Annotated in this window: 48 protein-coding genes and 11 pseudogenes (1 of these 59 cut by a window edge); 7 read left to right on the top strand and 52 right to left on the bottom strand. The window is 40.8% G+C overall.

Features of this window, described 5'->3' with window-relative positions:
* Positions 1-1,087: pseudogene (locus HSISS3_RS04440) on the top strand (MATE family efflux transporter) (it extends 253 nt beyond the left edge of the window).
* A gap of 50 nt (positions 1,088-1,137) precedes the next feature.
* On the opposite strand, the gene HSISS3_RS04435 reads toward HSISS3_RS04440, so the two are convergent.
* Positions 1,138-2,106 (bottom strand): ABC transporter substrate-binding protein, encoded by a 969-nt coding sequence (locus HSISS3_RS04435; protein ID WP_021151851.1) that lies wholly within the window; start codon positions 2,104-2,106, stop codon positions 1,138-1,140.
* A gap of 216 nt (positions 2,107-2,322) precedes the next feature.
* Between HSISS3_RS04435 and HSISS3_RS04430 the strand changes: the two genes are divergently transcribed.
* The gene (locus HSISS3_RS04430) at positions 2,323-5,037 is read left to right on the top strand and encodes a DEAD/DEAH box helicase family protein (RefSeq protein WP_021151850.1); all 2,715 of its coding nucleotides are present in this window, start codon (positions 2,323-2,325) and stop codon (positions 5,035-5,037) included.
* A 72-nt stretch (positions 5,038-5,109) separates the two neighbouring features.
* Positions 5,110-5,745 carry an HAD hydrolase-like protein gene (locus tag HSISS3_RS04425; RefSeq protein WP_021151849.1) on the top strand — a complete coding sequence of 212 codons (636 nt, stop codon included), beginning with the start codon at positions 5,110-5,112 and terminating at the stop codon, positions 5,743-5,745.
* A gap of 63 nt (positions 5,746-5,808) precedes the next feature.
* Here HSISS3_RS04425 and HSISS3_RS04420 read toward each other — a convergent pair whose 3' ends face one another.
* The 12 genes and pseudogenes from HSISS3_RS04420 to HSISS3_RS04370 all read right to left on the bottom strand — a co-directional run bounded on the left by HSISS3_RS04420 (position 5,809) and on the right by HSISS3_RS04370 (position 18,388).
* On the bottom strand, positions 5,809-6,573 hold the full coding sequence (locus HSISS3_RS04420) for a nucleoside phosphorylase (RefSeq protein ID WP_021151848.1): 765 nt from the start codon (positions 6,571-6,573) through the stop codon (positions 5,809-5,811).
* 201 nt (positions 6,574-6,774) lie between these two features.
* Positions 6,775-7,398, bottom strand: a complete 624-nt coding sequence (locus HSISS3_RS04415) for a TetR/AcrR family transcriptional regulator (RefSeq protein ID WP_021151847.1) — start codon at positions 7,396-7,398, stop codon at positions 6,775-6,777.
* Positions 7,399-7,421: 23 nt separating this feature from the next.
* Positions 7,422-8,504, bottom strand: coding sequence for an ABC transporter permease (locus tag HSISS3_RS04410; RefSeq protein ID WP_008534689.1), 1,083 nt, complete (start codon positions 8,502-8,504; stop codon positions 7,422-7,424).
* Between the two features lies 1 nt (position 8,505).
* Positions 8,506-9,222 (bottom strand): ABC transporter ATP-binding protein, encoded by a 717-nt coding sequence (locus HSISS3_RS04405; protein ID WP_021151846.1) that lies wholly within the window; start codon positions 9,220-9,222, stop codon positions 8,506-8,508.
* Between the two features lie 312 nt (positions 9,223-9,534).
* Positions 9,535-11,310, bottom strand: a complete 1,776-nt coding sequence (spxB, locus tag HSISS3_RS04400; protein ID WP_021151845.1) for a pyruvate oxidase — start codon at positions 11,308-11,310, stop codon at positions 9,535-9,537.
* Between the two features lie 360 nt (positions 11,311-11,670).
* Positions 11,671-13,893 (bottom strand): heavy metal translocating P-type ATPase, encoded by a 2,223-nt coding sequence (locus HSISS3_RS04395; RefSeq protein WP_008534694.1) that lies wholly within the window; start codon positions 13,891-13,893, stop codon positions 11,671-11,673.
* Between the two features lie 10 nt (positions 13,894-13,903).
* On the bottom strand, positions 13,904-14,275 hold the full coding sequence (locus HSISS3_RS04390; protein ID WP_021151844.1) for a cupredoxin domain-containing protein: 372 nt from the start codon (positions 14,273-14,275) through the stop codon (positions 13,904-13,906).
* Between the two features lie 18 nt (positions 14,276-14,293).
* Complete coding sequence (locus HSISS3_RS04385) at positions 14,294-14,689, bottom strand: CopY/TcrY family copper transport repressor (RefSeq protein ID WP_021151843.1); 396 nt, start codon at positions 14,687-14,689, stop codon at positions 14,294-14,296.
* Between the two features lie 162 nt (positions 14,690-14,851).
* Positions 14,852-15,145: pseudogene (locus HSISS3_RS11590) on the bottom strand (IS30 family transposase); the annotation flags it as partial.
* 6 nt (positions 15,146-15,151) lie between these two features.
* Entirely contained in the window at positions 15,152-16,189 is a 1,038-nt protein-coding gene (locus HSISS3_RS04380) for an alcohol dehydrogenase catalytic domain-containing protein (protein ID WP_021151842.1), read from the bottom strand.
* Between the two features lie 96 nt (positions 16,190-16,285).
* Complete coding sequence (hemH, locus tag HSISS3_RS04375) at positions 16,286-17,380, bottom strand: ferrochelatase (RefSeq protein WP_021151841.1); 1,095 nt, start codon at positions 17,378-17,380, stop codon at positions 16,286-16,288.
* 111 nt (positions 17,381-17,491) lie between these two features.
* Complete coding sequence (locus HSISS3_RS04370; protein ID WP_021151840.1) at positions 17,492-18,388, bottom strand: cation diffusion facilitator family transporter; 897 nt, start codon at positions 18,386-18,388, stop codon at positions 17,492-17,494.
* Positions 18,389-18,668: 280 nt separating this feature from the next.
* Here HSISS3_RS04370 and HSISS3_RS04365 point away from each other — a divergent pair, with 280 nt between their 5' ends.
* From HSISS3_RS04365 to HSISS3_RS12575, 3 genes and pseudogenes are all read left to right on the top strand, one after another.
* Positions 18,669-19,208 carry a TetR/AcrR family transcriptional regulator gene (locus tag HSISS3_RS04365; protein WP_231087381.1) on the top strand — a complete coding sequence of 180 codons (540 nt, stop codon included), beginning with the start codon at positions 18,669-18,671 and terminating at the stop codon, positions 19,206-19,208.
* 14 nt (positions 19,209-19,222) lie between these two features.
* Positions 19,223-19,693, top strand: a complete 471-nt coding sequence (locus HSISS3_RS04360) for an HXXEE domain-containing protein (protein WP_042771825.1) — start codon at positions 19,223-19,225, stop codon at positions 19,691-19,693.
* 35 nt (positions 19,694-19,728) lie between these two features.
* Positions 19,729-20,060 (top strand): annotated as a pseudogene (locus HSISS3_RS12575) (glucuronide permease).
* A gap of 63 nt (positions 20,061-20,123) precedes the next feature.
* On the opposite strand, the pseudogene HSISS3_RS04350 reads toward HSISS3_RS12575, so the two are convergent.
* The 38 genes and pseudogenes from HSISS3_RS04350 to HSISS3_RS04170 form a co-directional block, all read right to left on the bottom strand.
* Positions 20,124-20,995 (bottom strand): annotated as a pseudogene (locus tag HSISS3_RS04350) (SDR family NAD(P)-dependent oxidoreductase).
* A 1-nt stretch (position 20,996) separates the two neighbouring features.
* On the bottom strand, positions 20,997-21,833 hold the full coding sequence (locus HSISS3_RS04345; RefSeq protein WP_021151835.1) for an alpha/beta fold hydrolase: 837 nt from the start codon (positions 21,831-21,833) through the stop codon (positions 20,997-20,999).
* A 13-nt stretch (positions 21,834-21,846) separates the two neighbouring features.
* Positions 21,847-22,851 (bottom strand): NADP-dependent oxidoreductase, encoded by a 1,005-nt coding sequence (locus HSISS3_RS04340; protein WP_021151834.1) that lies wholly within the window; start codon positions 22,849-22,851, stop codon positions 21,847-21,849.
* A 76-nt stretch (positions 22,852-22,927) separates the two neighbouring features.
* Positions 22,928-23,359 carry an Rrf2 family transcriptional regulator gene (locus HSISS3_RS04335; protein WP_021151833.1) on the bottom strand — a complete coding sequence of 144 codons (432 nt, stop codon included), beginning with the start codon at positions 23,357-23,359 and terminating at the stop codon, positions 22,928-22,930.
* Positions 23,360-23,498: 139 nt separating this feature from the next.
* A pseudogene (gene pnuC, locus HSISS3_RS04330) lies at positions 23,499-23,861 on the bottom strand (nicotinamide riboside transporter PnuC); the annotation flags it as partial.
* 166 nt (positions 23,862-24,027) lie between these two features.
* Positions 24,028-24,828 (bottom strand): energy-coupling factor ABC transporter ATP-binding protein, encoded by an 801-nt coding sequence (locus tag HSISS3_RS04325; RefSeq protein WP_021151831.1) that lies wholly within the window; start codon positions 24,826-24,828, stop codon positions 24,028-24,030.
* The gene (locus HSISS3_RS04320) at positions 24,815-25,651 is read right to left on the bottom strand and encodes an ABC transporter ATP-binding protein (RefSeq protein WP_021151830.1); all 837 of its coding nucleotides are present in this window, start codon (positions 25,649-25,651) and stop codon (positions 24,815-24,817) included. The genes HSISS3_RS04325 and HSISS3_RS04320 overlap by 14 nt, the downstream gene beginning before the upstream one ends.
* Complete coding sequence (locus HSISS3_RS04315) at positions 25,627-26,418, bottom strand: energy-coupling factor transporter transmembrane component T (protein ID WP_021151829.1); 792 nt, start codon at positions 26,416-26,418, stop codon at positions 25,627-25,629. The genes HSISS3_RS04320 and HSISS3_RS04315 overlap by 25 nt, the downstream gene beginning before the upstream one ends.
* Positions 26,418-27,020 (bottom strand): annotated as a pseudogene (locus HSISS3_RS04310) (ECF transporter S component). Before HSISS3_RS04310 ends, HSISS3_RS04315 begins: the two are co-directional and overlap by 1 nt.
* Positions 27,021-27,332: 312 nt before the next feature.
* Entirely contained in the window at positions 27,333-28,133 is an 801-nt protein-coding gene (locus HSISS3_RS04305; protein WP_021151826.1) for a PhzF family phenazine biosynthesis protein, read from the bottom strand.
* A 111-nt stretch (positions 28,134-28,244) separates the two neighbouring features.
* Positions 28,245-29,765 (bottom strand): ABC transporter permease/substrate-binding protein, encoded by a 1,521-nt coding sequence (locus HSISS3_RS04300; RefSeq protein WP_021151825.1) that lies wholly within the window; start codon positions 29,763-29,765, stop codon positions 28,245-28,247.
* Positions 29,758-30,486, bottom strand: coding sequence for an ABC transporter ATP-binding protein (locus tag HSISS3_RS04295; RefSeq protein WP_021151824.1), 729 nt, complete (start codon positions 30,484-30,486; stop codon positions 29,758-29,760). The genes HSISS3_RS04300 and HSISS3_RS04295 overlap by 8 nt, the downstream gene beginning before the upstream one ends.
* Positions 30,483-31,445, bottom strand: a complete 963-nt coding sequence (locus tag HSISS3_RS04290) for a zinc-binding dehydrogenase (protein ID WP_021151823.1) — start codon at positions 31,443-31,445, stop codon at positions 30,483-30,485. Before HSISS3_RS04290 ends, HSISS3_RS04295 begins: the two co-directional genes overlap by 4 nt.
* 17 nt (positions 31,446-31,462) lie before the next feature.
* Positions 31,463-31,911, bottom strand: a pseudogene (locus HSISS3_RS04285) (MarR family transcriptional regulator).
* 161 nt (positions 31,912-32,072) lie between these two features.
* Entirely contained in the window at positions 32,073-32,792 is a 720-nt protein-coding gene (gene budA / locus HSISS3_RS04280; protein WP_008534730.1) for an acetolactate decarboxylase, read from the bottom strand.
* A gap of 15 nt (positions 32,793-32,807) precedes the next feature.
* Positions 32,808-34,484, bottom strand: a complete 1,677-nt coding sequence (gene alsS / locus HSISS3_RS04275; protein ID WP_021151821.1) for an acetolactate synthase AlsS — start codon at positions 34,482-34,484, stop codon at positions 32,808-32,810.
* Between the two features lie 212 nt (positions 34,485-34,696).
* Entirely contained in the window at positions 34,697-35,038 is a 342-nt protein-coding gene (locus HSISS3_RS04270; RefSeq protein ID WP_021151820.1) for a hypothetical protein, read from the bottom strand.
* Positions 35,039-35,136: 98 nt separating this feature from the next.
* Positions 35,137-36,462 (bottom strand): hypothetical protein, encoded by a 1,326-nt coding sequence (locus HSISS3_RS04265; RefSeq protein ID WP_021151819.1) that lies wholly within the window; start codon positions 36,460-36,462, stop codon positions 35,137-35,139.
* A gap of 101 nt (positions 36,463-36,563) precedes the next feature.
* Entirely contained in the window at positions 36,564-38,396 is a 1,833-nt protein-coding gene (gene lepA, locus HSISS3_RS04260) for a translation elongation factor 4 (RefSeq protein WP_021151818.1), read from the bottom strand.
* Between the two features lie 121 nt (positions 38,397-38,517).
* Positions 38,518-38,682 (bottom strand): hypothetical protein, encoded by a 165-nt coding sequence (locus tag HSISS3_RS11950; RefSeq protein ID WP_008534734.1) that lies wholly within the window; start codon positions 38,680-38,682, stop codon positions 38,518-38,520.
* A 97-nt stretch (positions 38,683-38,779) separates the two neighbouring features.
* A complete protein-coding gene (locus tag HSISS3_RS04255; RefSeq protein ID WP_008534735.1) occupies positions 38,780-39,544 on the bottom strand; it encodes a (S)-acetoin forming diacetyl reductase in 765 nt (254 codons plus the stop codon).
* 212 nt (positions 39,545-39,756) lie between these two features.
* On the bottom strand, positions 39,757-40,050 hold the full coding sequence (locus HSISS3_RS04250) for a rhodanese-like domain-containing protein (RefSeq protein ID WP_008534736.1): 294 nt from the start codon (positions 40,048-40,050) through the stop codon (positions 39,757-39,759).
* A gap of 1 nt (position 40,051) precedes the next feature.
* Positions 40,052-40,465 carry a nucleoside-diphosphate kinase gene (gene ndk / locus HSISS3_RS04245; RefSeq protein WP_167546244.1) on the bottom strand — a complete coding sequence of 138 codons (414 nt, stop codon included), beginning with the start codon at positions 40,463-40,465 and terminating at the stop codon, positions 40,052-40,054.
* 177 nt (positions 40,466-40,642) lie between these two features.
* Positions 40,643-41,986: a methylenetetrahydrofolate--tRNA-(uracil(54)-C(5))-methyltransferase (FADH(2)-oxidizing) TrmFO gene (gene trmFO, locus HSISS3_RS04240; protein ID WP_021151816.1), complete on the bottom strand. Its 1,344-nt coding sequence runs from the start codon at positions 41,984-41,986 to the stop codon at positions 40,643-40,645.
* A 117-nt stretch (positions 41,987-42,103) separates the two neighbouring features.
* Positions 42,104-43,480 (bottom strand): sensor histidine kinase, encoded by a 1,377-nt coding sequence (locus HSISS3_RS04235; protein WP_021151815.1) that lies wholly within the window; start codon positions 43,478-43,480, stop codon positions 42,104-42,106.
* Positions 43,471-44,130: a response regulator transcription factor gene (locus HSISS3_RS04230; protein WP_021151814.1), complete on the bottom strand. Its 660-nt coding sequence runs from the start codon at positions 44,128-44,130 to the stop codon at positions 43,471-43,473. Before HSISS3_RS04230 ends, HSISS3_RS04235 begins: the two co-directional genes overlap by 10 nt.
* Positions 44,131-44,165: 35 nt before the next feature.
* Positions 44,166-44,990 carry a TraX family protein gene (locus HSISS3_RS04225; protein WP_021151813.1) on the bottom strand — a complete coding sequence of 275 codons (825 nt, stop codon included), beginning with the start codon at positions 44,988-44,990 and terminating at the stop codon, positions 44,166-44,168.
* Between the two features lie 114 nt (positions 44,991-45,104).
* The gene (topA, locus tag HSISS3_RS04220; protein ID WP_021151812.1) at positions 45,105-47,249 is read right to left on the bottom strand and encodes a type I DNA topoisomerase; all 2,145 of its coding nucleotides are present in this window, start codon (positions 47,247-47,249) and stop codon (positions 45,105-45,107) included.
* Between the two features lie 168 nt (positions 47,250-47,417).
* On the bottom strand, positions 47,418-48,257 hold the full coding sequence (dprA, locus tag HSISS3_RS04215; RefSeq protein WP_021151811.1) for a DNA-processing protein DprA: 840 nt from the start codon (positions 48,255-48,257) through the stop codon (positions 47,418-47,420).
* A gap of 68 nt (positions 48,258-48,325) precedes the next feature.
* Entirely contained in the window at positions 48,326-49,246 is a 921-nt protein-coding gene (locus HSISS3_RS04210) for an ROK family protein (RefSeq protein ID WP_021145281.1), read from the bottom strand.
* A 9-nt stretch (positions 49,247-49,255) separates the two neighbouring features.
* Entirely contained in the window at positions 49,256-50,023 is a 768-nt protein-coding gene (locus HSISS3_RS04205) for a ribonuclease HII (RefSeq protein ID WP_021151810.1), read from the bottom strand.
* A pseudogene (gene ylqF, locus HSISS3_RS04200) lies at positions 50,010-50,863 on the bottom strand (ribosome biogenesis GTPase YlqF). The gene HSISS3_RS04205 and the pseudogene ylqF overlap by 14 nt, the downstream one beginning before the upstream one ends.
* A gap of 130 nt (positions 50,864-50,993) precedes the next feature.
* The gene (locus HSISS3_RS04195) at positions 50,994-51,683 is read right to left on the bottom strand and encodes an XRE family transcriptional regulator (RefSeq protein ID WP_021151807.1); all 690 of its coding nucleotides are present in this window, start codon (positions 51,681-51,683) and stop codon (positions 50,994-50,996) included.
* A gap of 94 nt (positions 51,684-51,777) precedes the next feature.
* Positions 51,778-52,293, bottom strand: coding sequence for a transcription repressor NadR (locus HSISS3_RS04190; protein ID WP_021145276.1), 516 nt, complete (start codon positions 52,291-52,293; stop codon positions 51,778-51,780).
* A gap of 23 nt (positions 52,294-52,316) precedes the next feature.
* Positions 52,317-52,844, bottom strand: a complete 528-nt coding sequence (locus tag HSISS3_RS04185) for an ECF transporter S component (protein ID WP_021151806.1) — start codon at positions 52,842-52,844, stop codon at positions 52,317-52,319.
* 102 nt (positions 52,845-52,946) lie between these two features.
* A complete protein-coding gene (ffh, locus tag HSISS3_RS04180; protein WP_021151805.1) occupies positions 52,947-54,509 on the bottom strand; it encodes a signal recognition particle protein in 1,563 nt (520 codons plus the stop codon).
* Between the two features lie 32 nt (positions 54,510-54,541).
* Positions 54,542-54,874, bottom strand: a complete 333-nt coding sequence (locus HSISS3_RS04175; RefSeq protein ID WP_002888504.1) for a putative DNA-binding protein — start codon at positions 54,872-54,874, stop codon at positions 54,542-54,544.
* Between the two features lie 65 nt (positions 54,875-54,939).
* Positions 54,940-55,637, bottom strand: a pseudogene (locus HSISS3_RS04170) (GntR family transcriptional regulator).
* A 163-nt stretch (positions 55,638-55,800) separates the two neighbouring features.
* Between HSISS3_RS04170 and guaA the strand changes: the two are divergent.
* A pseudogene (gene guaA / locus HSISS3_RS04165) lies at positions 55,801-57,362 on the top strand (glutamine-hydrolyzing GMP synthase).
* A 42-nt stretch (positions 57,363-57,404) separates the two neighbouring features.
* Here the strand turns inward: guaA and HSISS3_RS11585 are convergent.
* Positions 57,405-57,671: pseudogene (locus HSISS3_RS11585) on the bottom strand (transposase); the annotation flags it as partial.

Here is a 57,671-nt window from a genome sequence, read left to right as displayed (position 1 = left end):
CGCAAGACTTTAGGAAACTTGGTCAATCTGTTGCGGCTACATTTGTTATTGCTCTTGGATTGAGTATCTCAGTTATGCTACTAGGACATTTTGGTCTCTACCCCTTATTGAGCTTTTTAGGAACTCCTAAATCGATTATCAATCAATCCCATCAATACATTTCCATGATTGTTTCCGGTGTGGGCGTTACCATGGGCTATAATCTTTGCGCTGGGCTTTTAAGAGCTGTTGGTGATAGTCTAGCTGCCCTTTATTTTCTGATTTTTTCAGCCTTTGTCAATATTCTCTTAGACCTCTTCTTTATCACCCAGCTCCATCTTGGTGTTCAGTCTGCTGGTTTGGCAACGATTATTTCACAAGGGCTTTCAGCTATCCTCTGTCTATTCTACATCAAGAAACGGGTGGGCTTTCTACTTCCTAGCAAGTCTGATTTTGTTTTTGATTCAAGTCTTTATCTAGACCTTTTTGGTCAGGGTATGGCAATGGGACTGATGAATTCCATTGTATCTATCGGGACGGTCACCTTGCAATATGCCATTAACGGCTTTGGTCCTCTTATCATTAGTGCTCAGGTGGCAGCAAGACGCATCATGTCTTTCGCTGTTCTCCCTTTGACCTCTCTTGCTGCTGGGGTCACGACTTTTACCTCGCAAAATTTCGGGGCCAAACAGTTTGAACGTATTCTAGCAGGGCTGAAACAATCTTGCCTCGTCTCCATAACTTGGTCCCTAATGGCTTGTGCCATCCTCTATATGGCTAGTCCATTTCTAGCAGAACTTATCTCTGGCTCAAACGAGGCTATTATTATTGAAAATGCCAGTCGCTATCTGCGTATCAGCTCACTCTTTTATCCCATTTTAGGGATGCTTTTCATTTTTAGAAATTGCTTGCAGGGACTAGGAAAAAATTAACGCCTTTGACATCTAGTTTCATTGAGCTTTTTGGTAAAATTCTCTTTGTCATCTTAGTTATTCCATATTTGGGTTACCTTGGCGTTATCTTATGTGAGCCCTTAATTTGGATTCCCATGACCATTCAACTCTATTTTGCCTTACGAAAACACATTCGACGCTTATTTGTTAGCTAGACGACTTTTTAAGAACAAGTAAAAAACGTGCCAATGCGCACGTTTTTACGTTACTTTAGTCCCCATTCGTCTGAAATCTGATTCATAATAGCTTCCTGAGAGACGATTCCAAAGCCCAGCATGTAGGTTGAATAATCTGCATAGATAACATTGTTATTTTGAACAGCTTTTAGATTGCTCCAAACAGATGTATTCTTCAGTTTGTTATCAAGAAGTTCCTGAGAATCCGCTTGAACAATCAAGAGGTCTGGATTAAGATCTTTAAGTTTATCGATATCAATAACTTGGTACATATCCTCTGGATTAAAGGTTTGAGCACGATTGAACTTGTAAGTGTCATAGAGATAACCAAAATGTCCATAAGCATAATAGCGAATGTCATTGCCCGTCACGCGCAGATACATGAGCTTTTGGTCACCAAACTTAGCCTTAACATTTTCAGCAAAAACGGCTTCCTTGGCATCCATTCTATCAAGAGCATCTTTCATCTCATCACGCTTGTCAAAAATTTCGGCAACCTTTAGCGAGGTTTCGTGGTAATCCCAATTTTCATCTGTGTTTATGCGATAACCAACGGTTGGGGCAATCTCTGAAAGCTTGTCATAGAGACCTTCTTGGTCTACTGTCATCAGGATAAGATCTGGCTTGAGCTCCTTGATTTTTTCAAGGTCAGGAGATTTTTGCCAGCCGACAGAGACCACATCTGCATCCTTGTAGTGTTTCTTAAAGAGAGTGGAAAACTCTTGCCTCCCTTCCTGCCCTGTTGTAGCACCCACTGGTGTGAGGTCAAGCGGTTCTAAGATTTCACCGTATAGGTTGTCAAGGATAACAATACGTTTTGGCGCTTTTTTCAACTCCGTTGTTCCAAAATCATGAACAATAGTCTTAGCTTTAAAGGTATGACTAGTATTACTATCATGAGCACTTTTGACAAGGTTCATACTCGGCAAATAGTATAAAAAAAGGCCTGAAATAATAGCAAGAATGGCTACTAAATAAAGAAAATTTGTTTTTTTCATTTAAACTCCTTAAATGTAATCAGGGCTATCAGTTACCTTTAACGTTATCTTAAAATTTCTTTAATGTCAATGGCTAACAGCTTGTTTTAGAAGCGAATTTAAATCGGTCCTATTAAATAATCCAACAGTGAGAGTTTTAGGACCTTGCAAGCATTAACAGGGGCAGGTTAGGTCATGAAACTATGTTATAATGATAAGTAACACTGGAGGGAAATTATGTTACATGAACTTTCATTTAAGGGACAATGGCGACAGTATCAAAAGCGCATTCTTGACAAGAGTGATACTTACATGTCGGATGGCAAGATTCACTTAGTAGCTGCACCCGGATCAGGTAAGACGACCTTAGGAATTGAATTTATAAGGCGTTTTGGAAATCCTAGCTTAATTCTTGTTCCGACCGTCACCATCAGGCAGCAATGGGTTGATCGTATTAAAGAGGCATTTTTAAATGATTCTAGTCAAGCAGACCAACTCATATCGCAGGACTTGAAACAGCCCAAAATTATAACCGTTGCAACCTACCAAGCACTTCATAGTGCTATGAATCAGCTTGAGGGAGACGCCCTTTCTGAAGACACGGATGATACTGCTGACCAAGAACATTATGAATTTAAAGGCTTTGACCTTAAAAAGACCTTTAAGGAGTTAGCTTTAGGGACACTCTGTTTAGATGAGTGTCACCATCTGCGAAATGAGTGGTGGAAGAGTTTAGAGATCTTTCGTAAGTCATTTCCAAACCTCAATATGGTCTCCCTGACTGCGACACCTCCCTACGAAGGGGAGCCAGCCCTTTGGGAGCGTTACATCAGCATGTGCGGTGTTATTGACGAAGAAATCACCGTCCCTGAACTGGTTAAGGAAGGAACACTCTGCCCTCATCAAGACTATGTTTACTTTGCCTTTCCGACTAAGAAGGAACAAAAACACCTAGATCAGTTTGAAAAGCAGAAACACGACTGTTTAAATAGACTCTCGGCGGATGAAAATTTCTCTAGTACCATTCAATCTAGCTTGGCACTGACAGGTCAGATTACTGACGACGACTTATTGACTAATCCCAAATACCTTTCTGCTATATTGATTTTCTTACGTTCCAAGGGTCTACCTTTCCCGCAATATTTTCAAGAGCTACTTGGTGCCAAGGCCTTACCTGCTTTTTCTCTTGGGTGGTTTGAAACCTTGCTCAATGGTATCATTTTTCAAGTACCAAATTGGTTCACTTTTACTGAAGAAGCCTTTGACCAAATCAAAAGTGATTTAAAAGCCAACGGCCTTATTGAAAGAAATCAAGTTAAACTCATTCGCAATAAAAAGCAAGATGTTTTACTTAATCAATCTCTAGGTAAACTAAAGGCTACTAAAGACATCTTTAAAGCGGAATACCAAGCTTTGGGAAATGATCTTCGACAGTTGGTGCTGACAGACTTTATTCGAAAAGATTTTCAAAGCCATTTAGGTGATGATAAGGCAGAGTTCACACAACTTGGTGTCCTTTCCTACTTCGAATCCATTCGTAGAGAAATGCTTGAGCAGTCTTGGTCGGTACCCATGGCTGTATTGACAGGAAGTTTGGTGATTATCCCGACTGCTGCCAAAGAACCTTTAGAAAAACTTATTCCTAGTTCTCGTTTGTCGTATGAGATTGTTGGACAGTTAAGACAAGATCAATACCTAAAGGTCAGTGTTTCTGGTTCTCACCATGACCTAGTGACTGCCCTTACCCAACTTTTCCAAGAGGGGGATATTCAGGTGATTATTGGAACCAAATCTCTCCTAGGTGAAGGATGGGATGCTCCTTGTGTGAATTCACTCATTCTAGCTAGTTTTGTTGGTAGTTTCATGCTAAGCAATCAGATGCGTGGACGTGCCATCCGAATCTGGCCTGACAATCCTGAAAAAACCAGTAATATCTGGCATTTGATTTCCATTAATTTTTCATCAAGACACTGGTATGAAACTCAAAATATTGAGGAAAAATACGCTGAGATTAACGAGCTTCAATTATATGAGCTAAGTCCCGACTTAGACTTGTTAAATCGTCGCATGAAGCAATTTCTAGGCCTTCATTATCATGAGCAGACGATTGAGTCTGGCATAGAGCGACTGGAGTTTAATAATCTCAAATTCAACCGAAAAAGCTTGGAGAAACTCAATCAAAACACCGTACGGCAATCTCAGAATCGACAGGAACTAAAAGACCGTTGGCAACAAGCCCTGCCCCTTTATGAGGACATTGAGGTGACTAATGAGGTTGCCGTTGACAAACACTTTCTACCAATGGCGTACCTTAACGATTGGAAGAAAGCTATCCTACTCTTTCAGGCGTTCGTTGTTACCTATTACATCTTTGACGCTAGCAAATATCTGATTAGTGGGACACTGTCAAATTTTAATCTTACGATTCTTTTGCTCTCCATTATTGCACTAGCTATCGTTTGGGGAAGATATGCCATCTATAAAAGTCCCTATAAACGTTTGGAAATATTTGGAAAAGCTATTCATCAAGCCCTGCTAGATGCAGGTCAGATTGAAACTAAAGAATCTGCTCCTAGAGTAGTGAAAGATAGTAAGCAGGCCTTATATAATGCCATTTATCTCAAGGGTGCTTCAATGAAGGAGAAAGAAATCTTTGCTCAAGCTGTAACTGAATTTTTCGCCCCGATTGAAAATCAACGTTATATCTTAAAAGCTAGCCACAAAGTTATAGACCAGACCGAATATTTTGCTGTACCTAGCATGTTTGAAAAACGTAAAACTGAAGCGACTGCTTTTCTCGAACACGTGCAAAAGACCCTTGGCAAATATGAGCTGATTTATACACGAAATCCTCAAGGACGCCATATTTTACTTGAGGCCCGTATCAAGGCACTTGGTAACAAGCAAGAACGTACTATTACACGCAAAAAAGTCATGTCAACACTAGAATGACACATAAGCAAAACGACTATTACTGTCTTACCGTGTTAAAATAAACCCAAAGATACTATATTGGAGAATCCTATGACAATTACTCACATTTTTTTCGACCTTGATGGTACCCTCATTGATAGTTCTGAGGGCATCCACAATGGTTTTGTTCAAACCTTTGAAAGACTAAGCCTCCCTGTCCCTAGTGATCAAAAAATTCGCACCTTTATGGGACCACCTTTAGAAGTGACATTCAAAGAAGAAATTAGTGAAGAAGATGCTGCCCAAGCCGTCAAAATTTATCGGGAGTATTATGAGACCAAAGGGCAATTTGAAGCCCATCTCTACGATGGCATTAAGGAGGTTCTTCAGGAACTGAAGCAGAATCCTAATAAGAAAATTTATATCACTACTTCAAAAAATGAGCCTGTTGCCCAAAGGATGTGCCAACACCTGGGTCTCACAGCCTATTTTGATGGCATTTATGGGTCTACGCCTGCTGCTTTACACAAGGCTGATGTCTTACAACGGGCGATTACTGAAAATCAGGCGCCTAAGGACAGTTCTGTCATTGTTGGTGATACCAAGTTTGACTTGATTGGCGGAAAAACTGTTGGCATTAAGACATTGGCTGTGACCTGGGGATTCGGAACCAACGAAACGCTATTAGCGGAAAATCCTGATTTAGTTGCTCATAATACCCAAGAAATCAGGGATATTTTGAAATAATAATTGATAATGAAAAGAGCATGATTTTATAGTCATGCTCTTTTTGTTACTAGTCAAAGTAGATTACATCTGAACAGCAATATCCAGGCAAAGCTCTAAAGCCTTGTCAAAAGCTTCTGCTCCCCAATTTCGTTGATCGTAATTGTCTATATCTACTAGAGAATCCGCAGTAAAGAGAAGTAAGCCCCAAATAGCTCCACGAAGTTTGGCAACTGCTGCAAGGGCAGCACATTCCATCTCGACAACGCTGCACCCCTCTTCAATGCGATATGCAACCTTATCAGGTGTCTCTCTATAAAAGCCATCTGTCGACCAGGTCATAACCTCTTGATAAGGAATGGACGCTTGTCTTAGAACTGTTTCAATGGCAGTCAGTGCTCGACGATTCACTTCTATATACCTAGAAGGCGCAACATAGTGGTAACTTGCACCTTCATCTCGCAATGCTCTCGTCGGAATCAAAAAGACATTCTCTGGCATGTCTACCAAGACACCACAAGTTCCAGTTGATAAGATTTGCTTTACGCCATAACCAATCAACCAATCCAGAAATTGTGCAGCTGCAGCTGATCCAACTGGAGCTTGAGCCAAGCAGATTTCCTCTCCATTGTAAGTCATCACATAAACTGGATAGGTTTTAGTAGCAGAGACAAACTCTCCAACTTTTTCAGCGCCAATAGCATTCGCATAGCGTTCGATTTCTTCTCCTAAAAAGGCGTAGACGCACCTAGACGGCAAGTTCAAGTCTAAATCCTCATGGGTCGGCATTATCACAGCCTGAGGATTGTCATCAAACTCTAAAATTGGGATTTCATGTTTATGTATCATCTGTTGCCTCCTAAGTTTTAAGAATTATTATATCAAAAAATAACCACTGTAATATGATTTCATAGGAACTACTTCCCAAGAATCACAAAGAAAAACCAATTAAACAATGTACATAACTGAAAAGAAAGGACATAAATCTGCTTTAGTCAGAAACATGTCCTTTTTGTGTTTTATTTTAAGAAATATGATTTCAGTCGGTGTTTATTTCCACAAACCACCTAAAATCTGTTTTTCCAACAAATTTAAGTCTTCTTCTCTTATGTCACTATTGTCGCCAACGATATAGAGTTGGGCAAAGTAGGCCAATAAGGGGCCTATACAAATACGAATCATTTGAGGAACCGTGATTTCAGGATTCACTCGTGAATCTGCTATCAATTCCTTATGGAGTACTAATAATTTATCCTGAAGAGTATTCCAAATATAAAGTTGTTCTTTTCTCAGTTTCTTATTTGAAAAAATTTCCTGAAGAATAATTTTCATCAAAGCGCGATTCGTTTTGAGATAGGCCATGCGATTGTGAACGAGATAATGAACCTTTTCTTCAGTCGTGTTAAAGGCCAAAAGTTCCTCAAAAAAACGACCGAAAAGTCCTGGAACAATAGGATGTAAAATAGCTGTTAATAAATCTTCTTTGGTCTTGAAATACTTGAAAAGCGTTGCCTGACTAAGTCCCGCATGTTTGGCAATTTGTAGGGTGGAGGTCCCATTGTAACTCTTAGTAGAAATCAAATCGACCGCCGCCTGCATGATTTTTTTCTTTCCTTTGGGATAGTCTGCCTCTTTTAGATAAGCTTCAAACGACTCAAAAATACTCTCGCTCATTTTCATCCTCGTATATTTATATTTTAAACTTTACGATAACGACGCAATCCGACAATATTGAGAATTGTCAAAACGATAAGGAAAATAAGTAAAACACCAATATTAGGTACGACATCTCCAATTCCACGTCCGTAAAGAATGATCTGACTCATTGCATCACCTGAGTAGGTCAAAGGCAAGAATTTCCCTAGCGTTTTTGCCCAGTCTCCCATTGAATCAAGTGGAATGATTCCTGAGAAAAAGAGTTGCGGCATAATCACAAGAGGAATAAATTGCATCATCTGGAATTCTGATTTTGCCAAGGTAGACAAGAGAATTCCGAAGGCTAGTGCCACCAGAGCCAGTACCACATTAACTATTATAACATTTAACAGGCTTCCGACAACTTCAATGTTCAACAACCAGATGGCTGCTAGAACGACTACTCCTGTCTGCAGTATGGCAATAAGGCCGTAAGACAACATATAGCCGTAAACAATTTCCGAACGTTTGACTGGGGTTGCCAACAAACGATCTAGGGTTCCGCTAGTACGTTCTTTCAAGAGTGCCATCCCTGAAATCAAAAAGACAAAGAAGAAAACGACGAACCCAAGCAAAACAGGAATCATTTTAGCAAAGAAGCCGGTGTCCTCGTTACCATATTCATAAGATTCCTTAATTTCAGGAGATTTTACCTTTAGTTGTAATTGTGGAAGGGATTGCTTCACACGGGCTAATAATTGATTGGTGTCTTCACTGGCAATACTGGTGCGTAATACTTGTCGGGTCACCGAAGTTTTAGAGGCATCTGTATTGGCATAGGTTACATGATATTCCCCATCCTTATAAGAGATAACTGCATCTACTTTTTCATCGTTTAAAGCCTCTTTAGCTTGATCCAAGTCTTTGTAGGTTTTGACACTGACATGTTCTAAGTCGTCCATCTTACTTACCAAACTACTTGGCACATCTTGTATCGCTAACTTGACATTTACAGTTGTACTAGCCGAAAACATGAGGTTCATCAGCCACATGATAAAGACTGGTGCTACAAACATAAGGGCCAGTGTCCGTTTGTCACGAAGCAATTCTTTGAAGACTTTTTTTGCAATGACAATTGTTCTCATTTCATTCTCCTTCTGCTTTCAAAAAGACTTCTTCAATACTTGAAACACCATAAGATTCTTTTAGCTTGGATGGTGTATCAAAGGCAATGATTTTTCCACCTAATAGTAGTTCGACCTTATCTGTCAGCTCTGCTTCATCCATGACATGGGTTGTAACCAAGATTCCTACACCATTGTCTCTTAGCGCCATCAACTCTTTCCAAATTTTCTTTCGAAGAGAAGGGTCAATCCCAACTGTCGGTTCGTCCAATATCAAGAGTTGAGGATTTCCTAAGAGTGCTATGGCTAGTGACAAACGTCTTTTCATCCCTCCTGAATAACCAGATACAGCCTTGTTTAAGTGATCTGTCAAATCTACCACTTGAGCTACATGAGCAATTTCAGATGACAAGTCTTTCTTAGAAAGTCCTTTGAGCTTACCGAAAAATTGCAAATTTTCCTGACCTGATAAGGCATCATATAAGGCATCTGACTGAGCCATGTAGCCAATATCACCTAGAATATGACGATTTGGCATGGTATTTTCTAAGACTAAAGCAATACCGCTATCTGCCTTTTCCATTCCTAACATGGTTTTAATCATGGTTGATTTACCAGCACCAGAAGGACCGATTAGACCAATGATTTCTCCAGAATGTAATTCAAAACCAACGTGGTTTAACACAAGTTGTTGACCAAAAGATTTTTGTAAATCTTGTAAATGTAGCAATGTTTTCATATGCATCCTCCTCAGTGAGTGTTTACTCACTTTTTAAATACGAGATTATTATAGTGAGTGTTCACTCACTTATCAAGTGATAATTTGAATTTTTTTAAATAAAAACACTGGATGATAGCATCCAATGTTTATGACAAAAACTTCTGATGTTAAGAATCTATTCACTATACTCTGAAATAATCTCTCCTATCCACTTTTTCTAGGCTCCGCACTAGATTCCATCATTGAAAATTAAGGTTTCAATGATGGAATCGTCGGCAGTAACCTAATAAAGAAGTCTACAAATTTATTTTTGATTTTCGACGAGAGGAATTATTTTATTGCGCGTGATTGCAATCCTTCTTCTTCCAAGAAGAGGCGGAATGGTACGAGTTCTTCTGCTTCGTATTTTTCCTTGAATGCTTTGATTACTTCTTCTGAGTGTTGTTTTGGATCCAACTCAAGTACTTCTACTGGAAGTGGACGGTGTTGAGTGATGCGGGCATCGATCACAACTGTCTTACCTTCTTTGTTCAATTTAACAGCTTCTGCAACGACTGCATCGATATCTTCGATACGGTTTACAGTGAACCCTACAGCACCTTGCGCTTCAGCGATTTTCGCATAGTCAGCATTAGGGAAGTCACAACCAAACAAGTGTTTGTTTGTATCTTCGTATTTGTCCTTGATGAAGGCATATTTACCATTTGAGAAGACAACGTTGATAACTGGAAGGTCGTATTGAACGTTTGTGATAACGTCTGGGTAGCACATGTTGAATGCACCGTCACCCATGATGTTCCATACTTGGCGATTTGGATTGTCTTTCTTAGCAGCGATACCACCAGGAAGGGCAATACCCATTGTCGCAAAGAGTGGAGATGTACGCCACATGTTCTTAGGTGTCATGTGAAGGTGACGAGTAGATGTTTGAGTAGTGTCACCTACGTCGATTGAGTAGATAGCGTCTTGATCAGCATGTTTGTTGATTGCATTGTAAACTTGATACAATTGCAATTCACCCTCAGTTTTACCTTCGAGTTTGTTCATGTAATCACGCCAGTTTTGGTTGTTCTTCACGTTTGCACGCCACCATGGAGTAGATTCAACTGGGTTCACTTTGTCGAGGATAGCTTTAGCTGCTTGACCTGCGTCACCAAGGATAGAAGCGTCAAGAGCGTGACGTTTACCAAGTTTATAAGGGTCGATATCGACTTGGATGAATTTTTCAGTGTTCTTGAAGGCTTCGTAAACTTCAGCAAATGGGAAGTTTGAACCAAGGAAAAGAACAGTGTCTGCTTCAAAGACTACTTCGTTGGCTGGTTTCCAACCAACACGGTATGCAGAACCTGTCAACCCTTCGTAGTTCCATTCGAAAGCTTCAAAGTTTTTACCAGTTGTGATGATTGGTGCTTTGATTTTACGAGACAATTCAGTGATGACATCACCAGCACCAACTCCACCGAAACCAGCATAGATCACTGGGCGTTCAGCATTGTTCAAGATTTCAACAGCTTTGTCGATTTCAGCTTCGTTCAAGGCAGGAGCGATGAAGCGGCGTTCGTAAGAACCTGATCCATAGTATGAGTTTTCGTCGATTTCTTGGAAACCAAAGTTTACTGGAATTTCAACAACAGCTGGACCTTTTTTAGAAACAGCAGCACGGCAAGCTTCGTCAATCACTTTTGGCAATTGTTCTGCATAAGCTACACGTTTGTTGTAAACAGCGATACCATTGTACATTGGGTTTTGGTTCAATTCTTGGAAAGCATCCATGTTGAGTTCGTTGTTTGGACGTGATCCAAGAATAGCAAGAAATGGAGTGTTATCCATAGCTGCATCATAAACACCATTGATCAAGTGAGTCGCACCAGGTCCACCTGAACCAACTGCAACCCCGATAGATCCGCCAAATTTAGCTTGCATAACCGCTGCAAGTGCACCAGTTTCTTCATGGCGAACTTGCAAGAAGCGGATATCTTTGTCTTCAGCCAAAGCGTCCATCAATGAGCTAAGTGTTCCTGATGGGATTCCGTAGATCGTGTCTACGCCCCATGTTTTCAATACGTTCAACATTGCTGCAGATGCAGTAATTTTCCCTTGAGTCATTCTAACTCTCCTTTATTTCTAATTTGATCCTGAAAAATGAAGCATAGCGCTTCTACTTCATCTTTGCGATTAAAGCTCGTCTTGAAAATGAATTTATTCTGACTGTTCTCATGAAAACGTTTTACAAAACGATTACAGTACTAATTTAGCACAAAGAGATTCACATGTATAAGGATTTGCTCAGAGATGCTCAATCCCTATTACATTACAGATGCTGAATTTGAGAAATTTTCACAAACTATCTTATAATAGGATATTTTATTATAAAATCTATGTACCCGTCTTCTCTTGTGGCTGTAAGAGAAGACAAAAAAGTGGTACAGAATATTAAATGAATTCTGTACCATTTTTTTATTGAGTCTAATCTATTTTCGCAACATTGAGAAGCAGCGAGCTAGTCAAAACAGACAAAGAACTAAGGGCCATAGCAAGACCTGCTAGTTCTGGATTAAGGGTCAATCCCAGTCCTACAAAGACTCCAGCAGCAATTGGAATCCCAAGGATATTGTAGATAGAGGCCCAGAAGAGATTGAGTAAAATCCTGCGGAAGGTCTTTTGACTCATGTCAAAGGCACGCACAACGCCAAGCAAATCATTTTGCGTGAGCACGATGCCACCGGACTCGATCGCAATATCCGTTCCAGATCCCATAGCGATCCCCACATCCGCGATCGAGAGAGCTGGAGCATCATTGATCCCATCTCCAACAAACGCGACCTTGCTATCTTCTTGCAGTTTTTGGATGGCGCTAGCTTTTTCTTGAGGAAGGACATCAGCAATGACGGTGTCAATTCCCACTTGCTTAGCAATAGCTTGGGCCACCCGTTCATTATCCCCCGTTAACATGACCGTTTTCAAGCCCCGTTCTTTGAGCTTTTTGATCGCTTCTTTTGAGCTGGCCTTCGGAGCATCTTGAATGGCAATCAAGCCAATCACTTGCCCATCCACAGACAAACTGATCACTGTTTTGGCCTGCTCTTGCAACTCTACCATCCGTTTTTCAAGCTCCGGATCCATCGCTGTCCCGTCATGAAGTTTGCCATTTCCCAAGGTCACCAACTGCTGGTCGATCTGACCTTGGACCCCTTTTCCTTCAATCGCTTGGAAGTTTTCCACAGGGGATAACACCAAACCTTTTTCTTCTGCTTGGGATAACACCGCTTGGGCTAGTGGATGTTCTGAAAAAGTTTCAAGACTAGCAGCCAGTGTCAAGACACGCGCTTCATCTCCTACAACATCGGTTACAAGTGGTTGGCCAATGGTAATGGTACCTGTCTTATCAAACACAACGGTTTGAATCTTTTGCACTTCTTGAAGAACTGTTCCATTTTTAATCAGAACCCCCATCTTGGCACTACGGCCGGTTCCGACCATCAGGGCTGTTGGGGTTGCTAAACCAAGGGCACAAGGACAGGCAATAATGAGGACAGAGACTGCATAGAGCATGGCCTCTTGAAGCGACGCGCCCAGAAGCACGGACCAAACCCAGAAAGTCGCAATGGCCAAAATCGTCACCACTGGAACAAAGATACCTGAAATCTTATCCGTCAAATCTTGAATGGGAGCACGACTGGATTGGGCCATTTTGACAAAGTCCACAATTTGAGATAAGAGGGTCTCACTACCGACTTTTTCAGCCTTAAAGAGAATGGTCCCATTGCTGTTGATAGTGGAGCCGATAACTGCATCACCAACTGATTTCTCCACAGGCAAGCTTTCACCTGTCACCATCGACTCATCAATAGTCGTACTTCCTTCTACAATCGTCCCATCAACCGCAATCTTTTCCCCAGGACGGACCCGAATCAAGTCATCAATTTGGATATCTTCTGCCGCCACCTCGACATAGTTCCCATCACGGAGAACTTGAGCCGTTTTTGCCTGCAAATCCAACAACTTTTCCACAGCCTCGGAGGCATTGTTACGCATCCGTTCTTCAAAGATTTGCCCTAAGAGGATAAAGAAGATGATAAAACCCGCAGCCTCAAAGTATACTGGCTGACCAGTAAAAAGGGCAAATACACTATAGACATAGGCTACCAGGGTTCCAAGAGCTACCAAGGTATCCATATTGGAATGGTGCTTCTTAAATGAGGCCCAGGCACTCTTGATAAAAGGAACTCCTGCTACCAACATGATCGGCGTTGTTGCTAGAAAAGTCCCCCAGCGACTGACTGGATGGGAGACAAATCCTGCCATCATCCCGATCATCAAGATCAATAAGGGAAGAGTAAAGATACTAGTAATCCAAAAGCGACCCAGTAAACCTAAGACACGACGGCGTTTTTCCACAACCGTGTAGGAACCCTTTTGCATCTTCATTCCACATGAAAACTCGAAGTCCCCTGTTTCTGTCGGGGTAAAGGATATCACCTTATCCACACCGACTTCCAAAGGCTCTAAAATCCCCTGATCTTCAAACAAAATTTCCTTGTAACAGCCGGAAGGATTGACCCGATGGAAGGTGATTTCAGCAGGGATCCCTTTTTGAAGTTGAAATTCCTTTGGACTATAGCCTTTTTCTGCTGTAATACGGATCTTTTGCACTCCGTTTTCCACAACTGCTTTTTGTTTTTCTACCATACCTACTCCTTTATTCCACAATCATGTGACCATGCATCATGTTCATTCCACATGAATACCCATATTCGCCCGCTTTTTCTGGCGTAATTTCAATGACATGTTTTTCACCTAAAGGCAAATCTTCATGAACGCCAAAATCTGGAAAGATCACTTGAGCCAGACATGAAGATGGATCCTTGCGATTAAAGATGATCCGGGCTGGAACATTCTTTTTCAGGACAATGGTTTCAGGCGAATAGCCCCCCATGACTTCGACTTCAATTTCTTGATAACCTGATTTCTGACGAGCGTGGCCGCTTACCTTTTCATGCTCTGCAAAGAACCACCAAGCAATAAAGACAACCACAAGTAAACAAACAATACTAATCACCAATCCAAACATGGAATCTCCTTCTTTCTATTACATACAATTGCAAGGGACTGTTTCGACAGACTCTGCTTTCTTTTCTTCCAGGACCTGCTGCAGCTGATTAAGATCTGCAATCGTAAAGTTACTCTCCTGAATCAAGTTTTCAAGCACCTGGACAATTCTTTTTGAGCAAACCTTGTCTTTCACATCCTCAACCACCAAGTCTAAACCCTGGTCCTGCTTCAACAAAGCCGAGTAAACAAAGGCTTTGCCTGATTTTTCTCTAGTCAAACATCCTTTCTCCACCAAGCGGGTCAAGAGAGTCTTAATCGTCGACTTCGACCAGTCAAAGCGCTCGGACAAGACGGCGATCAAATCCGTGCTGGTCTGCTTGCCTTCCATCCAGATAATCTTCATGATGCGCCATTCCGCATTGGAAATTTGCATGGCTTCTCCTTTCTAAATCTACATTTGTAAACCTTATGATGTTATTTTACACCTAAGATTTACACTTGTCAACCAAAAGTTTTTAAAAAACAAATCTTCCTTTGAAGATTTGTCTGGTTGGGCTTTTTTCACTCCCTATTTTTATCTCCCTAAATTGTCAAATTAAGTTAGATTTTTCATGTAACTCAGAAAAACTTGGGATGGTGCTTGATAATTCAAAGACTTCCTAGGAATTCTATTTCTTTTATCAGCTGTAGCTGATAAATAATTTTGAGAAATATTCGTAAAATCCATTTGTTTAGGTAGTCCATTTCGTCTTAATAAGCCATTAGAATGTTCAATGAGACCTCGTTGCCCAGGACATCCTGGATCCGCAAAGAAAATATCAATGTCATGTGCATTCGAAATAGATTTCCAATTAGAAAATTCTTTTCCGCAATCAAAAGTGATCGACTTAATTCGTTACTCTATCACAATCATAGCCTTGATGGTCTTGCGTTCATCCATATCTTTATAGGCCTGATTAATCTCTTCCAATTTATAACTTGTCGTAAAGACTCGGCCTGGATTGATGTCGCCATCAAGAACAGCTTTTAACAAAACTTGTTTATCATAGGTTGTGACAGAGGCTGGTCCGCCACCAATCGTTGTATTTTGTCCAAAGGTTGACCCAATGGCACGATTTTCATAGTGTGGAACACCAACAAATCCCATGCGCCCGCCATTATGGAGAACACCGAGGGCTTGGTCGACGGCTGCTTCAGTACCCACACATTCAAGAGCGGCATCTGCTCCACCGCCAAGTATTTCACGGACTTTGGCAATGCCTTCTTCACCACGCTCAGCCACAACAGCTGTCGCACCTGACTCCAAGGCCATCTTTTGACGGTCTTCGTGACGGCTCATAAGGACAATTTGTGATGCACCACGCATTTGGGCTGCGATAACCGCACATTGACCAACAGCACCATCCCCGATAACGACTACCTTATCACCTTTTTGCACATTAGCCACACGCGCCGCATGGTAACCGGTCGGCATAACATCAGCAAGAGTCAAAAGTGACTTGAGCATGCCTTCGCTAAAATCTGAATGTTGACCAGGAATTTTGACAAGAGCCCAATTAGCAAAGTGGAAACGGATATACTCAGCCTGTACGCCACCAGACCAGTTGTTACCTGGGTGATTGTCACAAGAACCATCAAAACCAGCACGACAGGCATCACACTGTCCACAACCATGTGTGAAAGGGGCAATGACAAAGTCACCTGGTTTTACTGTAGTAACTTCCTCGCCAACTTCTTCGACAATTCCGATAGCCTCATGACCGCTATTTCTATGTCCTTCTTCCATTTCCAGATTACGGTAACTCCAAAGGTCCGATCCACAAACGCAAGTACGTACTATCTTGATAATGGCATCATCTGCTGCCACGATTTGCGGGCGATCAATTTCTGCTAGACCAACCTGCCCAGCTTTGGTATAAACTGCTGATTTCATTTAATAACCTCTATTCTTTCGTTACTGATAGTATACACTTTTTAACAAGAAATCACTCACATCAAACACTCCCTATTACGGATCATATTTAGTTACTTAATCATATTTTTTTCCATACTTCTTTTCAAGCATTTTCTTAACTAGATATGGCATCTTGACATTCTCTCGACCTTTTTTAGCAATCAATTTTTTGACGAAATCAGGCATCTGAATATCTGCTTCCTCTTCTAAAATCTGTCCTGTGTTTGAAGGAGCTTCCAACTCATCAAAAGTCTCTAGTTGAGGTTGATAGTAACGATAGTCACCGTCTATATGAGACTGAATAGTTGAAAGAAGTGCTTTAATCAAACGAGAATCGCTATTTGGCATAGGAGGACGGTGATAGGCCACACCAAGCTCATGACAAAGCTCCTTACACTCCACATCATTATCAAAAAGAACCTCAATATGCTCACTAATAAAAGCTATCGGGACAAAAATATAGTGGGCAGGGTGTTTCTTCTCATCACGAAGGTATTCTAAGACATCAGGCTTAATCCAAGGAATACCAATATCACTTTCACTCTGCCATGTATTGGTATACTGGTCTTCTTCAAGGCCTAAAATTTCCGCAATCAAGCGAGTATTGTCATAAATCTGATCGATATAAGGATCGCCAAAATCAAGAGCCAAAACTGGTACACTGTGAGCTGAAAAAATCACCTTATAGCTGTCATCTCCAATTTGATCTAAAATCTTTCGAATCTCATCAGCCCAATAGTGGAGAAGTGAAGTTTCTTGGTACCAATCCTTGATAATTTGGAACCTAATCTGCTCACTTTCTAAAAATTTCTCATATCCCATGACAGAATAGTAAGAATAATGAGGCTCTAAAATCAAGCACAAACATTCTTCAATTCCGTCATTCTCCATCTCTTTGATTACATCAGTGATAAAAGGGCGGGAAAATTTATTAGCAAAGTAGACCGACGCTCGTTCTCCAAGAGCAGAAGCAACCAAATCCACTTCTTCTCTAGTTATCCTTTGGAGTGGAGTTCCACCAATTCGTAGGTAATTGTCATATAAAGTCTGAATTTCATGTGGTTCAGGACGAACACCACGCCGGATATTCGTGAAAAACTCCGCTACTCCTTCATAGGTAATCTCTTCGGGTGACCCAAAGGTCATCATCAACACAGCTCTCTTACTCATAATTACTCCTTGTTTCACGTTTGTTCTATTTTATCATGAAAAGGCTTACTTTAGGGAACTTGGTATCAAAATAACTCTTAAACGTAGACTCTAAGAGTTAAAAAACAAACCTTAATGATGGTGTTGCTGCTCACTTTCTGCCTCCAGCTCTTCGATATTTCGCTTGTGAGCTCGGTGGGTTGCCAAGTCTTCATCAACTTCGATGGTGACATTTTGAAAGCCCCTCTCTTTGAGCAAGTCTCGAATAGACTCTTTACAGACCTCCATATGCTTGACATGCTCCAGACAAACATGGACGATGGCATCTTTTTCTAAGCCGTCCATGGTCCAAAGATTGAGCTGATTAATACTAGCGACATGGTCCAACTCTGCCAAATCCGTCTTGATCTTCTGGATATTCACCCCTTCTGGCACGGCATCGAGGAAAATCCTGAGCGTAGACCAAAAACGAGGAATGGCTTTTGAGAGAATAAAGAAAGAAATGACTAGAGACAAGAGAGGATCCAGGATATACCAGTCAGTATACCTGAGAACAATGGCCATCAAGATGACAGCCAACCAACCCAAGGTGTCTTCCAAAAAGTGCAAGCTGAGAATAGATTCGTTCTTGGTTTGTCCCTTACGAATGACCAGACTTGCTAAGACATTCACACTGATGGCAATAATTCCAAGCCAGAGAAGTCCCTCTTCATTGACAGGATGTGGGTGAAACAGTTTGACCATATTTTCCAAAATCACCATACCAGACCCTGTCATCAGAATCACAGCGGTCACCATGGCCCCTAAAAGGCTAAAACGCTTGTAGCCCAAGGTGTAATGGCTGTCTTCTTTCCGATTGGAAATGCTCTCTAGAAAAGCCGAGATGCCAATGGCAACCGCATCCCCAAAGTCATGGACCGAATCAGCGAGAACTGCACTAGAACCAAAAATTCCACCCGCAATAAACTCAACAATGGCAAAGCTTAGATTCAAGAAAAAAGCCAGCCAAACCGCACATTTTGTCTTCATATTACTTAATCCTTTGATATAATGGGAGTGAGACTGAGCAAATTTTTTAAATTTGTTCCTAGTCTCACCCCCGCAAAGCTGATTAGGTGCTCTTCTGAGCCAAATAGCGAAAGAAGAGTCCAATCAGCTACTGCGTCAAACATTTATTTCTATAGATATTCTGAGAAATGAGACTATTATCTCTTCTCTTCTTTATCTATTATCCAATACTATCAACAGAAAGGATAGAAGCAAACCGTTCTCTGTGTACGTTATTGAACAGTTTGTTCAAATTGTCCATATGCCAGCTCAAGATCGTCGCATTACTAAGACTCGAAAAGCTATCTATAGCGCTTTTTTACAGTTACTCAACCAAAAAGGCTATGAAACCATAACGGTTCAAGAAATCATTGACCTGGCTGATGTCGGGCGATCGACCTTTTACAGCCATTATGAGAGCAAGGAGTTACTACTAGATGAGCTCTGTCAAAAGCTCTTTCACCATTTGTTTGAGCGTGCTCAACACCTCTCTCCTCAAGACTACCTGACCCATATCTTTCAGCATTTCAAGAAAAATCAAGACCATGTAACCAGTCTCCTGCTATCTAAAAACGATTATTTCATCCGTCAGCTGCGAAAAGAGCTGGAACACGATGTCTACCCAATGGTGGCTGACGAACTGATTAAAGCTCACCCCAACATTCCCCACTCTTACCTTAAGCATCTGGTCGTCAGCCACTTCATTGAAACTCTCAGCTGGTGGCTGAAAAAAGGTAAGTCCTATAGCGAGCAGGAAGTTGTCCAGTTTTATTTGGAGATACTGAAAGTTGGTTCAAACTAGAAAGAAGTTTTTTAATGACCCTCACTCAATTTTATTTTCTCTTTCCAGCCTTATTCATGCTTCACGAACTTGAGGAAATCATATGGATGCCATCCTTTGTCAAAAAACTATCAGCACAGTTTCCAGATATTCGATTCCTTTCTTATTACACTCCTTTTACTTTCAATGCCATTGTCTTGGAGCAGTTTCTGATCCTGCTTCTATCACTTTTTCTTAGCTACCAGTTTAGCAACTATACTATTTATGCAACCATTGTAATTGCTTATATCTACCATATTTTCGGACATTTGATTCAGACAATTGTCCTTCGAAAATATATTCCCGGCTTGTTAACGGGCATTTTAACGAGCTTGTTCTCCATCACATTTCTAAAAATTGAAAGTTCAGTCAAACTCTATGGTTACTCTTTTTTGACTTTACTGGTTATCGTTTTAAATCTTGTAGTATCATTTATGATTCTTAATAAAATCAGTCATAAAAAATAGTACTTAGACAATCATATCTTGGAAAGGAAACATCTATGTCACTTTATCCCATCTTTAGCATCATCACAGTCTTCTTAGCGCTTGCTTTTGTCCTGCTTCATTTATTGGCCTCCCTTTCTGAAGTTAAAAAGGAAATCACACTCTAGGAAATCAATTTCTCCTCATCGGAAGTAGCCTTGCGACTTTGTCTCTCTTCCTCTACTTCTTTTTCTCGATTGTCGCACTATCCCTTTGGCTGATTGGTTGTGGGTTGATTTGCTACGGAGCCTATTGGAATGGCAAGCACAAAGAAAACTTCAATCCAGCCCACCATGTCATTCGGCTTGGAATCGCTATGATTCTTACCATTTTGTTAGCCCTCATCTAAGAAAAACTCAAGTTTTATCAATGAAAACTTGAGTTTTTTGGTAGTTAAGAAATCAATAAGGAATTAAAAATCCTGCTTTTCTTTAAAAATTTTGACCTTTTCTTGGCAGTAATCCATCAATTCTGTGCTTTTTCAAATGAGTAGACTTTTTCAGATACCGACTTGACTTTCTTTTCATCAAAATAGTAGCCAGTCAAGCCCCTGACTTCCTCTGATAAAGTGAGATAATATCCTGTTTCAATTCCCTGATCTAGATCTTTCGAGAGAGATTTCATCAGGCGTCCAAAGAGAGACTTTTTCGTCTTTTCATCACTAGAATTATTCCCTAAGTTAGTTGAAATCAAGCCCGGATGGTAAGAATTGATGATGATATTTGAACCTTTTAAAAGGAAGTCTCTTGCCAAATAACGGGTCATCCAGATGGTATAGAGTTTGGAATTATTATAGGCCAATCCTGGATGATAGTTGTTCTCAAATCCAAAGTCCAAATCCTTGACCTTGGCAAAATGATGCATATAGGAAGAAGTATTAATGACACGACCGTCAGGCGCTTTTTCTAACAAGGGACTTAGCTCGGTTGTCAAAATATAGGGAACCAGAACAGACAGCATAAAGGTTAGTTCGACGTTTTCAGAACTCGCTTTTCGCTCTTTCCCTGCATACAGACCTGCATTGTTAAACAAGACATCGATCCTTTGAAAGTCTCGCTTGATTTCCTCCACAAATCGATAGACATCATCTAATTTTGAAAAATCAGCCAAGTAGCTAGAAACTCTACCTCTCAGGGAAACGGCCCGAACCTCTTGAAGCGCTAATTCCAGTTTGTGAGGATTGCGTCCATGAAGAATGACCTGATGCCCTTCACTAGCCAATTTCTTTGCCAAGTGCTTTCCAATGCCATCCGTAGCACCTGTTATTAGAATCGTTTTGACCATATTAGTCCTCCAAGAAAGTAATGAGTTCTTTTGAAAACTCCTCTGCATATTGGAAGATCGAACCATGCCCAGCATTTGGATAGATGATGAGCTTACTATCTTTTATTTTCTCATGCATGTCATAAGAATTTTCTGTTGGAACCTGCATATCCTTGTCCCCGTTGACGATTAAGGTTGGTTGAGTGATAATTCTTAGGTCGTCTTGAGAATCTTTCCCCCAACGTTTAATAGCTTTGAGTTGCGTCAAGAAACCAGGCACACTCATGTCTTTGTCCGCAAATTTCTTGGTTCGCATCCCCATTCGTCCGAGAACTTTAAAAGCTTCGATTTTTCCTTGTTCATCATGGTTATAGAAGATATAGCGTTTAGGATCGATGCGCTCGAGTCCAGCTTTAAACATATAGTTAAATGTTTTCCCTGTGACCTTATCTACCTCTTTTCCACCTCGAGGTCCTGTTCCTACCAAGATGAGACGATTGATCAAATCAGGCTTGCTTCGGACCATTTCTTGGGCAATCATACCTCCCATAGAAAGGCCAAGGAGATTGATTTTATCGTAACCAAGAGCTTCTATAAAGGCAATTGTCTGCTCAGCCATTCCAGGAATGGTTGGCGCCACTTTGCCTTGACTGGCTCCGACACCAGGAAGGTCGACTACAATCACATGGTGCTTTTCAGCAATCAAGTCCAAGAGTTTTGGATCCCAGTTGTCGAGAGTTGCTACCAAATGGACCAGCATCAGAAGAGGCAGTTTTGATTTGCCTTTGCTGAGTTCGCGATAGGCGATTTTGTTCCCGTCGACAGTGATGTATTGATTTTTAGTTGTAAGATATGACATTATCTTTTCCTTTTTATTTCTTAAAGCTGAGGACTGTTTTTCCACGTGAGCGCCCATTAGCGACCTTGTCTAAGGCGCTATTCACCTCTTCAAATGGATAGACTGTATCGATAGATGGTTTGATTTCTAATGTGCTGAAGATATCAGCGACTTCTTGTAATTGAGCGCCATTGCTTTCCACAAAGATAAAATGGTAGTGAACGCCGTATTTATTAGCCTTCTTATCAAATCTGCGACCGGCTAAGCCAAGAATCATCTGTTTCCATTTTGGCAGGTTCATCCGTTTGGCAAAGTCACCATTTGGCATAGCCCGAAGGGACACAAGCTGACCACCTTTTTTCATGACAGACATTTGTTTTTCAGTCTCAGAACCCCCAAGAGTATCAAGGACATAATCAACCTGGCTAACAGTTTTTGTATAATCCTCTGTTTTGTAATCGATAAAGCGGTCTGCTCCTAGCTTCAAAACTCGCTCAGCGCTATCTCCAGCTCCATTGGTGATGACTTTCAAACCTTCGGCTTTGGCAATTGGAATAGCCATTCCACCAACTCCTCCAGTACCACCAGAGATAAAGATAGTCTTGCCAGCTTGTGCTCCCATGAGTTCTAGGGCTTGCATAATGGTTAAGGCAGTCAAAGGAACAGCAGCCGCTTCCTCGTCTGAAAGATAGTCTGGAACCTTGGCTAGAGCCTGACTATCGACAGCTACGTATTCTGCAAAGGCACCGATGTGGTCGAGTGGGAGACGCCCAAAGACACGGTCCCCGACTTTGAGATTTTTGACTTGTCTACCGGTCTCTTCAACAACCCCAACTACTTCATTTCCAGCAGTTTGTGGGAGTTTATAAGGGACAATCATCTTGACTTCTCCTCGGGAAATCATGTTATCCAGAGGATTAACACCAGCTGCGGTGACTTTGACCAAAACTTCTTTGTCTGTGATACTTGGTTTAGCGATTTCTGTAATGTTCAGTGTGATATTGTTTTGGTTATAGGTAATGTGTTGTGCTACTTTCATTGTCTTCTCTTTTCTATTTTTGTTGTATCTGATAAAGATACAAGCCTAGTCTTTTTAAAACTGATCTGCATGCAAATCAGTTTCGTTTTTGTTTGGCATCTTTATAAAGATTGTTAATGACATCTTCTAAAGTTTGATTTGACAATTCCTTCTCTAACTGAGATTCTGCCCTAGCGAAAAGTGGAGAAACTGCTCCTTGGATATGTTTTCCAACGGGACAATCCGGATTGCTATTTTGATGAACAGGAAATAAACTGATATGTTTGATTTCTTGAGTAGCGTAATAGATCTCTAACAATGTCATTTCCTTTGCAGTCTTGTTAAGTTGATAACCTGTTTTCCCTTGCTGGGAGCTAATCAAGCCTGCATTTTTCAACAAGGCGATTACCTTTCGAATGTAACTAGCGTTAGTTCCAACGCTAGTTGCCAATGCCTGAGAACTCAGAGTTTCCTTACTCTCACTAATCATTGTTAAGATATGCAAAGCAACTGAAAATCTCGTATCCATATTAACTCCTTTTCCAACTTGTATCTAATACAGGAACAAGTATACCATAAATAAAAAGAAAAGCAAGACTTGTGCTTCACTGTTAAAAAACAAAAAGAGGACCCTACGGAATCCTCTTTTTAATTGATAAACATAAGTACTAAGCTTTCTTAGCTGCCTTGCTCCATTGGTACCAACCAACTAAACTGTTGATAAGGTAAATGAAGTGTTTTCCTTGAATTTGTAGGCTTTCTCCCCACCACAAGTAGATAGAGAAAACATTAGTAGCAGCCAAAAAAATCCATTGTTCACGGTAAACAGCTGTCATCAAGAGCTGACCGACACCATTTGTCGCATCGGTAATAGAATCACGGAACGGACGATTGGCGCCAACGGATTGGTAAATGAAACCAAAGGTTAACCACCAAAGCACACTAATTGATAAGTACTTGATCCATCCCACCTCATCCAATTTACAGGCAACAAATTCCTGCTGTTCTTTTTTGAACTGGGCTTGATAGATCAAAAAGTGTTAAAAATAAGACAGTAACCTCAGAATAGATACTGTCTTATCTCTTTTTTTACTTAAAGCCTTAATAGACTTGACAAATGGTAGAAAAGAGCCGTGAGTTCTTGCCAGAAGCTGAAGTTAATCCTTCAACCTGGAAAACCCGCAGAGGTGACTTTTTCTATACATCTCGATTTTTCTGGCAATAATCATTAACCGATAAATATGTCTGTGAATCACCCAGCGACTCCGCTATGTCCATAATCCGCGGTGGGAGTAATCCCACTCGCTGGACAAGTTCGTGATCGCTGAACAATTCCCGTGGACTGCCGGCGAAGCCAAACTCCCCGTGTTCCATAACATACACCGACTCAAACTCGGCAGCGACCCAATCCATGTCATGGGTGATGGTCACAACTTGGTGGCCCGAATCAGCCAACTGATGGAAAATTGCGGTCAACTTGCGCCGGCTTTCCCAATCAAGCGACATCATCGGCTCATCAAATAAATAAATCGCCGGATCCACTGCCAAAACTGTGGCAACGCTCAACAGCTTGCGTTCCGACAATGACAGGTCATATGGACTTTCAGCTGCTTTATCATCCAAGCCAACTCTTTTTAGAGCCGCTAAAGCCCGCCTCGTAATCGTGTCGTGGTCATCCATGACCTGCGCGACACTCCACTCCACCTCTCGTTGAACGGTCGGGTTGAAAAGCTGATCGTCAGGATTCTGAAAAGTAATCCCAACCTTCAGTAACTTTTCGACTGGTTTAAGATCATTAAAATTTTCTCCATCGATCTTAATCACACCGGTTTGTGGTGTCAGCAAGCCTGTCAACAATTTGAAGAGCGTTGATTTGCCGGCACCATTTTGGCCGACAATCGCCACCATCGGTTCGGCGAAGTGTTTGTCTTCAACATCCAAGCTAAAGGACCGTTCCGGATAAGTGAACGTCAGGTTGCTCAGTTCAATTGTGGACATAACGAACCTCCTTCAGATCAGCGTCATTCACCGGATACCGGCCATCAGCCAAGTGCCAATCCATTTTTTGAGCAAGTTGCTGGATTGTCGGGGCTGGAATCTGCCAGTCAGCTGCCAAATGATTAAACACCTCACCCGGCCTGCCCTGAGCTACCATTTGACCCTCGTGCAGCACCCACACAACGTCGGCGACTTCGCACAAATCGTCAATTTCACTGGTGACAATGAAGACAGTCGTCTCTTTGACTTGGGCCAGCCATTGGAAAAATTGCCGGCGACCAAGGGGATCCATCTGACTGGTCGGATCATCCATAATCAAAACAGCCGGATTAGCCACAATCGCCGTGGCAATTGCCAACCGCTGGATCTGACCACCGGAAAGGCTCTCGGGACGCAAATTCAGCTGTTCAATCAGCCCCATTTGCGTGGCAACTTCTTCAACCCGTTTTTGAATCAGTCCTTCAACCATTCCCTGATTAATCAAGTCGAAGGCGATTTCATCGGCAACCGTGTCTGCCAACCCGCTTAGTTGGCCAGCTGGATTTTGCAGTACAACTCCATTCATGGCATTATAAACGGGCCAATTGTCGGACACTCGCTGGCCAAACATGTGCCAGTCGCCCTCAATCTCAGCAGACACAATTTTGGGAATGACCCCTGCCAGCACACGGCACAAAGTCGATTTGCCGGAGTGGCTATTCCCGATAATCCCAACCACCTGGCCGGTATGAACCTCCGCGTTAATCTGACGCAGTTGTGGTTGCTCAGTACCCGGATAACGGGTGGTCAAATTTTCAATTACAAACCGTTTATCTTCTTCCATATCTTCCACCCAATCAATAAAATTGCCAATCCAGTCAGACCAATGTGCAGCGTCCGCGACAGGCGATACACGCGCTGGGAGGTTCTGACAGTCCGGTTGGGATTATCAAAACCTCTCAGTTGGAGAGAAATCGACCGCGCCATCGATTGATCCAAGGTCTTAATCACCAATGGAATTAGAACCGGCAAGACTGACTTTAATTTCTGAATCAACGTTTTTTGCGGATTGGTTCCGCGAACTTTTTGTGCCTGCTGGATTTTCCGCATATTGCGCATCATTTCCGGCAAAATATAACACACCGACATCAGAACGTAGACGGTTTTATAAGACAATCCGGACAGTTCCAAATAGGTCGCGTTTTCTGAAATACTCGTGGTCACCATAAAAAAGCCACTGGTCAAAATAATCACCAAAACTCGACAACCCAGAGTGGTGGCGTAAATCAGGCCTTCTTTGTAGAACGACACCCCAAGCACAGAAAACAGCACAGTTTGATTACGACTGTAAAATAACCCTTGGATGATCAGCATGGTGCAAATCAGAAACAGGCTGAATCCCAGCGCCTTAAAGATGGTAGAACTCAATTTGGAAAATAACAATAGCAGTGTTGCGACAAGAATTAATCCGACCTGAAGCAATAAATTCATACTGGCAAAGCTCAACAACGTCATGTCCAAGATGAACAAGAGCTTAGTAATCGGATCGATCACCTGGTACCACTTGAGCTTGACCCGTGGCGCTCCAGAAATCAATGTTTGATCAGTCATCATTTATCACCGCTAAAGAAGTGCACCATCCGCTTCGGTAGCTGACGATAGATGAAGAATGCCAGGTAGGCCACGCAGACTTTATCCAAAACATCCAAGACAAACTCATCGATAAATGAGGCCAACCACACTGGTGCATGATTGGCGACCATTACCGCAAACAATGAGTCACCCCAAGCGATACCGGTCTGACCACCCCAAAAGATGACGTTGAGTGGCGTTGAAATGGCAGCTGAAACGATGGCAATAATAATTGCAGAAACAAATACTCGTCACGCTGACGAGAACCACCCCTTGGCGTGCAAAACTCCGACAGCAATACCAATTCCGATGCTGGTTATCGCATACACGGTTGAAATTGGCGATAAGGTCAGCCCATAGATCACGTTGTTGATGAAACCACTGATGGCACCGGCAACTGGCCCAGCCAACATGCTGGCAAGAAAGGTTCCCAAAGACCCCAGCCAAACGGGCAACTTTAACCCCTCCGCCAAGGCTTTGGCAACATAGTTAATCCCCACGGCAGCGGGAATCAAAGTCATGGTGGCAGCACTTAACTTAAATTTCCACATACTGGTACGATGAATCGGTTCTGTTTTCATAATCTTCTCCTTTTGTTTTTAAAGAGCCGTGTCGGGAATGACTTTCGGACGTAACGCTCTATAGTATAGTCAACTGAACTCTTAGGTCTTATCACTTTACTAACCGTAGTCGACATAAGTTAATATAGTAAAAATACTATTTTCGAGTTCTTACTCATATCATACGCTTATTCTCGAAATTGTCAAGTCTTTTCTGAAAATTCTGCGAAAAAGTTCGGTAATTGAAAATGCCTAGCTTCTGCTAGACATCTTTTGTTTTTATAATGACTTTAATCGTTATTGCTTATACTTCTTTTTTTAACAAGACAACATCTAGTCTGTTACATAAATCTCGCCACGACTATAGAGGGCAGCTTTTCCTGAAAGGTAAATCCGATTTCCCTCCAAGCAACAAATAAGAACTCCACTTCGCTCAGAGGCTTGATAAGCTCTAAATTCTACTTGTCCTAACTTATTAGCCCATAAAGGAATGACATGACAATGACCTGACCCACAAACTGGATCCTCCTCAATGGATAATTTTGGAGCAAAACTTCGTGTAACAGTATCGTATTTTTCCCCTCTAGCAGTGATATTTAAAAGGAGTCCATCTAAAGCTTTAACTTTATCGAAATCTGGAGTCGCAGCAATGACATCATTTTCATGAGGGAGGATACAAACTAGGTCCCTTCCAAGCCACGCTTCAAGCGGACGCACTCCGATTGCTTCTTCCATCTCACTTGTGACTGGAACTTGCTGCATAGAATATACTGGGAAATTAAGCTCATAATACTCAGCTTTCCTAGTAACCACAAGTTCGCCACTTTGTGTTTCAAAGGTAAGATTTTCAGCTTCTTTTTCTTTAAATTGAAAGAGAACAAAGGCCGTTGCCAAAGTAGCATGACCACACAAATCGATTTCTCCACCCGGAGTAAACCAACGTAATTCATAGTAATCATCATTTTTAACCGTAAAAGCTGTCTCAGAGAGATTATTTTCTCTGGCGATATTCTGCAAGGTATTATCCGATAACCATTCATCCAAAAGACAAACAGCAGCCGGGTTGCCTTTAAAAACGGTATCTGTAAAAGCATCAACGATAAATTGTGGGAGGGTATATTGACTAATTGTCATGGACGACTCCTTAAATTGTTATCTTTATTATATCTGAAAATATGATAGAAAACAGACAAATAATAACTAAAAAAGTAACTTGAAAAAGTTACTTTTTGTACAAAGTTTTCTTTATTTCTTGATAAACCCTTCTTTTACCAAAAAGTCACGCGCCACTTGATTAGCTGACTTGCCTTCTACTCCGACTTGGTAGTTCATCTGACTCATCTGCTTCTCTGTGATTTTACCAGCTAACTTGTTTAGAATGCCTTCCAATTCTGGATGTTTCTTAAGAAGAGCTTCTTTCATAAGGGACGCCCCTTGATAAGGTGGGAAGAGTTGTTTGTCATCCTCTAGAACCACAAGGTCATAGCGAGCAAGCTCCGCATCCGTTGAGTAAGCATCTGTTATCTGGATCTCACCGGACTGGATAGCCTGATAACGAAGGGCTGGCTCCATGGTGGAGACTTGTAGATCAAGACCATAGACTTTCTGCAAGCCCTTGTTCCCATCCTGTCGGTCATTAAACTCTAGGGTGAAGCCTGCCTTAAGCTGCCCTTCCACCTTTTTCAAGTCAGAAATGGTCTTGAGTCCATACTCTTGAGCAATTTTCTTAGGCACTGCAACAGCATAGGTATTTTCATATGCCATAGGTTTGAGCAAGGCCAGATCGTCTTGTTTTTTAATACCATCTCGGGCAGCTTGATAGACTGCTTCTGGATCATGATTGACTTGTGGCGCCGGCTTGAGGAGACTTTCCGTCACGGTGCCTGTAAATTCTGGATAGATATCAATATCCCCTTTTTTCAGAGCTTCATAGAGGAAAGTGGTCTTGCCAAAATTTGGTTTAACAGTCACTGTCATGTCCGTGTTTTCTTCGATCAAGATCTTATACATATTAGCTAGAATTTCAGGTTCAGGCCCTAACTTCCCAGCAATGACCAGGTTTTCTTTTTCTGGTTTGGAGAGAAGACTCGGAACACAGGACGCTCCCAATACGAGGATCATGACTGCAAAGGCCGTAAAGATGGTCCGTAAGTTGGCCCTTTCCATCCATTTGAGCAGAAGGTTAAAGGTGATGGCTAAGAGTGCCGAAGATAGGGCACCAATTAAAATCAAACTGGCATTATTGCGGTCAATCCCTAAAAGGATAAAGGAACCAAGTCCTCCAGCCCCGATAAGTGCTGCCAAGGTTGCTGTCCCGATAATCATTACTGCAGCAGTTCTTACACCTGACATCACCACAGGCATGGCAAGAGGTATTTCAAACTTCTTGAGGCGCTCCCATTTGGTCATCCCAAAGGCAATCCCTGCTTCTTCTAAACTGGGGTCAATCCCACGCAATCCTGTAATAGTATTTTGAAGGATGGGGAAAATGGCATAGATAACGAGTGCCGTCAAAGCAGGCAACGTACCAATCCCCATAATAGGGATAAAGAGTCCCAAAAGAGCCATGGAAGGGATGGTTTGAAAGATCCCAGCAATCTGCAAGACCCAGTTACTCGCACGATCGCGCGTGCTAAGATAAATAGCCAAAGGAATTGAGATGAAAATAGCAATAATTAAGGTCAAAAGAGACAATTGTAAGTGTTGTCCGAGGGCTGTAAGCCAGTCGCTAAAACGCTCTTGAAATGTTGAAATTAAATTAGACATGAGGGCTACCTCCAAACAAGTTTGCTACAAAGTCTGTCGCAGGTGCTTGTAAAATTGTTTCAGGTTCTGCGACCTGACGAATTTCTCCATCTTGCAAAACTGCAATCCGGTCGGCTAATTTCAAGGCCTCGTCTGTATCGTGGGTAACGAAGATTGTCGTCATGCCGAATTCTTTATGCAAGTCTTTTATGAGACTCTGCAACTGCTTGCGAGAAATAGCATCCAAGGCTGAAAACGGTTCGTCCATCAATAGAATCTTTGGTTTCCCAATGATGGCACGCACAATCCCAATCCGTTGTTGCTCCCCACCAGATAACTCACTTGGCTTGCGCTTTGCATACTCTGCAGCAGGCAAACCAACCTTGTCCAAGAGTTCATCGGTTTTAGAGGCAATTTGTTCTTTAGTCCAGCCCTTCATTTCAGGAATGAGGGCAATATTTTCCGCAACTGTCAAATTAGGAAATAGGGCAATGGCTTGAAGCACATAACCGGTAGACAGACGTAACTCCCGTTCATCATAGTCCTTGATGCGTTTCCCATCCATATAGATATTGCCATCTGTCGGCTCCAAAAGACGGTTCACCATTTTGATCATGGTGGTCTTTCCAGATCCTGAAGGGCCTACGAGGACCATAAATTCACCATCTTCAATATGGAGATTGACATCTTTTAAAATGTTTTTATCTGTGTAGCGCAAGGCTACGTGTTTGTATTCAATCATAAATCATCCTCATTTTTCACGATCACTTTGCCAAAAGAATGGCTTCCTTCCAGATAAGCATGCGCTTCCTGGATTTGGTCAATCCGATAAACCTTTTCAGGCCGTACATCCACATGATACTGCTCGACAAAATCTACCAAAGCCTGAAGCTTGTCTAGAGACACATTGCCAGAAGCAAAGGTCGTCAAGTAGAGATTGCGAGATAACATCTCAATCGGATCAAAGTCTGGAACAGTCCACTGACCACCCAGAAGGCCACAAGAACAGATCATCCCGCCTTCTGCTGTCCGTGCAAAAGTATCGAGAATAGCACTGGGACCGACAAGATCCAAAACCTTATCGAACTGATCTTGCGTTTGCAAGACACCATCCTTCTCCAGAATTACCTGATCAAATCCGACCGCCTTCAATTGGTCTTCCTTAGCTAAATTTCGGCTAGTTCCCGCCAGGTGAACCTTAGGAAATTTGCCTTTTAGCAGTCTAGCAAAGGCAATTCCTACACCACTGGTTGCTCCGCGAACTAACACGCTGTCTTTCTCCTCAATCTTGAGGTTAAGAAAAGAGCCAAAAGCCGTGTAATAGGTCTCAGGAAGGGCAATCAAGCTTTCCAAATCAAGTTCTGTCTTGATAGGATAAATTTGCTCATTGGGGAGAAGAGTATACTCTGCATAGCCTCCATCAAAGGCACGTCCCATCTCCCCCATAATGGAAATGATTTGCTGACCAATCTTAAAATCCGGTCGTGTCGTTTCTTCCACAAGACCAACACACTCAATCCCTAACACACGAGGAAATTTTACAGATGGTGATTGTCCCTTGCGGGTAAAAATTTCACTGTGATTGATACCAAATCCTTGAATTTTCACCAAGGTCCAACCTGCCTTCAGGACTGGTTTTGGTCGTTCGACAACTTCCAATACCTCTGGTCCACCTGGAGTGCTCACAACAACTGCTTTCATAAGGTACTCCTCTTTTTCTACAGTTCATTTTCTTTAGCTTTTAGATTTGAGATAATCCGCTCTTGATAGGCCTCAAATTCTCGAATTTCTTGGTCAGAAAAACCTTGGTAGAAAATCTCTCCCAGTTCCTTGCTGACACGATTCCCAATTTCTTTTTGCGCCCAACCGAGGTTTGTCAAAGAAATATATTTTTTCTTTTATCCTGCGTACAAGGTTGAATCGTGACCAAACCTTGTTCTGCCAACTTCTTAACCATACTGGTCAATGTATTATTGGCTAGACCTGTCGCAAGAGCAATATCGGTCGCAGTAGCGCACCCCAATTCTTGCTTCCACAGAATCGTTAAAATTTTCCCCTGTTCACTTCGGTATTGGGCATCTGGTTCCTTGCTCAGCAACTTTTGAAACAGTCGCCCGTTCAACAAACGAATCTGTAAAGCTTGGTAGCCCCCAAACATCTTGTCCATTTTGTCTCCTTTTTCTTCTATATCGAACTTTCTAAATCTATTGTAAATCTACTCATTACATCTGTCAACTATTTCGATATGGAAATAATTATAAAAACAAAAAACTTTCCTAATTATCTAGGAAAGTTCTCGCTATAATCTATTGTTATCTTTAAATGAGCTTATTCAGCCTTGGTAATATCTTCACGCATTTCATCGACATTGAATTTAGCGAAGAGATACTGACGATCTTGAACTGGGAAACGTTGATCGAGTTGGTCAACTGGACCGACTTCAACAATACCATTATCAATAATGAAGTCCATAACGTGCCCACCGAAAGACAAATCATCCGAAATAAAGTGCAAATGATAGCCAGCTACACTAACTCCATGGAACATCTCAGGAGTCCAAATACCAACAATGGTACCTGAAATATTATCAGCTTCATACTCCGGCTGATGTGTTGCCACCTCTGCAAACTTAGTATCCGGGGCAGATTTAGGAATCATACGAACATGCATGTGCTTAAAGTGACCCTTAATTTTGATGGAACGGAAGAGATTAACCCCATCGTAGTAAGATTCAATACGTTCTTCAAGTTCCTTATCAGTCATTTCAAAGCGTTGTCGGAAGATAACTTCGGCTTGGTGTGGAACTACAGCTGCATAAGGTACTTTTTCATTAGCAGCAACCTCAACAACCTCAACCTTACCTTCTGACCCCTTGGCCTGATAAGCTTTACCATCAAGGACAATTAGCTCCCCATCAATGGAATCAAGGGTTCCAAGCCCCAAGTCCCCATGTTCTAAAAGTTCACCAACTGTTAACGTACCCCCGTAAAGCCCAGCCATTAAGGCTCCCAAGGTATTATATTGAAATAATTTTATGGCTTCAGACATGTGTACACCTTCTTCTTAATAAAATTCATCAGGCAAGATAGTTTCGCCGAGTTTAATATTGTCTTTGTAGTCTATTGGCACATCGATAAGGACAGGTCCATTATCAGAGTCTTGAAGTGCTTGTTGAAGTAATTGCGCAAAGGCTTCTTTGCTTGTCGCACGATAGCCCTTGGCACCAAAGCTCTCAGCATATTTTACAAAATCAACAGGACCAAAGTCAACCCCTGACGAGCGACCATACTTCATTTCTTCCTGAAATTCCACCATATTATAATGCCCATCATTCCAGATGATATGAACAATTGGCAGTTTCAAACGAACCGCTGTTTCCAACTCTTGTCCAGAGAAGAGGAAACCACCATCACCAGAAATTGAGATAACCTTTTCCTTTGGACGAACCAAGGCTGCAGAAATCGCCCAAGGAAGAGCAACACCCAAGGTTTGCATCCCGTTTGAGAATAGTAAATGACGAGGTTCATAAGATTTGAAATAACGTGCCATCCAAATATAGTGACTACCAACGTCAACTGTAACCGTCATGTCATCCTCAGTTTGATCTTGCAAGACTTCAATCAAATCAAGTGGATGGACCGTACCTTCTTCAGGCTGACGGTCAAATTTGACATCATCAACGACAGTATCTTTCAAACCTTTAAGATATTCAACTGAGCCTTCAGGTAATTGATATCCTTGGATTGCTGGCAAAAGCAAATCCAAAGTTGCTTCAACATTACCAATCAACTCACGTTCTGGTTGGAAATAAGTATCAACGTCAGCAGGTTCTACATCGATAACAATGATACGAGCTGAAATCTCAGCATTCCAGTTGCGTGCTTCATACTCGATTGGGTCATAACCGATTGCTATAATCAAGTCTGCTTTTTTAAGCAACATATCACCAGGTTGATTACGGAAAAGCCCAACACGGCCAAAGAAAGTGTCCTCTTCGAGGTCTCTAGAAACAATACCTGCTCCTTGGAAAGTTTCTACCACTGGCAATTTAACATGCTCCAAAATCTGACGAATAGACTGAGTTACTGCCTCTGATGAAGCACCATTCCCCAAAAGGAAAACAGGCAAAACCGCATTTTTAATGGCTTGTGCCAAATAATTAATATCAGAGACAGAAGCTGACCCCAGTTTTGGATCAGTCAATGGTTTAATAGCCTTGACACTGACTGGGGCGTCTGTAACGTCTTGAGGAATAGAAATGAAACTTGCACCAGACTTACCTGCTTTGGCATGACGATAAGCATTGGCTACAATCTCAGAAAGGGTATTAGCATCATGTACTTCGGCTGCATACTTCGTGATTGGCTCTAACATAGCAACGTTATTCATTGATTGATGGGCACGTTTCAAGAGGTCTGCACGCTTAACCTGACCACCAATAGCAAGAACAGGATCCCCTTCATCAGTTGCCGTAACCAAACCAGTCGCCAAGTTAGAAACACCGGGACCAGATGTCACCAAGACAACACCGGGTTTTCCGGTAATTCGACCAACTCCTTGAGCCATAAAAGCTGCATTTTGCTCATGACGAGCAACAATCAATTCCGGCCCCTTATCTTCAAGCGTATCAAAAACCCTATCAATTTTCGCTCCAGGTATCCCGAAAACATACTTAACATCGTGGTTAATCAAGCTATCAACCACTAAATCAGCACCATACAATTGCTTTCCTTCTGACATTAACCAAGTCCTTTTGGCTCATCAACTACAGAGCCTACTTTCCTTTCAAATATAAGTCATAAAGGGTCAAAGCCTGATCGATTTTTCACAAACTTTAATCACTTCACAATTCTGTTATCATTATAGCACAGTTTTTAAGCATTCTTGTGAAAAAAAGATTGTGAATTTTTGCACTTCTAAATCAAAATAAACACCTGAATGCTATCAGATGTTTATGTGTTTTTGACCTTAGAAAATTCACGATTCAGATAATTTTGCAAAGCCTCAAAAATATTCAAAAGTTGTAAATAATTGGACAAAGTGGAGCGTCCTGGAATATCATTCACATCCAAAGAAATACGCTCGACATCTTTTTCATACAAAATACGGAAAGAGACCACAGACTGATCCGAAAAATAATTGTCACCAGCTATGAGGTAACACTCATAGATAATACCGATAGGGTTAGAAACCTTCATCTCAATGCGAATAGCTCCAAACCCCAAGTCCTCCACCTGCTGAAAACGCTCCAAAATAGCCTGTCGCTGACTGGGAATAAAGTTTGTAATCTCCATAGCAACCTCCCAACGCTTCTTTTTGTCTATTATAGCCTAAAGATGGGAAAAAATCTTGTAATGGGTTTCCTATTAAGACTACAAGACCCATGAGAGTATTATTTAACTTCTTTATAGTCTCTAAAGTCAGATTTTATATTGTTATCGTCATCATGTTCATCTACCCAATCCTTTATATCAGTAAAAGAATGAATATCTTTCTTAATGCCGGCACCGTCTTTTACAGAAATTACAATTCCTTGATCACCATTCATTCCCAACCAATGTAGGATATCATTGGTTTGCTCTTCAGGGGAGAAATAGATTTGTGATTGTTTGTCGTATTCCCTATCTCTAAAAGACTCATATTTAGCTAACTTCTTTTTATAGGCCTTATATTTTCTATTATAATCTTCCTTAGCTTTTTGACTAGCTCTTTCATAAGAACGATATTTTTTCTGGTAGTCTTGTTGAGCCTTCTTATTAAGAATGTCACTAAACCTTGGAGTTTTAAGAGGAAAAATAGAATCAGGAAAAACATTAAATTCTGGAACTTTCTTTGGCTCGCTTGGTTTATTAGGTAGTCTGCTTTTCACTGGTTCAGTTGGACCGACCGGAAAATCTCCCTCCTTACCTTGACGGGTCAATACTTTAAATTTCTTTAAGGTATTACTGTTTGTTGTTGTCTGATTAACAGCCTCTTCGTAAATAGGCTTAACTTCAGAATTTTCATTAAATAGATTAATTTGATTCTCTTGTTTTGAAGTATCTACATTATCAATCTCTAGGATCACATTTAGATGAGCTGATAAATGGTTGTTTGTTTGAGCTGGAGACATTCTTAAAAGCTCATCCAAGTTTCCTTCTCTCTTTAAATATCCCCACATGTTGCTATCATTCACCTGATTACGAGCAGAACTCCTATCACCAAAATAAAGCATTTCATCCTTACTGTAAGAATAATCTGGTAGGTCTCTAGTTAAAAATTGATTGGTATCTAGATTATAAGCAAATTGCTTATCGCTTTGAGAAGTAGTCAAGAAAACATAATCATTACCATCAATCTCTCTTAAAGACACACTTAACTCCTCAATATCTTCAAAATTTTTGATTTTCTTCAAATCTGGGGTCAAATTAATAATTTTCTTTTCAAAATTTTTGTTAATATCATAAACTACCAAATGAGCTTGATGCAGACTACTCATGGTATCGTAATAGCGAACAAAATGATTTCTACCAATCAACTCAGTAGCTACATTATCTTCAGAATTATAATAAGTGGGTTCTTCATGACTAATGGCAACATATTGTTGACGACTACCAAAAATCTCATTGGAAGTTACCTTATCTGCTTTTAGGGCCGTCTGCAACTCTTCTACAGCTTTTTCATGAAATTTATGCTTTGTATATGCATTTCCTAAAAAGAAAAGCATGAGTATAGCCACAGTATAAATCCTTCCACACTTTGAGAAGGGAAATTTTAGAATCTTCTTAATCATAACTTTTTTACAAAAATAGCCAGAACATCACATTCTGACTATTACTCTTATTTCTCTTCTTCGTCCATAGAAAGCACAGACAAGAAGGCTTCTTGTGGGACTTCCACCGAACCGATGGCTTTCATACGTTTCTTACCGGCTTTTTGTTTTTCGAGGAGTTTACGTTTACGTGAAACGTCACCACCGTAACATTTCGCCAAAACGTTTTTACGAAGGGCCTTAATATCAGTACGAGCAATAATTTTTTGACCGATAGCCGCTTGAATAGGCACTTCGAATTGTTGACGTGGAATGATTTTCTTAAGTTTATCAACGATAAGTTTTCCACGCTCGTAGGCAAATTCCTTATGCACGATGAAGCTAAGGGCATCGACCTTGTCACCATTAAGGAGAATATCCATTTTCACCAATTGTGAGCGACGGTATTCTGACAATTCATAATCAAAGCTTGCATAACCACGTGTTGATGATTTCAATTTATCAAAGAAATCAAAGACGATTTCAGCAAGTGGAATCTGATAGATAACGTTCACACGATTATCATCGATATATTCCATGGTTTCAAAATCACCACGTTTACGTTGCGCCAATTCCATAACAGCACCAACATATTCTTGAGGAACCATGATTTGGGCTTTAACATAAGGTTCTTCAATGGCATCAATGCGTGTAGGATCTGGGAACTCAGAAGGGTTAGACACTTCAAGCATCTCACCGTCAGTAGTATTAACATGGTAAACTACCGATGGTGCTGTCATAATGAGATCGATGTTAAACTCACGTTCCAAACGCTCTTGGATAACATCCATGTGAAGAAGACCCAAGAAACCACAACGGAAACCAAAACCAAGGGCTTGAGACGTTTCAGGCTCAAACTGAAGACTGGCATCGTTCAACTGGAGCTTTTCAAGAGCTTCACGCAAGTCATTGTATTTATTAGACTCAATTGGATAAAGACCGGCGAAGACCATTGGATTCATTTGCTTATAGCCATGGAGTGGCTCTGCCGCTGGATTGTCCGCAAGTGTTACTGTATCACCGACACGGGTATCCGCAACAGTCTTGATTGAGGCTGCCACATAACCAACATCACCAGTCGCAAGGTAGTCACGGCCAACAGCTTTAGGTGTGAAGATACCCACCTCAGTAACATCAAAGGTCTTACCATTAGACATCATTTGAATCTTATCGCCAGGTTTCACCATTCCGTTAACCACACGCACTTGGAGGATAACCCCACGGTAAGCATCGTAAACAGAGTCAAAGATAAGGGCTTGAAGAGGCGCATCTACATCGCCTTGAGGCGCAGGAACCTTTTCTACGATTTGCTCAAGAATCTCCTCAATACCGATACCAGCTTTAGCTGATGCAAGCACTGCTTCAGAGGCATCTAGACCAATAACATCTTCAATTTCTGTACGGACACGTTCAGGATCTGCGGCTGGAAGGTCAATCTTATTAATAACCGGCAAAATTTCCAAGTCATTATCAAGTGCCAAGTAAACATTGGCGAGTGTCTGTGCTTCAATCCCTTGAGCAGCATCTACTACAAGGATAGCACCTTCACAGGCAGCAAGAGAACGAGACACCTCATAAGTAAAGTCCACGTGTCCTGGTGTGTCAATAAGGTGGAAAATATAGGTTTCTCCATCCTTAGCTGTATAGTTGAGCTCAATGGCATTAAGTTTGATAGTGATTCCTCGTTCGCGCTCAAGGTCCATACTATCAAGGAGTTGCGCCTGCATCTCACGACTAGACACTGTCTCAGTCTTTTCCAAGATACGGTCAGCAAGCGTTGATTTACCATGGTCAATATGGGCAATAATCGAGAAGTTACGAATCTTCACCTGTCGTTGTTTTAATTCTTCAATATTTGGCATTCTTATCTTTCCTAGTTCTTACTTGTGATTATAGATAAACTAATCGTTACCTTCTATTATACAAAAAAGACAGGCATTTGCCTATCTCTAATATCTGCTTTCTGATTACGGTTAAGTCATCCTACTTCTTAAAAGTATCGTTATAGTGCTTATTAATAATAGCCGAACGTTTGTTCTCTGTTGAACTGCTTGAAAATGGTGCTAAACCAAAAGCTAACACGACAATTCCCAATAGAATGAGGCTGAAAAATGGGTGCTCAGCAATATAGTGTAAAATGTCTGACATAGGAAGACTCCTTTAAGCGTAATTATTTAACCTTATATTATCAGAAATATTATGATTCTTCAAGAAAAAAAGAGAGCTTCCGCTCTCCCTCTTAATCTTAATGGAATTGCATACCACCATCAACGATGATTGTTTGTCCTGTAATGTAGTTTGAGTCAGGTCCAGCAAGGAAGCTTACTGCAGCTGCCACATCTTCAGGCTCAGAAAGACGTTTCAAAGTGATATCTTTTGCGAATGTTTGCATACCCCATTCGTCATCTTTACCAGCATTTTTACCAACTTCGTGGGCAATATCAAACATCATTGGAGTCTTAACGATACCTGGTGCGTAGGCATTGACAGTAATGCCTGAGTCAGCCAAATCACGCGCCAAAGTTTGTGTAATACCACGAACTGCAAATTTAGTACCACCATAGATAGTCAAGTTAGGGTTACCAACGACACCAGCTTGTGAAGTCGCATTGATGATTTTACCACCATGTCCAAGAGCTTTAAATTGTGCTTGGGCAGCTTGGGCACCCCAGATCACACCACCTACATTGATATTGAATGTACGATGGAATTGTTCTTCAGTGATTGTATCAAGTGGAGTTGTAGGTGCGACACCAGCATTATTGACAACAACGTTCAAATCGCCAAAGTGATCGACAACTTTTTGGAAGGCTGCTGCTACCTCAGCTTGTTTAGAGACATCTGCTACGACAGCAAAAGCCTTATCTGCAGACAATTCAGCTACCGCTTTATCAGCAGTTTCAGCATTGTAATCTAAAATTCCAACTTTAAATCCATCTTCAACTAAACGTTTTGCAATCGCAAAACCAATACCTTGACCTGCACCTGTAACAATAGCAACTTTAGACATATAAAATCCTCCTCTACCAATTGAAGCCCTACTTCATTGATCCAACAAAGCTTATCTCAATCGGAATACGCAAAGTTAGTCAAGTTCTGGCAAAGTCATTTTCATAGGCTTTGTCTTAACTTAAATAAGATTCTACGCTTTTATGAAAACGTTGTCAAGCAAATGTCATACTTTTCTGAAAATAGATAAGGGATGTCTGTTATTTTGTCCTATTATAAAACGAACTCAAAGCCTAGTGCTTCCATGTCATCCAAGCCACCAAGGTTGGTAACATTGCTATAACCTCTCTCATGAAGCACTGCTGCAGCAAAGTCAGCCCGAGGTCCCATTTTACAATAAAGGTAAATTGAATCGTCTTTTTTAGCTGGAATGTCAGCTGTGAAAAACTGCGTGTGAGGTATTAATAAAGCATCCTTAACATGTCCTTCTGCATACTCTTCCGGACTACGAACATCAATGAGCAATCCACCTTGAGCTATATCATTTTGAATCTGCTTTAAATCCATGTTATTCACCAAACCAAAGATCGATTTCTCGAGCCGCAGATTCTTCTGAATCAGATCCATGAACAATATTTTGTATACCATGTTCATCGGGTGCGGTCGCAAAGTCACCTCGAATTGTGCCAGGAGCAGCTTCACCAGGATTTGTCGCTCCCATCATATCACGCCATGATTTGATAACACCTGGCCCCGAAAGAATTCCAATAATTGCTGGCCCACTCATCATATAGTTTGTAATACTAGAGAAGAATGGCTTATCTACCAACTGAGCATAATGCTTTTTAAGGCGCTCTAGGTCAAGCGTTAGCATTTCCATACGTTCAATAGTAAAGCCACGACGCTCAATACGGTCAATGACTTGTCCAACGAGGTGACGTTTAACAGCATCTGGTTTAATGATAAATAATGTTTTTTGCATGATTTCAACTTTCATTATTTTCTTTTCATTTTACCACAGGATGCCAGTTTTTGCAGACTTGGGCCTTTTATAGTCTCTAACTATATGACAGGTAACAAATTAACTATTTTTCATTAGCGTGATTATGCTGCTAATTACAAAATCCCTTACCAATACAGTAAGGGATTTTGTTGTTTTCTATGCTTGAATAAAAGCTTGTAAATCTTTAAGAGCTCGCTCAGCAATTTTTTCATAACGCTCTTTCTTGTCACGAATACGTGGGCCTTCTAACTCTTTGATAATACCGAAGTTAACATTCATTGGTTGGAAATGTTTGCTTTCAGCATGTGTCACATAATAGGGAAGACTACCGATAGCTGTTGTCTGAGGGAAGATAACTTCATCTTCACCCTTAAAGAGACAGGCAGCATTGATTCCAGCAACCAATCCTGAGGCAGCTGATTCAACATAACCTTCAACACCAGTCATTTGTCCAGCAAAGAACAAGTTAGGGTTTGATTTTGATTGGAAGGTCTGTTTAAGCAAGTTTGGCGAATCCATGTAGGAATTGCGGTGCATAACCCCATATCGCACAAATTCAGCATTTTCAAGACCTGGAATCATTTGGAAAACACGCTTTTGCTCTCCCCATTTGAGGTGGGTTTGGAAACCAACGATATTATAGAGGCTACCAGCCGCATTGTCCTGACGAAGCTGAACAACCGCATAAGGTGTCTTGAAATCCCCATCACGTGGCCCCTTGTAATCCTCAGGATACTCCAAACCAACTGGCTTCATAGGGCCATAGAGCATTGTCTTAATACCACGTTTGGCCATGACTTCGATAGGCATACACCCTTCGAAATATTTTTCTTTTTCGAAAGAATTTAAGGGGGCTTCTTCAGCTGTTGTCAAGGCTTCATGGAAGGCCATAAATTCTTCCTTGGTCATTGGACAGTTTAGATAAGCAGCTTCACCCTTGTCGTAGCGTGACTTAAGGTAAACCTTGTTCATGTCGATAGTCGCTTTATCAACAATCGGTGCAGCGGCATCATAGAAATAGAACCCATCTCCACCATTGAGCTCATGAATTTTTTTAGCTAAAGCATCAGAAGTCAAAGGACCTGAAGCAATAACTGTAATGGCATCATCAGGAATTTCTGTGATTTCTTCACGGATAACTTCAATTAATGGATTGTTCTTAATTTCAGCTGTCACTGCTTCTGCATAACCTTCACGGTCCACAGCCATGGCACCACCAGCTGGCACACGGTGAGCTTCTCCATTACGCATAATGATAGAGTCCAAGCGACGCATTTCTTCTTTAAGAAGCCCTACAGCATTTGTCAAGCTATCTCCACGGAAAGAGTTAGAACAAACTAATTCTGCAAAATTTGTTGTCTTATGCTGAGGTGTTGCTTTGACCCCACGCATTTCATAAAGTTTTACCGGAATACCACGTTTGGCAATCTGATAAGCCGCCTCGGAGCCGGCCAAACCAGCTCCAATCACGTTAATATAATCTGCTTTTGATTGAGACATGACACTAATACCTCTTCGGGAACAAGATGAAATCCTGCCCCCACAAATCTTTCTTCATTTTTACTCTTAGTAGTATAGCAAAAAACTCCTCGTCTGGCGACTAGGAGTCATCTGTATTTATAGGGGTAAAATGATAGTCACTTTAGCACCACCTGTATTATCACAATTTGAAAGCGAAAGACTACCATGATGTAAGCGAACAATATCATTGGCAATAGTTAGACCAAGACCACTGTGATTGCGGCTCTGTCTACTTTTATCCTCTTGATAAAAGAGCTGAGTGGCCTTTTCAAGGGATTCAAGGGAAAATCCAGGGCCAGAGTCAAGGCAGATAAACGTAAATTCATCTTCTTCTACCCTAGCAGTTAAGAACAGCTGACTACCACTAGGCGTATGCTCTAACGCATTCGAAACGATATTCATAAAAGCTCGATTCAACAAGGACCTGTCCCAATGGCCTATGATTTCTTTCTTAATATCCTTCTTGTCAAATGTAACATTGATTTGTTTGGTTTGTGCTAGTGACAAGGATTGGTCATAAATGTCTTCAACAAAGTCCTTGACCGAAACTTCTCCAAGCGTCAAGGTTTTCTTAAAACTCGTTTTGTTGAGTTCGGACAACTCTTGAACATAAGAATCAACCTGTGCAATCCCTTTTTGAAAATGCTCTAACAAGTCCGTTTGCTCCTCATCTAAGGGCGTCATAGCTAAGAGTTCAGCATTGCCACGAGCAACTGTCAGCGGTGTCTTCAGGTCATGGGTTAAGGCTGAAATATGATTTTGCTTATCCTGCTCTGCCTTCCAATTTTCCATCAAAGAGTCACGAAGTGCAGCACGCATGTGGTCCAAACCACTTAAAACTTGATTAAACTCCTTAATGGTAGACCGGGAGGTTTGAAAATCCAAGTCTTGCTCTGCTATTTTCTCAGTTGCTCTCAGTATTGGTCTAAGCTGTTGACGTAATTTATTGGCATAGAAGAATGTTAAAACAACAAAGATGAGTAAAATGGACACCATCATTGAGCCAATCATCATAAGATCAGCATTGGGAAAATACTGGTTCATCCAAGCGTTACGATACCGAGGTGATAGTTGATAGTTGACAATGACTATGCCATCTGACCTTTCAAAAGACTGAAAATAGCCGTATATCCCACCGTGAGCATTCTTGAATTGGTAATTTAGTAAGGATTCTTCTTGCAAGTTAACTGGCATGTTAGACTTCTTAAGCTTGAAATCCCTAGTCAAAAAGACATAACTCGTGCCATCAGGTAAAATCTCGGGATTAAAGACCTTAGAAGTTTCAATATCACTTCTCACAGCAGATAAATCACTCTCAACTTGATTTGCTGGAATCACTACCCCAAAACGATAAGACAAGCTGAACAAAGACAAAATAAGTAGGCTACTGATTGCCGAGAGGACCGTCAAGCTGACAACATAAGATAACAATAGTGTTCTTAGAGAGTGTTCTCGTTTTTTAATTAGTGCCACTTGTAACCAATCCCCCAGACTGTTTCAATAGGATTTTGCCCAACTTCTTTTAGCTTTGCACGGATATTTTTAATATGTTCAGCCACTGCTGTTGGACTTCCTTTATCCTCATAGCCATACAAATGCGTGTAGATTTGTTCTTTTGAAAAGACTTGGCCCTTATTTTCAGCCAAAAATTGACAAATACCGTACTCCGACTTAGTCAAATCTAACAAGTGATTTTCAACATAAAGCTCCTGAGCCGACAAATCAAACTGAAAATCACCAAGTGAAAGCTTATGATGACGCTCACGATGTTCCCGTCTCAAGTGAGCAGCCACACGAGCCTGGAGTTCTTTAACCCCAAATGGTTTGCAAATATAATCATCTGCACCATAAGTCAAGCCTTGAACAATATCAGCCTCTTGCGTTCTGGCAGTAATAAAAAGTATGGGGCAATCCACCTGTTCCCGAATCTCATGACAGAACTGGAGACCGTCAACATCAGGCATCATGATATCCAGCAATATCAAGTCAAACCGTGGCAACGAGTTCTTATCCAAGTCCAAAACACTCGTAAGTCCTGTCACCTTATGGTTTTGAAGCTCTAAGGCCTTTACAACCAATTTCACAATATCTTCCTGATCATCAATAACAAGTATCTGAGCCATGACCTCTCCTTTCATACAAATTTACCCTTATCATATCATCTATAGAAGACAACTGACAAGGCGTAGAGTAGATAAATATGTGTTGGGTAAAAGACATAGAATAAATATTTTGACCCGTTCCCTCTTTGACCGTTATAACAAAGCATCAAAGGAGCTGCAAATAGTTCCATCCATTCAATATATTTAAACATTAAGTCGTGAATAGAAAGTCTACCCAATACAATCGCCATTAGTACCCAAACAAGACTAACACTCACAAAAGCAAGCACTTCTTTCTTAAGATTCTTATGACAAAGATACATAGCGATACCAGTCAAAAGCAACCACGTCCCTCCATCGCTGATAAATGTATGAACTGGTAGCACTGTAAAATTGAGTAAATTTAGTAGAAAACCTAACATAGGTTTGTTTGCGCTTAGCAGATAAAAAGGTGCCATTAACCATGGAAGCAATAAGGGGAAAAGTAAGGTTGGGATTCCTTTTAGATATTTCTTTTCTTGAATCCAAGCAATACCTTGAAGAGCAACGAGCAAAATAGCGAACGATGACAACATCATATTTTGTGGAAAGAAACCATCTGCCCTTACAAGAGGATGTAGAAAATTATAAAATCCAAACTGAATCAATCCCATCAAAATTGCTAAAGCATAAATCTTTAGGAAGTATTTTTTTCGATTGCGTGTATGAACGAAACCTTCAATCACAGTAAAAAGGAACAAGGGGGCCGCTAATCTCCCAATCATAGTAAACCAAATGGGTATTTTTCCTGTATACTCAAAAAAATAGTGAATATGGTCGAATACCATAGTAATGAGGGCTATATATTTGAGTTGGAAACCTGATAGACTTAAACATTTCATAGTAACTCTCCTTTCTTTCATCATTAGTATAAAAAACAAATTTAAGGAAAGTATAAGTTTTTTGGATAAAATACAAAAAACTATCCCAAGTCTTAACTTGAGATAGCTATGTCTTTATTTAACAACAGATTCTTTGTAATCACACTCTTCGTTACTACAGATGACTTGTTTGCCACCACCACGTACTTTCTTCTCGACGAGGTAATCGCCTGATTTAGGACAGTTACGTCCAACAGGAATATCCCATGACGTAAATTCACAGTCAGGATAGCGGTCACAACCGTAGAAGACACGATTACGTTTTGTCTTACGTTCGATGACCTGACCTTGACCACAGGTTGGACAAGTAACGCCAATTTCTTTAGTAATGGCCTTGGTGTTATGACAGTCTGGGAAATTACTACATGCGTAGAACTTACCGTAGCGACCAAGTTTGATGACCATTGGGTGACCACAGAGATCACAATCAAAACCAGCAGGCTCATCCTTGATTTGGATTTTTTCAATACCTTCTTCAGCTTTTTCCAATTCTTTTTGGAAAGGTTTGAAGAATTCATCAATGACCTTCTGCCATTGTTCCTTACCGATTTCGACTTTATCGAGTTTCCCTTCCATCTCGGCGGTGAATTTAACATCCACGATGTCTGGGAAGAATTCGACGATTAAGCTATTGACGATTTCACCAAGTTCAGTTGGTTCAAATCGTTTAGCCACCAATTTGACATAGTAGCGACGTTGGATAACATCAAGCGTTGGCGCATAAGTAGACGGACGACCAACGCCGTTTTCTTCTAGCGTCTTAATCAATGTCGCTTCAGAATAGCGTGCAGGAGGTTGGGTGAAGTGTTGTTCAGGCGTTGTCACAACCTTCTTAACCGTATCACCCTCAGCCATATCAGCAAGCATTTTGTTCTTATCAGAGTCGTTGTAAACGGCCATATAACCGTCAAACTTGATTTGGCTTCCATTTGCTGTGAAAATGACACCATTTTGAGACAAGGTCACCTTCATCGTATCAAATACTGCAGCTGTCATTTGACTGGCTACAAAACGATTCCAAATAAGGGTATAGAGCTTGAGTTGATCCTTATCCAAATACTTGGCAATGCTTTCTGGCGTTTGAAAAACATTTGAAGGACGAATAGCCTCATGGGCATCTTGAGCTGCTGAGCTATTTTTCACCTTGCTACCATGCTTAGAATACTTAGAACCAAAGCGTTCTGTAATAAATTCAGCAGCTTGGTTTTGAGCAACCGGACTGATACGTGTTGAGTCCGTACGCATATATGTAATCAACCCCTGAGCCCCTGAACCCAGATTAATCCCCTCGTACAACTGCTGAGCAACCATCATGGTCTTACGTGTACGGAAGTTAATCTTATTGGCAGCATCCTGTTGTAGTGATGACGTTGTATATGGCAATGGTGCATTACGACGGCGTTCTTTTTTCTCTACCTTATCAACATTAAAGTCATCACTCGTGATACGAGAAAGAACAGCTTGAACATCGTCATTATTGTTGAGCTTAAGCTTTTTACCATCCAAGCCATAGAAGCTAGCCTGAAACTTCTTAGCCCCCTTCTTAAAGGCACCATCAATAGTCCAGTATTCTTCTGGTTTAAAGGCCTTAATTTCATTCTCACGGTCAATAATAAGCTTAAGAGCTACCGATTGGACACGCCCTGCAGAAAGACCCTTCTTAACCTTCTTCCAAAGAAGTGGAGAGATTGAGTAACCCACAATACGGTCCAAGACACGACGAGCTTGCTGCGCATCTACCAAGTCCATGTCAATGGCACGTGGCTCTACGAAGGCATTTTTTACCGCATCCTTTGTGATTTCATTGAACACAACTCGATTCTTATCGTGATCATCCAGTCCAAGGATATGTGACAAATGCCATGAAATAGCTTCTCCTTCACGGTCCGGGTCACTTGCGAGAAAGACTTGCTTAGCTTTCTTAGCTTCTTTCTTTAATTCATTGATAAGTGGTCCCTTACCACGAATATTGATATATTGTGGTTCGTAATTGTTTTCAAAGTCAATGGACATACTTGATTTTTTCAAATCACGGATATGCCCAACAGAGGCTACAACTTTATAATTGCGCCCAAGGTACTTTTCAATGGTTTTTGCTTTGGCAGGAGACTCCACGATAACCAAATTTTTCTTTGGTGTCGCTCTTTTTTTAGTCGTCTTTTTTGCCGTTGATTTCTTTGTTGTTTTAGTTTTCGTTTTTGTTGTCGTTGCTGTCGCCATAGATTATTTCCTTATTTTGTTATAAACTGGCTGCGCCATTAATCTGTCTATATTTTAGTCACAAGACATTAAAAAGTGCAACACCTTGGACCGAGCAACTAACATAATACCGTCCTTTCCTTAAACTGTCAATAAAAAAATTTTTTCTCTATAGGAGAAGTTTGATTTTTAAGAAAACTCAGAAAGGATATCAAATCCCGTCGTAATACACTTTGCGCCCTCTTGAATGAGGTGATGACAGCCATCCGATTTTCCGTCTAAAATATTTCCTGGAATAGCAAAAACATCTCTTCCTTCCTCCATGGCACGCTCACAAGTAATCAAACTTCCCGATCGAAGCTTAGCCTCTACAACTAAAACCCCCTGACACAAGCCTGAAATAATACGATTTCGTTCTGGAAAATGATACTTGAGAGGTTGTTCACTCGGTGCATATTCTGAAAGCACGAGATGATTTTTACTCATATAATCCTGCAAAGCTTTATTTTCTTTAGGATAATAGACGTCTAGTCCAGTCCCAATAACTGCAATGGTGTTACCTTTATTTTTCAAAGCTTCCATATGGGCACAGGTATCAATGCCACGCGCCAAGCCACTAACGATAGTAAAATGATTACCGAGTTCATTAACAACCTTACGAACCGACTGTTTTCCTGTTTCAGAGCACTTCCTTGCCCCAACAATTGCTAACTTAGGTTTACTCAACAACTCAATATTTCCTTGATAAAAGAGGAGAACTGGTGGATTGTAGGTGTGCTTTAACTCAATCGGATACTCCTGGTCAAAAATAGATACTGTCGGATAACGCTGATACTGCTCTTTAAGTTGCTTAATATCTAAAGTCTTGTATTTTTCCATAAAAAGAACGGCATTTTTAGACTTTGAAACCACTGCCATATCTCGTAAACTTAATTTTCTATCTTGAGTCTTCTGATAGTCTAAAATATTAAGGATGTTTAAATTCGTCAATCCAGCGGCTTTTAGTTTAAAAAGTTCAAAGTTATTCATATAAATACCTCCATTTCTTTATTCGCAAGAGATAAAGAAAAAAGTTCCCTTTATGGAACTTTCCTTGATTATAAATCATTTTCAGACATAAAATAAGACGCTGCGCCTAGGAGGTTACTGTCGTTATGAAAATGACAAGCTTGAATCGAAATTGGATCAAAACCTAAATCAGACTTTTCATTAAATAACTCTTCATAAGCATTAACAATACCTGCTATCAAAGAATTTTGTCTGCTGATGCCTCCGCCGATAACGACTCTTTCTAAGTTCATGAAAGTCTGTAAATTCAGAATAAGCACCGCAATTTCATGACAATAGTCCTTAAATAGCGAATTGAGTTTTTCAAATTGACCTTCTTCTATAGCTGAGAAGACAGCTGGACCATCATCCTGATCTAAGCCAAGTAATTGACTGGCCTCATGGACAAAACCAACCGCAGAACCTTTATTATCGACAAGGCTGATCAGTGCCTGCTTAAACAAGGCCCACTTAAAAGGGAGAGCCGTTTGACTCTTACTTTGGGAACTTGGTCCTCTCAGAAATTTGGAAACCAAAAGAGGGGTTAACAGGGCTCCCTGAGAGACGAGCCCTAAGCCAACACCCGTACCTAAAACCAAGGCAGCACCACAATCAACTTCTTGTAGACTACCATATCTAGCTTCAGCCAGAGCAGCCGCATCAGCATCATTGATAACCTTTACAGGTAATTGAAAAGTTTTAGATAGACCTGTTCCAAGAGGAATAGCTGTTAAATAAGGGATAAGGCCCCCCTTGAAAACAAAGCCACGTTTACTATTAATTTCTCCCGGACACGCAATAGCAATCCCCGAAATTTCATCTTCATATGATGAAACAATATTTTCTAAAGTTCCCCAGAAATCATCTATGCTTGCTGGAGTTGGAACTTTAGATTGATTGGTAATATTGAAATTATCGTCAACTAAACCAAACTTGACAAAGGTTCCTCCGATATCAATAGCTACAATCACTCTGCTCACCTACTTTTTAAGCATTGACTTTATGGGTTCAAAGCTTCTTCTATGAATTGGCGTGATACCAAGTTTATCCAAACCAGATAAATGCTCTTTAGTTCCATAGCCTGCATTTTTGGTAAATGCATAGCCAGGATACTCTTGATCATAATCAGCCATCATCTCATCACGGGTTACCTTTGCTACGATTGATGCTGCAGCAATAGATAAGGAATTAGCATCCCCCTTAATAATTGATGTTTGTCCTATAGGTAAATCTAAAGTCATAGCATCAATTAACAACTGTTCTGGTTGAGGACTGAGGTTTTCAATAGCTTCAATCATAGCAAGTTTAGTTGCCTCATAAATATTGACATCGTCAATGACATGATTGTCCTTAACACCAATACCGACAGCCACTGCTTGTTTCATTACCTGCTTATAGATGGCTTTATGTTTTGATTTTGGGATTTTTTTACTGTCATTGAGGCCTTTGATTTTGCAAAGCTTTGGCAAGATAACAGCTGCGGCAACCACTGGTCCAGCCAGGGGGCCTCGTCCAACTTCATCAACACCTGCAATGAGTTCAACTCCCTGGGCATAGAGCAATTTTTCGTAATTAAGCATCGTTTCCAAACGCTCATCCTCCGCAATCTCCGCCAGGATGGCCTTACGGCGTTGCTTAATAGCGGTCTGTACCCCAGTACGGCTATCTTCCTCAAATGTCGCCCAACGATGGTCGTCTAGGTCTGTCAAAGTTGCTAATTGTTCCTTGACTTCTTTAATTGTCGCCATCAGTATCAACCCCAACAATATCAAGTGTGTAACGGCCTAGTTTTCCATCACGAACATCTTTGACAAAAAGACTGTAAAAACGGTCATAATCTTCACGAAAGCCTAGTTTTTGGGTCATTTCCATAATGATTTCTGGAGCCTCTTCTTCAAGGTCAATCCCTTTAAAACGTTCCTCGAGACGTTCTGGATAGTAGGTTTTAAAGTAGTTGAGTCCAAAAATAGTAACTTCATCCATTGGTAACAGCTGGTCTTTGATAGCACCCGTCAAAGCAAGTTTCAAGCCAACCAATTCATCCTCAAACTTAGGCCACAAGATACCCGGAGTATCAAGAATTTCCAAGTCCTTATTTGACTTCAACCATTGTTGGCCTTTTGTAACACCAGGTTTATTTCCCACAACAGCAATTTTTTACCAGCGAGGCGGTTCATCAAGGTTGATTTCCCTGCATTTGGAATACCAATAATCATGGTTCTCAAGTTCTCTTTCTGAATTCCACGTTCACGCAAGCGTTGAATTTTCTCAGACATAAGAATCTTAGCAGCATCTGTCACCAATTTAACCGTAGACTGCTCCTTGGAATTAATAGCCAGAGTTTTAATGCCTTGTTTCTCAAAGTAAGTACGCCACTCTTTGGTCCGATTGCTGTCAGCAAGATCCGATTTATTGAGAATTAAAAGCTTAGGCTTGTCGCCAACAATCTTAGTCAACATAGGGTTTTGACTTGAAAGTGGTAAACGTGCATCCACTAAAATGGTGACAAAATCAACATGCTTTATATTTTCCTGGACCTGTCGGCGAGCCTTGGACATGTGCCCAGGGAACCATTGAATAGTTGCCATTTGTTTTTCTCCTCTTTAATAGCCTTAGTAAAATATCATATAAATTCTTTTAAAAAAAGCCAAAATCTTGGCTTTACTTTACTTATATTATAACAGATTTAGGTTGAGATGCCCAATTGTTGTCACTTGGTTAGGCCTCAATAGGCATGAAGTTACCGACAATTTTACCGATAATTCGAGGGTCTTCATCATAAGGAGCAAACTTGTCACCATAGCGTTTATTAAGAGAAACTAAACGCAGGCCCTCTTCCTCACGATAAACCTTTTTGATATAGGTTTGACCATCCCAATCCACAGCATAAACAGCACCATCATAATCAAAACCAGTTTGTTTGATCAACACTACTTCTCCATTTAAGTAAGTGGGTTCCATAGAATCTCCAAAAACCCAAGAAGCAAAATCATGGTCTAATTCTTCATCATAGAAAACTTCATCATAATTGCCATCACCAAAATAAGTATATCCTGTTCCGGCTGATAAACGCTCGAAAACTTTATAAGAGTATAACGGAATAACAGGTGCTTTCTGCTTTTCTGCTTCTTGTTCTTCTAAAAGAGCCTTAGTGAGTCGCAAAGCTTCTTTACGATTTTCGTCATTGAGTTCCAAGTAAACTTCCACTATCTCGTGTTCAGACAGAAAATATGTCTCAGCCACGCCAAAAAGTTGGGACAATACTGTAAGATTCTTTTGATTTGGCTTTGTCTTACCATTTTCCCAATTAAAATAAGAGGAGCGTGAAATTCCCAGATGCTTAGCCACTGATGCTTGGCTCATTCCTTGCGCTTCTCGAATTTCCTTTAGTTTTTGTCCTGAAAACATAGCCACCTCCGTAAGTTAATAAACTAACATAAGTTTACCAAAAAAAGTAGTTGATTTCAAGTGAAATCAACTACTTTTACATTTCTCTTTTGTATTATTCTTTGACCAAAAATCCTATATTGTCAAGTACCTCTTCAATGTAATCTAAATCTTGTTGACTATCAGCTTCAACAAGGTGATAGTGAACACCATTGGTTAATTCAGATAGTGGACGAAAATCACTTGACGCTGCTTGTTCTAAAAAATGTCTAACATCTCGACGACAAGTCAACTTCAACAAGGTTTGAATTTCACCATAGACTGGATGATCAATCATGATATTTTGAATACGCCCCCCATTATCGACAATAGCTAGAAGCTCTTCTTCCATGTCATTCACCGTATGATTCACTTTAAAGAGTCGATGCTCATAAGAATTATCATCACTGTTTTTATAAATATAACCCCTGTTAGTTGAAATAATTTGAGCACCATCTGCTCGCAAAAGTGCAATATCTTGGACAATGATTTGACGGGTAACACCAAAATGTTCCGCCAAACTCTGCCCATTTATCGCTTCTTTAGACTGCTTTAACAGTGCCAATAATTCTTGCTTGCGATTTAAAGTCATAGACTAAACAACTCCTCTTACAACTATCGAATTTTTCGAATACTTTTGAAAATCGTTAATGCTATAACATAGTCTATCATACTATGGACAATAGTACCAAATCCAACTAAAACAAACAGAACATAAAATAGTTTTTGGAAGTCCTCTCCCGTTACTGAATAAAAAATCACACAAGCAATTACTTCAGCTACAGCATGAATAACACCTAAAACAAAGTTAAAAATTAGTGATGATTTATGGTTTTCTATTGTTTGAGGGAATTTTTTCAAATAAAAAGCTCCTAACAAACCAAAGACGATATGCGAGAATGCCCTAAAAACAATGACAATCGGATAGCCGGCCATAAGGAATCCTAAACTAGACGCTAAGATAACAAAAGCTGCTACCCAGGGCGATATAAACATAGCTAGAAATATTGGAACGTGACTCCCCAAGGTATAAGAAGCCGGTGGAATGATTAATTTAATTGGCATAATACTCGGGATAAGGATAGCAATCGCAGTTAACAAAGCTGCAAAGGTCATTTCTTGAATTCTCTTTTTCGGTTTCATAATCTACTCCTTTTTATTGTATATACACTAGTATATTACAATGTATATCCCTAGAAGTCAATATGCCATAAAAAAACTAGAGCCATAAGCCCTAGTCCTTTCTTATTTACGTTTTTTCTTAGCCTTCTTCATCTTGTTAGCTTGACGTTTCATAGCATGTTTCATAGCAAATGAACCGACCTTACCTTTAAGACCACCACCAAGCATTTGGCTAAGGTCCATGTTCCCAAGATCCGGCATACCTGCGCCACCCATCATGCCTTCAAGGGCAGACATATCCATATTACCCATATCAGGCATATTTGGCATGTTTTTTGGCATATTATTTGGGTTAAGACCCATTTGACGCATCATTTGCTCCATATCACCAGACATAACACCTTGCATCATTTGTTTGGCTTGGTTGAAGTCTTTAATAAACTTGTTTACTTCGATGAAGGTATTTCCCGAACCATTGGCAATACGGCGACGACGACTCGGTGTCAAGAGATCAGGATTTTCACGCTCTTCTGGTGTCATTGATGATACAATGGCACGCTTGCGTGCAATCTGTTTCTCGTCTACTTTAACATTAGCCAAGGCTGGATTGTTAGCCATACCTGGCAACATCTTAAGCAAATCCTCCATAGGACCCATATTTTGCACTTGGTCTAATTGGTCGATGAAGTCATTGAAGTCAAAGGTGTTTTCACGCATCTTCTCAGCCAACTCAAGAGATTTTTTCTCGTCGTACTCTTGAGAAGCTTTTTCAATAAGGGTAAGAAGGTCTCCCATACCTAAGATACGGCTTGACATGCGTTCTGGGTGGAAAGTCTCAATATCCGTAATTTTCTCACCAGTACCTGTGAATTTAATTGGCTTACCAGTAATCTCACGAATAGAAAGAGCCGCACCACCACGTGTGTCACCGTCAATTTTAGTAAGAACGACACCTGTGATATCCAGTTGTTCATTGAACTCCTTGGCAACATTAGCAGCTTCCTGACCAATCATGCTATCAACAACCAAGAGAATTTCGTTTGGATGGGCGAAATCCTTGATATCACGCAACTCTTGCATGAGGGTTTCGTCAATCTGCAAACGACCCGCCGTATCAATCAAGACATAGTCATTTTTATTGGCACGCGCTTGTTCCAAACCATTTTTGACAATCTCAACCGCTGGTGTCTCTGTTCCCATATCAAAAACAGGAACATTAATTTGTTGGCCCAAGGTCTTCAACTGGTCAATGGCTGCTGGACGATAGATATCCGCCGCAATCATCATTGGGCGAGCTTCTTGTTCTTTAATCAGCTTATTAGCTAATTTACCAGCAAAGGTTGTTTTACCAGCCCCTTGGAGACCAACCATCATTATGATAGTTGGAATCTTTGGAGATTTCTCAATTTCAGATGTTTCAGACCCAAGAATCTCTGTTAATTCTTCATTAACAATCTTGATGATTTGTTGTGAAGCATCAAGAGTATCAATGATTTCGTGACCTACGGCACGTTCACGAACACGTTTGATAAATGTCTTAACAACCGGTAGGGCAACGTCTGCTTCAAGGAGTGCCAAACGAATCTCTTTAGTGACTTCTTGAACTTCTTTCTCTGAAAGTTTTCCTTTACGTCTTAGATTTTTGAAAACGCCTTGCAAGCGTTCCGTTAAGCTTTCAAAAGCCATATATTATTTCCTCTCTTACTTTCTGCTTGAATCTAATCTCTATTATCAATGCTACTTAGAATTTCAATTTGTTCCTGAAGATAGCTATCATCTGGGTATTTTTCGATGATATCATCAAAAATTTGGCTACGGACGATGTAATCTGAATACATATGTAATTTCATCTCGTAAGCTTCCAAAATCTTCTCAGTACGTTTGATGTTATCATACACCGCCTGACGACTGACGCCAAATTCTTCAGCAATTTCTGCCAAACTATAATCATCCGCATAATAAAGCTCAATATAGTTCATCTGCTTATCTGTTAACAAGGCAGCATAGAACTCAAAAAGAGCATTCATGCGATTGGTTTTTTCAATTTCCATAAGCTCCATTTTACCATAAAATCATGGTGTTAGCACGATTCTTGTGCAGAAAAAAGCAGTGACTTCTAATTGTTCTCCAAATAAAACTCAAAACGATCACCGACATAGTAGCTACGTACATATTCGAAAGCCTGTCCATCTTGAAGAAAGGAAATTTGCGTCAGACTTAAGAGGGCATCACCAGTCTTAACCTTGAGGTGCTTGGCTAGACTACTATTGGCCAAACTAGCCGAAATGGTTTGTTGGCTCTTCCCTATTTCATAACCATTATCGGTTAAGGTCTTGAAGAAATGTTCTGTAATTTCAGATTCTTCAAAGCCACGGATAATCTTTTCAGGGATACTAGCAATCTCATATGCAACTGGGATGTCATCGGCAAAGCGAACACGCTCCATCCTAATCACATAAGACTGTGGTAAGACACCTAAATTCTTGATTTCAAACTCATTGGGATGTAGACGTTTATAAGAAATAAGCTGACTAGACGGCTTCTTGCCTTGCGCTTTGACGATTTCCGTAAAACTCGTGGTTCCACGCATCTTCTCCTTAACACGACTACTGGCAACGAAGGTCCCACTACCTGGTTTACGCTCCAAAATTCCCTCGTCAACTAACAGTGTTATGGCCTGCCGTACAGTCATGCGACTGACATCAAAAGTTTCGCAAAGATCTCGCTCACTAGGAAGACGTTGCCCAATTTTCCAAGTACCTTCATCAATATCTTTTTTATTTTATCATGTATGCGAATATACGCTGGTAACATCTAATACCCCCCTTGTTATCCCTATTTTACAAAAAAGAGTCAGAATTGTAAAGGTGATTAAATGACTTGTAGCTTCTCGTATAAATCTAGGTGCTAAGTCCTTAAATTTGTGATACAATGAAAGCATAAGAGTCCTTATGTGACGTAAAAAGAAAGGGTAATAATGACTGACATTTCTACATTGAATGATGTGCAGAAAATCATTGTTCTAGACTATGGTAGCCAATACAATCAGCTTATTGCACGTCGTATTCGTGAATTCGGCGTTTTCTCTGAGTTGAAGAGCCATAAGATTTCTGCTGAAGAAGTGCGAGAGATTAATCCAATCGGTATCGTACTTTCTGGTGGTCCAAACTCTGTATATGCTGATGACGCTTTTAGCATTGATCCTGAGATTTTTGAACTCGGTATTCCAATCCTCGGTATTTGTTACGGAATGCAACTGTTGACTCACAAACTTGGTGGTAAAGTACTTCCTGCTGGTGAAGCTGGTAACCGTGAATATGGTCAATCAACACTTCGACTTCGTGCTGACTCTAAACTCTTTGCTGGTACTCCTGAAGAGCAGGTCGTCCTTATGAGCCACGGTGATGCTGTTACAGAGATTCCGGAAGGGTTCCATCTAGTCGGTGACTCAGTGGATTGCCCATTTGCAGCAATGGAAAATACGGAGAAAAACTTCTACGGTATCCAATTCCACCCAGAAGTTCGTCACTCTGTATATGGTAATGATATCTTGAAAAACTTTGCTTTTGGTATCTGTGGTGCCAAAGGTGACTGGTCAATGGCTAACTTCGTAGATATGCAAATAGCACAAATCCGTGAAACAGTTGGTGACCGTAAAGTCCTTCTTGGACTCTCAGGTGGGGTTGACTCATCTGTTGTTGGTGTCCTTTTGCAAAAAGCTATCGGAGATCAATTGACATGTATCTTCGTTGACCACGGTCTTCTCCGTAAAGGTGAAGGTGACCAAGTTATGGAGATGCTCGGAGGTAAATTTGGCCTTAACATTATCCGTGTTGATGCTTCTAAACGCTTCCTAGACCTCTTGGCTGGTGTTGATGATCCTGAGAAAAACGTAAAATCATCGGTAACGAGTTTGTCTATGTCTTTGATGACGAAGCAAGTAAGCTTAAAGGCGTTGACTTCCTAGCTCAAGGAACACTTTATACTGATATTATTGAATCAGGTACTGAGACAGCTCAAACAATCAAATCTCACCACAACGTCGGTGGTCTTCCAGAAGACATGCAGTTTGAATTGATTGAACCGCTTAATACCCTCTTTAAAGATGAAGTACGTGCCCTTGGTACTGAAATGGGAATGCCTGACGAAGTCGTTTGGCGCCAACCATTCCCAGGACCTGGACTTGCCATCCGTGTTATGGGTGAAATCACTGAAGAGAAACTTGAAACTGTTCGTGAGTCTGATGCTATCCTTCGTGAAGAAATTGCCAAAGCTGGTCTTGACCGTGATGTATGGCAATACTTCACAGTTAACACAGGTGTTCGTTCTGTCGGGGTTATGGGTGATGGCCGTACTTACGACTACACTATCGCTATCCGTGCCATCACTTCAATTGACGGTATGACAGCTGACTTTGCGAAACTTCCGTGGGAAGTTCTCCAAAAGATTTCTGTTCGAATCGTTAACGAAGTTGACCACGTTAACCGTATCGTCTACGATATTACAAGTAAACCACCTGCAACTGTTGAGTGGGAATAAAAGGCTCTTTGTCAACTGTAGTGGGTGACGAAAAGCTAACATCTAGAGAGAACCTGATAGGTTTTCTCTTTTTGTATGTTCAGAGTGATGAAAACACGCTTCCTAAAGTTAATAAAGTTTCTAAAACCGAAGCCCAGACGTTTAATATCTTTGATAAGCTTATTGGTGCCCTCCAATTTTGCATTTGAGTAATGTGTTTCTAGCGCATTTTTGATGTATGGTTTGTGTCTAAGGAAGGTCCTAAAGACAGTTTTGAAGTAATGATTAACCTTGCTTATATTCTCCTCTATGAGCTCAAAAAACTCATCT

The sequence above is a fragment of the Streptococcus sp. HSISS3 genome, assembly GCF_000448605.1.
Taxonomy (GTDB): Bacteria; Bacillota; Bacilli; order Lactobacillales; family Streptococcaceae; genus Streptococcus; species Streptococcus raffinosi.
This window is presented reverse-complemented; position numbering and strand designations above follow the sequence as displayed.

Bases quoted from the DNA above. Each gene is read 5' to 3' on its own strand.
- HSISS3_RS04370 (WP_021151840.1), bottom strand. From the start codon at position 18,388: ATGAAGACAAAATGTGCGGTTTGGCTGGCTTTTTTCTTGAATCTAAGC.
- HSISS3_RS04335 (WP_021151833.1), bottom strand. From the start codon at position 23,359: ATGGATACGAGATTTTCAGTTGCTTTGCATATCTTAACAATGATTAGT.
- trmFO (WP_021151816.1), bottom strand. From the start codon at position 41,986: ATGTCTCAATCAAAAGCAGATTATATTAACGTGATTGGAGCTGGTTTG.
- dprA (WP_021151811.1), bottom strand. From the start codon at position 48,257: ATGAATAACTTTGAACTTTTTAAACTAAAAGCCGCTGGATTGACGAAT.
- alsS (WP_021151821.1), bottom strand. From the start codon at position 34,484: ATGTCAGAAGGAAAGCAATTGTATGGTGCTGATTTAGTGGTTGATAGC.
- HSISS3_RS04390 (WP_021151844.1), bottom strand. From the start codon at position 14,275: ATGTTTGGATTGGTGATTAGTATTGTTTGTTTACTTGTGGTTGTCTTT.
- topA (WP_021151812.1), bottom strand. From the start codon at position 47,249: ATGGCGACAGCAACGACAACAAAAACGAAAACTAAAACAACAAAGAAA.
- HSISS3_RS04175 (WP_002888504.1), bottom strand. From the start codon at position 54,874: ATGGAAATTGAAAAAACCAATCGCATGAATGCTCTTTTTGAGTTCTAT.
- HSISS3_RS04420 (WP_021151848.1), bottom strand. From the start codon at position 6,573: ATGATACATAAACATGAAATCCCAATTTTAGAGTTTGATGACAATCCT.
- HSISS3_RS04435 (WP_021151851.1), bottom strand. From the start codon at position 2,106: ATGAAAAAAACAAATTTTCTTTATTTAGTAGCCATTCTTGCTATTATT.
- HSISS3_RS04320 (WP_021151830.1), bottom strand. From the start codon at position 25,651: ATGGAAGAAGATAAACGGTTTGTAATTGAAAATTTGACCACCCGTTAT.
- HSISS3_RS04185 (WP_021151806.1), bottom strand. From the start codon at position 52,844: ATGAAACCGAAAAAGAGAATTCAAGAAATGACCTTTGCAGCTTTGTTA.
- HSISS3_RS04205 (WP_021151810.1), bottom strand. From the start codon at position 50,023: ATGGCGACAATTAAAGAAGTCAAGGAACAATTAGCAACTTTGACAGAC.
- HSISS3_RS04325 (WP_021151831.1), bottom strand. From the start codon at position 24,828: ATGTCCACAATTGAACTGAGCAACCTGACGTTCACTTATCCGGAACGG.
- budA (WP_008534730.1), bottom strand. From the start codon at position 32,792: ATGTCTGAAGCCATAAAATTATTTCAATATAATACCTTGGGAGCCTTA.
- HSISS3_RS04195 (WP_021151807.1), bottom strand. From the start codon at position 51,683: ATGTTTTCAGGACAAAAACTAAAGGAAATTCGAGAAGCGCAAGGAATG.
- HSISS3_RS04345 (WP_021151835.1), bottom strand. From the start codon at position 21,833: ATGTCATATCTTACAACTAAAAATCAATACATCACTGTCGACGGGAAC.
- HSISS3_RS04425 (WP_021151849.1), top strand. From the start codon at position 5,110: ATGACAATTACTCACATTTTTTTCGACCTTGATGGTACCCTCATTGAT.
- HSISS3_RS04225 (WP_021151813.1), bottom strand. From the start codon at position 44,990: ATGAAATGTTTAAGTCTATCAGGTTTCCAACTCAAATATATAGCCCTC.
- HSISS3_RS04430 (WP_021151850.1), top strand. From the start codon at position 2,323: ATGTTACATGAACTTTCATTTAAGGGACAATGGCGACAGTATCAAAAG.
- HSISS3_RS04230 (WP_021151814.1), bottom strand. From the start codon at position 44,130: ATGGCTCAGATACTTGTTATTGATGATCAGGAAGATATTGTGAAATTG.
- HSISS3_RS04255 (WP_008534735.1), bottom strand. From the start codon at position 39,544: ATGTCTAAAGTTGCTATTGTTACAGGTGCAGGTCAAGGTATTGGTTTT.
- HSISS3_RS04290 (WP_021151823.1), bottom strand. From the start codon at position 31,445: ATGAAAGCAGTTGTTGTGAGCACTCCAGGTGGACCAGAGGTATTGGAA.
- HSISS3_RS04360 (WP_042771825.1), top strand. From the start codon at position 19,223: ATGACCCTCACTCAATTTTATTTTCTCTTTCCAGCCTTATTCATGCTT.
- HSISS3_RS04365 (WP_231087381.1), top strand. From the start codon at position 18,669: ATGCCAGCTCAAGATCGTCGCATTACTAAGACTCGAAAAGCTATCTAT.
- HSISS3_RS04340 (WP_021151834.1), bottom strand. From the start codon at position 22,851: ATGAAAGTAGCACAACACATTACCTATAACCAAAACAATATCACACTG.
- hemH (WP_021151841.1), bottom strand. From the start codon at position 17,380: ATGAGTAAGAGAGCTGTGTTGATGATGACCTTTGGGTCACCCGAAGAG.
- HSISS3_RS04415 (WP_021151847.1), bottom strand. From the start codon at position 7,398: ATGAGCGAGAGTATTTTTGAGTCGTTTGAAGCTTATCTAAAAGAGGCA.
- HSISS3_RS04305 (WP_021151826.1), bottom strand. From the start codon at position 28,133: ATGACAATTAGTCAATATACCCTCCCACAATTTATCGTTGATGCTTTT.
- HSISS3_RS04410 (WP_008534689.1), bottom strand. From the start codon at position 8,504: ATGAGAACAATTGTCATTGCAAAAAAAGTCTTCAAAGAATTGCTTCGT.
- HSISS3_RS04270 (WP_021151820.1), bottom strand. From the start codon at position 35,038: ATGGAGATTACAAACTTTATTCCCAGTCAGCGACAGGCTATTTTGGAG.
- HSISS3_RS04190 (WP_021145276.1), bottom strand. From the start codon at position 52,293: ATGACTTTAAATCGCAAGCAAGAATTATTGGCACTGTTAAAGCAGTCT.
- lepA (WP_021151818.1), bottom strand. From the start codon at position 38,396: ATGCCAAATATTGAAGAATTAAAACAACGACAGGTGAAGATTCGTAAC.
- HSISS3_RS04250 (WP_008534736.1), bottom strand. From the start codon at position 40,050: ATGGATTTAAAGCAGATTCAAAATGATATAGCTCAAGGTGGATTGCTC.
- HSISS3_RS04405 (WP_021151846.1), bottom strand. From the start codon at position 9,222: ATGAAAACATTGCTACATTTACAAGATTTACAAAAATCTTTTGGTCAA.
- HSISS3_RS04380 (WP_021151842.1), bottom strand. From the start codon at position 16,189: ATGAAATCAGCAGTTTATACCAAAGCTGGGCAGGTTGGTCTAGCAGAA.
- spxB (WP_021151845.1), bottom strand. From the start codon at position 11,310: ATGACTCAAGGGAAAATTACTGCATCTGCAGCAATGTTGAACGTATTG.
- HSISS3_RS04385 (WP_021151843.1), bottom strand. From the start codon at position 14,689: ATGCAAATTTCCAATGCGGAATGGCGCATCATGAAGATTATCTGGATG.
- HSISS3_RS04295 (WP_021151824.1), bottom strand. From the start codon at position 30,486: ATGATTGAATACAAACACGTAGCCTTGCGCTACACAGATAAAAACATT.
- ffh (WP_021151805.1), bottom strand. From the start codon at position 54,509: ATGGCTTTTGAAAGCTTAACGGAACGCTTGCAAGGCGTTTTCAAAAAT.
- HSISS3_RS04395 (WP_008534694.1), bottom strand. From the start codon at position 13,893: ATGGTAGAAAAACAAAAAGCAGTTGTGGAAAACGGAGTGCAAAAGATC.
- HSISS3_RS11950 (WP_008534734.1), bottom strand. From the start codon at position 38,682: ATGTCAGACATTTTACACTATATTGCTGAGCACCCATTTTTCAGCCTC.
- ndk (WP_167546244.1), bottom strand. From the start codon at position 40,465: ATGCAAAAAACATTATTTATCATTAAACCAGATGCTGTTAAACGTCAC.
- HSISS3_RS04315 (WP_021151829.1), bottom strand. From the start codon at position 26,418: ATGACTGATCAAACATTGATTTCTGGAGCGCCACGGGTCAAGCTCAAG.
- HSISS3_RS04300 (WP_021151825.1), bottom strand. From the start codon at position 29,765: ATGTCTAATTTAATTTCAACATTTCAAGAGCGTTTTAGCGACTGGCTT.